44 protein-coding genes (2 of these 44 only partly in view) are annotated in these 57,671 nt (G+C 50.2%); 18 read left to right on the top strand and 26 right to left on the bottom strand.

The window, feature by feature from the left end; all coding sequences use genetic code 11:
* Both rsmG and IAD09_09970 read right to left on the bottom strand, forming a co-directional pair.
* Positions 1-488, bottom strand: partial view of a 16S rRNA (guanine(527)-N(7))-methyltransferase RsmG gene (gene rsmG / locus IAD09_09975; GenBank protein HIT82549.1) — the 5' portion only. It extends 133 nt beyond the left edge of the window; the window shows 488 of its 621 coding nt (coding positions 1-488); the start codon lies at positions 486-488; its stop codon lies off the left edge, out of view.
* 15 nt (positions 489-503) lie between these two features.
* Positions 504-1,409: a DUF3298 domain-containing protein gene (locus IAD09_09970; GenBank protein ID HIT82548.1), complete on the bottom strand. Its 906-nt coding sequence runs from the start codon at positions 1,407-1,409 to the stop codon at positions 504-506.
* 104 nt (positions 1,410-1,513) lie between these two features.
* Here IAD09_09970 and IAD09_09965 point away from each other — a divergent pair, with 104 nt between their 5' ends.
* A complete protein-coding gene (locus IAD09_09965) occupies positions 1,514-2,350 on the top strand; it encodes a GntR family transcriptional regulator (GenBank protein HIT82547.1) in 837 nt (278 codons plus the stop codon).
* 78 nt (positions 2,351-2,428) lie between these two features.
* On the opposite strand, the gene IAD09_09960 is transcribed toward IAD09_09965, so the two are convergent.
* Positions 2,429-4,354 (bottom strand): NAD(+) synthase, encoded by a 1,926-nt coding sequence (locus IAD09_09960; GenBank protein ID HIT82546.1) that lies wholly within the window; start codon positions 4,352-4,354, stop codon positions 2,429-2,431.
* Positions 4,355-4,481: 127 nt separating this feature from the next.
* On the opposite strand from IAD09_09960, the gene IAD09_09955 reads away from it, so the two are divergent.
* From IAD09_09955 to IAD09_09940, 4 genes are read left to right on the top strand one after another with little or no spacing between them, the layout of a single operon-like run.
* The gene (locus IAD09_09955) at positions 4,482-6,665 is read left to right on the top strand and encodes a S9 family peptidase (protein ID HIT82545.1); all 2,184 of its coding nucleotides are present in this window, start codon (positions 4,482-4,484) and stop codon (positions 6,663-6,665) included.
* Positions 6,666-6,668: 3 nt separating this feature from the next.
* Positions 6,669-7,553, top strand: coding sequence for a Dam family site-specific DNA-(adenine-N6)-methyltransferase (locus tag IAD09_09950; GenBank protein HIT82544.1), 885 nt, complete (start codon positions 6,669-6,671; stop codon positions 7,551-7,553).
* Positions 7,550-8,611, top strand: coding sequence for a DNA adenine methylase (locus IAD09_09945; protein ID HIT82543.1), 1,062 nt, complete (start codon positions 7,550-7,552; stop codon positions 8,609-8,611). Before IAD09_09950 ends, IAD09_09945 begins: the two co-directional genes overlap by 4 nt.
* The gene (locus IAD09_09940) at positions 8,608-9,996 is read left to right on the top strand and encodes a hypothetical protein (GenBank protein ID HIT82542.1); all 1,389 of its coding nucleotides are present in this window, start codon (positions 8,608-8,610) and stop codon (positions 9,994-9,996) included. Before IAD09_09945 ends, IAD09_09940 begins: the two co-directional genes overlap by 4 nt.
* Before the next feature lie 51 nt (positions 9,997-10,047).
* On the opposite strand, the gene IAD09_09935 is transcribed toward IAD09_09940, so the two are convergent.
* From IAD09_09935 to IAD09_09915, 5 genes are all read right to left on the bottom strand, one after another.
* Positions 10,048-11,580, bottom strand: coding sequence for an acyl-CoA carboxylase subunit beta (locus IAD09_09935; GenBank protein ID HIT82541.1), 1,533 nt, complete (start codon positions 11,578-11,580; stop codon positions 10,048-10,050).
* A gap of 5 nt (positions 11,581-11,585) precedes the next feature.
* Positions 11,586-12,101 (bottom strand): acetyl-CoA carboxylase biotin carboxyl carrier protein subunit, encoded by a 516-nt coding sequence (locus IAD09_09930; protein ID HIT82540.1) that lies wholly within the window; start codon positions 12,099-12,101, stop codon positions 11,586-11,588.
* Positions 12,102-12,113: 12 nt separating this feature from the next.
* Entirely contained in the window at positions 12,114-13,625 is a 1,512-nt protein-coding gene (accC, locus tag IAD09_09925; GenBank protein HIT82539.1) for an acetyl-CoA carboxylase biotin carboxylase subunit, read from the bottom strand.
* A gap of 543 nt (positions 13,626-14,168) precedes the next feature.
* The gene (locus IAD09_09920; GenBank protein HIT82538.1) at positions 14,169-15,710 is read right to left on the bottom strand and encodes a glycoside hydrolase family 28 protein; all 1,542 of its coding nucleotides are present in this window, start codon (positions 15,708-15,710) and stop codon (positions 14,169-14,171) included.
* Between the two features lie 118 nt (positions 15,711-15,828).
* On the bottom strand, positions 15,829-16,494 hold the full coding sequence (locus IAD09_09915; protein ID HIT82537.1) for a DUF2461 domain-containing protein: 666 nt from the start codon (positions 16,492-16,494) through the stop codon (positions 15,829-15,831).
* Between the two features lie 134 nt (positions 16,495-16,628).
* On the opposite strand from IAD09_09915, the gene IAD09_09910 reads away from it, so the two are divergent.
* The 4 genes from IAD09_09910 (at position 16,629) to IAD09_09895 (ending at position 22,931) form a co-directional block, all read left to right on the top strand.
* Positions 16,629-18,608, top strand: coding sequence for an oligopeptide transporter, OPT family (locus tag IAD09_09910; GenBank protein ID HIT82536.1), 1,980 nt, complete (start codon positions 16,629-16,631; stop codon positions 18,606-18,608).
* Positions 18,609-18,765: 157 nt separating this feature from the next.
* Positions 18,766-21,156 carry a hypothetical protein gene (locus tag IAD09_09905; protein HIT82535.1) on the top strand — a complete coding sequence of 797 codons (2,391 nt, stop codon included), beginning with the start codon at positions 18,766-18,768 and terminating at the stop codon, positions 21,154-21,156.
* 25 nt (positions 21,157-21,181) lie between these two features.
* Positions 21,182-22,084 (top strand): hypothetical protein, encoded by a 903-nt coding sequence (locus IAD09_09900; GenBank protein HIT82534.1) that lies wholly within the window; start codon positions 21,182-21,184, stop codon positions 22,082-22,084.
* Positions 22,085-22,328: 244 nt separating this feature from the next.
* The gene (locus IAD09_09895) at positions 22,329-22,931 is read left to right on the top strand and encodes a nitroreductase family protein (GenBank protein HIT82533.1); all 603 of its coding nucleotides are present in this window, start codon (positions 22,329-22,331) and stop codon (positions 22,929-22,931) included.
* 107 nt (positions 22,932-23,038) lie between these two features.
* On the opposite strand, the gene tpx is transcribed toward IAD09_09895, so the two are convergent.
* Entirely contained in the window at positions 23,039-23,539 is a 501-nt protein-coding gene (tpx, locus tag IAD09_09890; GenBank protein ID HIT82532.1) for a thiol peroxidase, read from the bottom strand.
* A 57-nt stretch (positions 23,540-23,596) separates the two neighbouring features.
* The gene (metH, locus tag IAD09_09885; protein HIT82531.1) at positions 23,597-27,280 is read right to left on the bottom strand and encodes a methionine synthase; all 3,684 of its coding nucleotides are present in this window, start codon (positions 27,278-27,280) and stop codon (positions 23,597-23,599) included.
* A gap of 277 nt (positions 27,281-27,557) precedes the next feature.
* Here metH and IAD09_09880 point away from each other — a divergent pair, with 277 nt between their 5' ends.
* The 4 genes from IAD09_09880 to IAD09_09865 all read left to right on the top strand — a co-directional run bounded on the left by IAD09_09880 (position 27,558) and on the right by IAD09_09865 (position 30,694).
* Positions 27,558-28,166 (top strand): bifunctional nuclease family protein, encoded by a 609-nt coding sequence (locus IAD09_09880; GenBank protein HIT82530.1) that lies wholly within the window; start codon positions 27,558-27,560, stop codon positions 28,164-28,166.
* Positions 28,167-28,370: 204 nt separating this feature from the next.
* A complete protein-coding gene (locus IAD09_09875) occupies positions 28,371-29,090 on the top strand; it encodes a 16S rRNA (uracil(1498)-N(3))-methyltransferase (GenBank protein HIT82529.1) in 720 nt (239 codons plus the stop codon).
* Positions 29,091-29,097: 7 nt separating this feature from the next.
* Positions 29,098-29,925 (top strand): 3-deoxy-8-phosphooctulonate synthase, encoded by an 828-nt coding sequence (gene kdsA / locus IAD09_09870; GenBank protein HIT82528.1) that lies wholly within the window; start codon positions 29,098-29,100, stop codon positions 29,923-29,925.
* 7 nt (positions 29,926-29,932) lie between these two features.
* On the top strand, positions 29,933-30,694 hold the full coding sequence (locus tag IAD09_09865; protein ID HIT82527.1) for an EFR1 family ferrodoxin: 762 nt from the start codon (positions 29,933-29,935) through the stop codon (positions 30,692-30,694).
* 77 nt (positions 30,695-30,771) lie between these two features.
* On the opposite strand, the gene IAD09_09860 is transcribed toward IAD09_09865, so the two are convergent.
* Positions 30,772-31,410 (bottom strand): HAD family phosphatase, encoded by a 639-nt coding sequence (locus IAD09_09860; protein HIT82526.1) that lies wholly within the window; start codon positions 31,408-31,410, stop codon positions 30,772-30,774.
* Between the two features lie 101 nt (positions 31,411-31,511).
* On the opposite strand from IAD09_09860, the gene IAD09_09855 reads away from it, so the two are divergent.
* Positions 31,512-32,873, top strand: a complete 1,362-nt coding sequence (locus IAD09_09855) for an MATE family efflux transporter (GenBank protein ID HIT82525.1) — start codon at positions 31,512-31,514, stop codon at positions 32,871-32,873.
* An 82-nt stretch (positions 32,874-32,955) separates the two neighbouring features.
* Here the strand turns inward: IAD09_09855 and IAD09_09850 are convergent, their stop codons facing one another.
* Both IAD09_09850 and IAD09_09845 read right to left on the bottom strand, forming a co-directional pair.
* Positions 32,956-33,654: a PorT family protein gene (locus tag IAD09_09850; protein HIT82524.1), complete on the bottom strand. Its 699-nt coding sequence runs from the start codon at positions 33,652-33,654 to the stop codon at positions 32,956-32,958.
* A 7-nt stretch (positions 33,655-33,661) separates the two neighbouring features.
* A complete protein-coding gene (locus IAD09_09845; GenBank protein ID HIT82523.1) occupies positions 33,662-35,647 on the bottom strand; it encodes a LysM peptidoglycan-binding domain-containing protein in 1,986 nt (661 codons plus the stop codon).
* A gap of 195 nt (positions 35,648-35,842) precedes the next feature.
* Here IAD09_09845 and IAD09_09840 point away from each other — a divergent pair, with 195 nt between their 5' ends.
* Both IAD09_09840 and uvrA read left to right on the top strand, forming a co-directional pair.
* Complete coding sequence (locus IAD09_09840) at positions 35,843-37,108, top strand: gliding motility-associated C-terminal domain-containing protein (GenBank protein HIT82522.1); 1,266 nt, start codon at positions 35,843-35,845, stop codon at positions 37,106-37,108.
* An 18-nt stretch (positions 37,109-37,126) separates the two neighbouring features.
* Positions 37,127-39,955 carry an excinuclease ABC subunit UvrA gene (gene uvrA, locus IAD09_09835; protein ID HIT82521.1) on the top strand — a complete coding sequence of 943 codons (2,829 nt, stop codon included), beginning with the start codon at positions 37,127-37,129 and terminating at the stop codon, positions 39,953-39,955.
* Between the two features lie 86 nt (positions 39,956-40,041).
* On the opposite strand, the gene IAD09_09830 is transcribed toward uvrA, so the two are convergent.
* The 9 genes from IAD09_09830 to corA form a co-directional block, all read right to left on the bottom strand.
* Positions 40,042-40,743: a Crp/Fnr family transcriptional regulator gene (locus IAD09_09830; protein HIT82520.1), complete on the bottom strand. Its 702-nt coding sequence runs from the start codon at positions 40,741-40,743 to the stop codon at positions 40,042-40,044.
* A gap of 201 nt (positions 40,744-40,944) precedes the next feature.
* On the bottom strand, positions 40,945-41,889 hold the full coding sequence (trxB, locus tag IAD09_09825; protein ID HIT82519.1) for a thioredoxin-disulfide reductase: 945 nt from the start codon (positions 41,887-41,889) through the stop codon (positions 40,945-40,947).
* Positions 41,890-41,921: 32 nt separating this feature from the next.
* Positions 41,922-42,536 carry an outer-membrane lipoprotein carrier protein LolA gene (locus IAD09_09820; GenBank protein ID HIT82518.1) on the bottom strand — a complete coding sequence of 205 codons (615 nt, stop codon included), beginning with the start codon at positions 42,534-42,536 and terminating at the stop codon, positions 41,922-41,924.
* 10 nt (positions 42,537-42,546) lie between these two features.
* Positions 42,547-45,084, bottom strand: coding sequence for a DNA translocase FtsK (locus IAD09_09815; protein HIT82517.1), 2,538 nt, complete (start codon positions 45,082-45,084; stop codon positions 42,547-42,549).
* Positions 45,085-45,171: 87 nt separating this feature from the next.
* Positions 45,172-46,635: a TrkH family potassium uptake protein gene (locus IAD09_09810; GenBank protein HIT82516.1), complete on the bottom strand. Its 1,464-nt coding sequence runs from the start codon at positions 46,633-46,635 to the stop codon at positions 45,172-45,174.
* A 1-nt stretch (position 46,636) separates the two neighbouring features.
* The gene (gene trkA / locus IAD09_09805) at positions 46,637-47,971 is read right to left on the bottom strand and encodes a Trk system potassium transporter TrkA (protein HIT82515.1); all 1,335 of its coding nucleotides are present in this window, start codon (positions 47,969-47,971) and stop codon (positions 46,637-46,639) included.
* 49 nt (positions 47,972-48,020) lie between these two features.
* Positions 48,021-49,913 (bottom strand): 1-deoxy-D-xylulose-5-phosphate synthase, encoded by a 1,893-nt coding sequence (locus IAD09_09800; GenBank protein HIT82514.1) that lies wholly within the window; start codon positions 49,911-49,913, stop codon positions 48,021-48,023.
* A 135-nt stretch (positions 49,914-50,048) separates the two neighbouring features.
* Complete coding sequence (locus IAD09_09795) at positions 50,049-52,520, bottom strand: endonuclease MutS2 (protein ID HIT82513.1); 2,472 nt, start codon at positions 52,518-52,520, stop codon at positions 50,049-50,051.
* A gap of 65 nt (positions 52,521-52,585) precedes the next feature.
* Complete coding sequence (corA, locus tag IAD09_09790; GenBank protein HIT82512.1) at positions 52,586-53,611, bottom strand: magnesium/cobalt transporter CorA; 1,026 nt, start codon at positions 53,609-53,611, stop codon at positions 52,586-52,588.
* A 174-nt stretch (positions 53,612-53,785) separates the two neighbouring features.
* Here corA and IAD09_09785 point away from each other — a divergent pair, with 174 nt between their 5' ends.
* Complete coding sequence (locus IAD09_09785; protein HIT82511.1) at positions 53,786-54,244, top strand: tryptophan-rich sensory protein; 459 nt, start codon at positions 53,786-53,788, stop codon at positions 54,242-54,244.
* Positions 54,245-54,273: 29 nt separating this feature from the next.
* Positions 54,274-54,846, top strand: a complete 573-nt coding sequence (locus IAD09_09780; GenBank protein HIT82510.1) for a superoxide dismutase — start codon at positions 54,274-54,276, stop codon at positions 54,844-54,846.
* 97 nt (positions 54,847-54,943) lie between these two features.
* Here IAD09_09780 and phoU read toward each other — a convergent pair whose 3' ends face one another.
* The 4 genes in view from phoU to pstC are tightly spaced (at most 17 nt apart) and all read right to left on the bottom strand, a layout consistent with a single transcriptional unit that may run on beyond the window.
* Positions 54,944-55,633, bottom strand: coding sequence for a phosphate signaling complex protein PhoU (gene phoU / locus IAD09_09775; GenBank protein ID HIT82509.1), 690 nt, complete (start codon positions 55,631-55,633; stop codon positions 54,944-54,946).
* Between the two features lie 17 nt (positions 55,634-55,650).
* On the bottom strand, positions 55,651-56,403 hold the full coding sequence (locus IAD09_09770) for a phosphate ABC transporter ATP-binding protein (GenBank protein ID HIT82508.1): 753 nt from the start codon (positions 56,401-56,403) through the stop codon (positions 55,651-55,653).
* A gap of 15 nt (positions 56,404-56,418) precedes the next feature.
* A complete protein-coding gene (gene pstA / locus IAD09_09765) occupies positions 56,419-57,300 on the bottom strand; it encodes a phosphate ABC transporter permease PstA (protein HIT82507.1) in 882 nt (293 codons plus the stop codon).
* Positions 57,301-57,304: 4 nt separating this feature from the next.
* Positions 57,305-57,671, bottom strand: partial view of a phosphate ABC transporter permease subunit PstC gene (gene pstC / locus IAD09_09760; GenBank protein ID HIT82506.1) — the end only. The gene runs 827 nt beyond the window's last position; 367 of the gene's 1,194 nt are visible here — the last part of the coding sequence; the start codon falls outside the window, past its right edge — the gene reads right to left on this strand; the stop codon is at positions 57,305-57,307.

The raw sequence follows: 57,671 nt of genomic DNA, 5'->3' as shown, positions 1-57,671 counted from the left end.
AAGCCGTTGGGCATGGCGTTGTGTTGTTGTTTGCTCACATTTTTGCGGACCAATTTTAGGAGGTCTCCCAACGGCATGACGGCACGGCTCACGATAAAGTCGTATCTGTTTTTGTTTTCTTCCACGCTGCAATGGGCGAATGTCACGTTTTCCAATCCGATGCTTTGCGCCACTTCTTGGGCTACTTTTACCTTCTTGCCGATGCGGTCGATGAGGTGGAAGCGGCATTCGGGAAAGAGTATGGCCAAGGGTATGCCGGGAAATCCGCCGCCGGTTCCCACGTCGAGAACCGTTGTCGCGGGTGAGAACTGGATTACTTTGGCTATGCCGAGCGAGTGCAGCACATGGTGGGGATAGAGGTTGTCGATGTCCTTGCGCGAAATCACGTTGATTTTTGCGTTCCAGTCGTTATACAGCTCTTGCAAGGCGGCAAACTGGTCGTGTTGCCGAACGGTCATGTTGGGAAAATATTTCTCGATAATTTGCATGATGGCGATTGGGTGTTATTTCGAGGCGATGCGTTTCAGCGGAGAGTTGGCGACAAGGTATCCTACGATGGCCCGGTAGGGCAGTGTGATGCGGGTCGTACCGTTGGAGTAGGGAGCAATGTCATAGGGATTGAAGAGCCAGGTAATGCCGGTGTCGCTTATCATGAAGTTGTCGTCGACAACGATATTGTCGGGCTGGTAGAATTTCTCTTCGAGACGGTCGACGCTTGTACCGAGGTCATCGGCGAGTTGCTGGCACAACATGCGGTTTATCAGGTGATAGTCGCTCTCGGCAAACAGGTCGCTGAGCAACAGGGATTTCCCGCTATTGAGGTCGACAACCGTGTATGAAGTCGTGGTCATACCGTGTGCGCCGCCGGTATAAGTATAGATTTCGACGCTGAATCCCCAAAACGAGTGGGCGTTGTATAAGTTCTTGCTTTGTACCGACATTTCATAGTTCATCCATGCCTCTTCCCGATGTCGGCGTTTTTTGAGGTAAGGCTTTATGTCGGCCTGGTATTCGGCGATATAGTTTTTGACAAACCGTTCTGCGGCGGTGCGGGGAGAGTCGCTCTCCTGCATGCCTTCGGGCAGAGCGGCTACAAAGATGCGTTGCAGTTGGTTCAAAGAGGTTTTCACCGTGTTGCCGCCCGTGGGGTATGAGAGGTTGATGTCGATGGAGCAGCAGGGAAGTTCGGTATTGTTGTCGATGTGTTTTTTTTCGGAATAGGTATAGGTCGAAAATGTGAGACCTTCTTTCGCTTTTGCGGGTTGCGCTTTGACCGGTGCTGTTTTTGATACCGTCTCTTTGGGTGAGACAGAAGTTTCGGTATTCTCTTTGTTTTCAGAGTTCCATTGGCACGACGCCATCAGAAACAGGCAACTTGCCGTGGCAAGTGTTGTCTTGAAGCGGTTCATAGTGGTATCGGTTAAAGTGAAACATAGTATGGAAATACAAATATAGCGAAAAAAAACGGGAAACCGAATAGTTGTCGTATATTTGTATCGGTTAAGAAATTTTTATGACAGAAGTAGGAAAATACAACACATTGCCGATTTTGCGTTCGGTCGATTTCGGTGTCTATCTCGATGGCGGGGAACTGGGCGAAATATTGTTGCCGCAGCGTTATCTTCCCGAGGGAAGTCGGGTAGGCGATGCGGTAGAGGTGTTTGTCTATTACGATAGCGAAGACCGTGTCATTGCGACGACCGAGCGGCCTTATGCACAAGTCGGCGAGTTTGCCGTGCTCAAAGTCAACTCGGTCAATCCCGTCGGTGTTTTTCTCGACTGGGGATTGGCTTCGAAAGAGTTGCTTGTACCGTTCAGGGAACAACGGGCCGAGATGTTTCCCGGGAAATATTATGTCGTCTATCTCTATGTCGATGAGGTCTCGGGGCGCATCGTGGCTACGGCCAAGATAAACCGCTTTTTGCAGAAAACGCCCGTCGATTATACCCTCAATCAAGAGGTCTCTCTTTTGGTGACCCAGGAGACGGAATTGGGATTTAAAGTCATTGTCGACAACGCGCATTGGGGCATGATTTATCATAACGAGATTTTCAAACCGGTGCATCGGGGCGACCGTTTGACGGGATATGTTACCCACATTCGTGCCGATGAGAAGGTCGATGTCGCTTTGCAGCCGGTGGGTTACGGCGGCGTCGATTCGCTGGCACAAGGTATTCTCGATGCGATACGCAAGAACGATGGATTCCTTCGGTTCAACGACAAGTCCGATGCCGGAGAGATTGCCGCGGCGTTTGGTTGCAGCAAGAAAAATTTCAAGAAAGCCGTAGGGGCGTTGTACCGTCAGCGTCTGATAGAAATTCTCGACGACGGCATACGCCTTGTAAAATAATTGTTGGAGACTTTTCCCATGCAAGAGGGGCTACCACCGAATGTGGTAGCCCCTCTTGCATGTCGGTGATGCAGGTCATTAAATTTCCAGTTTCTCACAGGCTTCTATCCACAAGGTGCTGCATGCGTCGCTCGGCATGCGCCAGTCGCCTCTCGGAGAGAGGCTCACCGAACCGACTTTGGGCCCGTCGGGTAGACATGAGCGCTTGAATTGCTGCGAGAAGAAGCGGCGGAAAAAGGTGGTGAGCCATTTTTTCAGCGTGGCTCGGTCGTATGCCTCTCCGAAGGCTTCTTGTGCCAAGAAATAAATCTTTTCGGGACGGAAGCCGTACCGCAAGAAATAGTAGAGGAAGAAGTCGTGCAATTCATAGGGTCCCACGAGGTCTTCGGTCTTCTGCTTGATATTGCCTTGTTCGTCGGCCGGAATCAGTTCGGGACTGATGGGGGTGTTTACGATGTCGATGAGCGTGTCGCTCGTTTTTCGGTCCTTTTCCTGCGTGGCTACCCAAGTGACCAGGTGGCGCACCAAGGTCTTGGGGACTCCCGCGTTGACGCCATACATCGACATGTGGTCGCCGTTGTAGGTCGCCCAGCCCAATGCCAACTCCGAGAGGTCACCGGTGCCGATGACAAGTCCGTACACTTGGTTGGCAATGTCCATCAGGATTTGGGTGCGCTCGCGCGCCTGGCTGTTTTCATAGGTGACGTCGTGCACGTCGACGTCGTGACCGATGTCCTCGAAGTGTTGCAAACAGGCTTTCTTGATACTGATTTCGCGTATCGTTACCCCCAGCGAACACATGAGGTCGAGGGCATTGTTGTAGGTGCGGTCGGTGGTGCCGAATCCCGGCATGGTGATGCCCAAGATGTGCGAGCGGTCGATGTGCAGCCGGTCGAAGGCTCTGACCGTGACGAGTAGCGCCAGTGTCGAATCGAGACCTCCCGAGATGCCCACTACGACCTGTTTGGCGCCTGTGTGTTTCAGTCGTTTCACAAGTCCCGATACCTGTATATTGAAAATTTCTTCGCAACGTTCGCTGAGCAGCTGTTCGATGTGCGGGATAAAAGGGTGGGGGTCTATCGCACGCGAGAGCCCTTCGATGGTGTAGTGGGGCAATTCGACGGGAATGTTGCGGTAGGATTCCTGGTCGAGATTCCCGGCATACCCGGTATTTGTCCGTCGTTCGCACATCAACCGTTCGACGTCGATTTCGGTGACGATGAGTTGAGCCGTGTCGGAGAAACGCCGGCTTTCGGCCAGTATGGTTCCGTTCTCGGCAATGATGCCATTCCCTCCGAAAACGACATCGGTCGATGATTCGCCCAACCCGGCCGATGCGTAGAGATAGGCTGTCATGGTGCGTGCCGACTGTTGCGCGATGAGTTGCCGCAGGTAGTTGTGCTTTCCTGCCAGTTCGTCGCTGGCCGAGAGGTTGGCAATGATGTTGGCTCCGTGCAGGGCGTGACGCGACGAGGGTGGAATGGCAACCCACATATCTTCACACAACTCTACGGCCAGGGAGGCGTTGCCCGAGGTGAAGAGCATGCGCGTGCCGAACGGCACTTCCTGCCCGCAGCAAGAGAGCCACTCGCTTTCGGCCTCGTCGGCGGGGCAGAACCAGCGTTTTTCGTAAAATTCTTTGTAGTTGGGCAGGAAACTTTTGGGTACAACGCCGTAGATGGTTCCACGGCCGATGACGACAGCCGTGTTGAAAAGGCGGTTGCCTTGTGCGAGCGGACAACCGACGATTGCCAGCAATTGGGTTTCCCGTGTGGCATCGACGATGCGCCCCAACGCCTGCTCGGCTTCTTCCTGTAAGAGTTTTTGTCCGAAAAGGTCTCCGCAGGTATATCCCGTGATGCACAATTCGGGAAAAACAATCAATTCGATTTGTTGGCGGTCGGCATCGAGCAGCTGTTCGATGATGCGGTCGGCATTGTAGCGGCAATCCGCTACGCGGCAATCGGGTAGGGCCGTTGCCGTTTTTATAAATCCAAAGTTCATAGCATTCCTGTCAATGATCTGTGCAAAAGTAGAAAAATTCACCGCTCCATGCCAATTTGCACTCGAAATTTTTCTCTTTGCCGGCGATTCATTATTTTTGTCTGATGATACATAACCGGTAAAATATATGAAGTTGAATCTACCTAAATTTTTATGCCTTCTTGCCCTCTCGCTGAGTGTCGCACCGCTCTCGTCGATGGAAGTCGATGACCTTTTCTCGGGAAAATATAGCGCGAAGTCGGTGGCCGGGATACGTCCTTCGGCCGACGGGGTGCATTATACCTGTCTCTCTCCCGACCGCACTTGCATCGTGCGCTATGCCTATGCGACGGGCGAAGTTGTCGATACATTGCTCGACGTGAACCGTGTACCCGGGCAACCGGTGCGGAGCATCTCGGGATATTCCTTTGGAGAAGACGAAGACCGTATGCTCATATACACCGACGTGGAGATGATATATCGCCGGTCGTTCCGGGCCGCCTATTATTTCACCCGGGTGGGAAGCCATACGTTGCAACCGTTGTCGGCACAATTTCCCAAGCAACAGATTGCCACGTTGTCGCCCGACGGGACTCGGGTCGCCTTTGTGCACGCAAACAATATCTATGTAAAAAATCTTGCCGATGGCAGCGAGGTGCAAATAACCCGCGACGGCGAGAAAAACAAGATTCTCAACGGGGTTACCGACTGGGTATATGAAGAGGAGTTTGCCCAGACAAGGCTGATGGCCTGGTCGCCCGACAGTCGGGCTTTGGCATTTGTCCGCACCGACGAGAGCGATGTGCAGGAATATCCCATGCAACTTTTCTGCACCCCTTCGGGCCGTTATGACGACCCGCAAGAGGTCTATCCGCGCTATGCCGGGTTCAAATATCCCGTAGCCGGTGCCGACAACAGCCGCATCACGTTCAACGTGTGGAAGGAGGGCGACGCTGCGACACACCCGGTCGTCTTGCCCATTGACGGTGAGACCTATCTCCCGGCCATCAATGTGATTCCGCGCACCGGGGAGTGGGTCGTTACTGCCCTCAACCGCCTGCAAAACCATATTCGCTTGTTGGCCGTCGATATAGAGAAGGAGACCACCCGTCTCCTTTATGAAGATACGAGCGATACCTACATCAACGAAGAAGACATTACATCGGCCGTTTTCTATCCCGATTGCTTCCTGGCCTTCTCCGAGAAGACCGGATACCGCCACATCTACCAGTATGGCTACGACGGCAAACTGCAACGCACCGTTACCGCGGGAGAGTGGGAGGTTACCGATTATTACGGACGCGACGCCCGGGGCAACATCTATTACCAGTCGACCGAGGAAGGTCCCCTCTATCGCACGCTCTACTGTATCGACAAGAAGGGCCGGCGTCAGAAACTTTCTACCCAACGGGGGAACAATGCGGCGTGGTTCAATCCTTCGTGCACCTATTACATCAGTCAATACAGCAATGCGGCAACGCCCCCTGTCTATACCCTCAACGACACCCGCCGCAAACGGGTGGTGCGCACGCTCGAAGACAATGCCCGTTTCCCGATAAACGATTTTGTGAAAAAGGAGTTTTTCACGATGACGACTCCCGATGGCGTTGTGCTGAACGGCTTTATGATGAAGCCCTCCGACTTCGACAGCACCCGTCGTTACCCCGTGGTGATGATGCAGTATAGCGGTCCCGGCTCGCAACAGGTACTCGATGCGTGGAGCTCGGCCGACTGGCAGCAGGTGCTCGTGCCCCAAGGATTCATCGTGGCTTGTGTCGATGGCCGGGGAACCGGTGCCCGGGGTACCGAGTTCCGCTGCTGCACTTATGGCAAACTGGGTGTACTCGAAGCCCAGGACCAAATCTCCGCGGCCCGTTATATGGCATCGCTGCCCTATGTCGACGCCGCCCGCATAGCCATCTGGGGGTGGAGTTTCGGCGGATTTACCACCCTCATGTCGATGTCGATGAGCCAAGATGTATACAAGGCCGGCGTGGCCATTGCTCCGGTGACCGACTGGCGGTTCTATGACACGGTCTACACCGAGCGGTATATGTCGACCCCGCAGCAGAACCGTGCCGGCTATGATGCCGCATCGCCCCTGTGTCGCGCCGCTTCTCTCTCGGGCAACCTCTTGATTGTTGCCGGTACGGCCGATGACAATGTGCATTATACCAATACCTTGCGATATATCAATGCCCTGGTGGCGGCCGACAAGCAGTTTGAAATGCAGATGTATGCCGACCGCAACCACAGCATCTACGGCGGAAATGCCCGCCAGCACCTCTATAAGCGGTTTATCGCATTTTTCCGCCAACAACTCTTGCCGTAAACGATGAGTGAATATGTGCGTTCACCCTTGAACTATATTGGGGGAAAATATAGATTATTACCCCAAATATTGCCTTTATTCCCTCGCAAAACAAATACGTTTGTCGATTTGTTTTGCGGGGGCTGCAATGTCGGTATCAATGTCTCTGCCCATAGGGTGATTTTCAATGACATTCTTTCGCATTTGATAGATTTGTATGTAGCTCTTCAAGAAAATCATGTGCAGACCGTGTTGCAGTTTATCGAGCGTAGAATAGAAACATACGACCTCTCTTTGACGAACGAGGCTGGATATAAGGAACTGCGAGATACTTATAACCGGGATAGGAATCCGTTGGATTTGTTTGTTTTGGTAGCCTATTCGTTCAATCACCAGATTCGTTTCAATAATTCGCATGAGTTTAACAATCCATTTGGCAGGGAGCGAAGCCATTATAACGAGTCGATGAAAAGGAATTTGTTGCAGTTTATTGAGCGGATACAATCTGATAACATGTCGTTTACATGCAATGATTACAATAAGTTCGATTTTTCGATATTGGGAGAAGGAGATTTTGTCTATTGCGACCCACCCTATTTGATTACGACGGGCACATACAACGACGGAAAAAGAGGCTTTACGGGTTGGTCGGAACGGGAGGAAAAGAGGTTGTATGAAATATTAGATGACTTGACAAGGACGGGAATATCCTTTGCTTTATCGAATGTCTTGATTCATAAGGGAAAGGAGAATGGAATATTGAAAAGTTGGATAGCGAGGAATGGGTATGTCGTTCATTATATGAATAACAACTACGCCAACTCCAATTATCATACAAAGAACAGGCAGAAAACATCCACCATCGAGGTGGTAGTCACCAATTATACCTTAGGAAACGATGCAATATGAGATATATAGGTAACAAAGAAAATATAATACCTCATATCTATTCTGTTTTAGAGAGCAAAGGTGTGGTTGGCCGAAGTTTTTTCGATTTCTTTTCGGGAACGGCAAGCGTAGCAAAATTCTATAAGCGGAACGGGTATAAGATTTATGCGTCGGATATGATGTATTTTTCATACTGCTTGCAGAAAGCCTATATCGGGAACAATGAAATGCCAATGTTCAAGGGGCTTCGTTCCGTAATAGGAAATATTCCTTCCCGTCTTTTTGATTCTACGTTCAATGCCGTATTGGAATATTTGGACACGATACCCTTGCAGGAAGGCTTTATTTTTGAAAATTATACCCCCGGAGGAACATCGCATTTGGAAATTCCCCGTATGTATTTTATTGATGATAACGGAAAGAGGATTGATGCGATACGGCAACAGATAGAGCATTGGAACCAGGTTGGTTTGTTGACCGAAAATGAGTATTATATTCTTATATCCTGTCTTATCGAAACGGTTTCGTTTTACGCCAATGTTTCGGGGGTATATGCCGCATTTCAGAAAAAATGGGATCCCCGGGCGATTAAAGAAATGAGACTTCGTCCGGTTGAGATCATTATAAATGATTGTAAGAACGAAGTATATCAGGGCGATAGCTTATCATTATTAGATGATATAGACGCCGATATTCTTTATTTGGACCCTCCGTATAACGAGCGGCAGTATGCCCCAAACTATCATTTGCTGGAAACGATTGCCTGTTATGATGCTCCTGTCATTCGTGGCCTAACAGGCATGCGGGAATATTCTACGCAGAAATCCTCGTTTTGTAATGCCAAGACGGCATTGGCCGATTTGGACAGGATAGCTCGAACGGGTCATTATAAATATCTGGTATTGAGTTATAATTCTGAGGGCATCATGGATAGGGAAAGCATTATGGATACTTTGTCGCGGTATGGAAAGGTTGAACTGGAACAGTTTGAGTATTTGCGGTTTAAAAGTAATAATAACGGCACTTCCCGTACCAAAAGGCATGTTTATGAACAAGTGTATATATTGAAACGCTCGTGAAAAATCTTTGGATACTAACAGAAGAGCGGCCTAAAAAAGCCGTGTTGAAAACAATTTTTGAGTATTTCGCAAAAGATCAGAAATGTGGATTTTTCGGGTCGGAGTTAAGGATATTGCCTATTCTCGATGAGAACAGGTGCTTTTCGTTTGTATATGAGGTAATAGGTTTTAGATGCTCTAAAATAGATAAAGTATACATAAAGACTGTCTCTGGAAATTCCAGTTTTACCGATTTCCTGGTCTTTTACCAGGAAGCACAACCGCGAGTCGAAGACATACCCATCTATGCGATAGAAGAGACGAAGACCGATGACAAGGAAAGTCGGAACACAGGGGTTTACCAGCGTTGTTCGAAGTTTGTTTATATACACTATTATTATCCTCAGACCAAGAAGATAATGTTGTATAATTTGCAGGTTGCGCAGAAACAGACCCCCACCGAAACCTATATTTTCGGGACGAGGCTATTGATGACTTTGGGTGTTGAAATTTTAGGAAAAAAGCTTGATTATGATGTATTTAAGCCTTTTCAAAGTATAGATGAAGTTATCCGCTTTAAAAACAATATGAGACGCCCGTCCAAAGGAAACGTTCCGATTGAAATAAAAAAATCCCCCGATAAGATAGAAATATCGGGGCGGTTGTATAAATCGGGCGGTTTGGCACATGACCCCAACATAGGCGCGTTGAGCATCATATCGGCCGTTTTGAGACGTTTAGGGTGGATTGGTCGGATAGAGATTACTTGTCATGGTTTGGAGCAAGAGCATGTCGGTGTGGACAATAAGTTTGTCAGAATAGCACATGTTTTGGACGTTGAATTGCAGGGATTGCAAATTCCACCGTGTGAAATGTCCGACACATATTGGCATTATGAAACGCAGGGCGAGAAATTAGGTACGATATTTATGCACGTTGTTGTGGAAAATTTTACCGAAGGCTATTCTATCTTTGAGAATCATGCCGGTTGTGAAAAAGGATATTTCATTACCTCGGACGGGCAACATATTCCCTTGGCCAAATATGATGACAAAGAAGCGTATAAAGCCGGAGACAAGTCTTGTATTATCGCCATTCCCGATCTTGTTTTGGTTGACCCCGAGGAACATGAAATTATAACGATAGAGGGGAAGAAGTATAAAAATCGGGCTAAGGGAATTGAAGAGTTGGTGCTTTATAGAAGTTTTGAAGAAAAATATTTGGATAAATATTATGCGTCGTACCGTACCGACAAAACCGTAGTCTTGTATGGTGGAAAAAACGTGCGGATTATCGAACCGGAAGTCGGATTTTTGTTGAATGAAAACGGTCGGCTTGTGTTGGGGATAGGAGCCCCACGGTTGTTCTATCGGGCAATTAGGAATTTATTTGACTTTTGGGCATGAAAAAGGGTAGGCAAAGACGCCTACCCTTTTTCATGATAATGTCGTCCACCCTTACAGAGGCATGTTGCCGTGTTTCTTGGGCGGGTTGCTCTGGTTTTTGTTGGAGCACATGGCCAGGGCCTGAATCAGTTTCCAGCGGGTATCACGCGGCATGATGATTTCGTCGATGTATCCGCGCTCGGCAGCCCGGTAGGGATTTGAAAATTCCGATTCATACTCTTTGATTTTCTCGGCTTTTTCCTCGGGGGTCGCTTTGCGGTAAAGAATGTTTACGGCACCCTCGGCGCCCATGACGGCGATTTCGGATTGCGGGTAGGCCAAGTTCACATCGGCACCTGTCGGTTTGCTCGACATTACGATGTAGGCGCCTCCGTAGGCTTTGCGGGTGATGAGCGTTACCTTGGGCACGGTGGCTTCGGCGTAGGCATAGACGATTTTGGCACCGTGGCGTATGATGCCGTTGTGCTCTTGCAAGGTGCCGGGCAGGAAGCCGGGAACGTCTTCGAACGTGATGATGGGTATGTTGAAGCAGTCGCAGAAACGGATAAAACGGGCTGCTTTGTCGGAAGCATCGATGTCGAGTACTCCTGCCAAGTAGGCCGGTTGGTTGGCGACGATACCTACCGAGCGACCGCCGAGGCGGGCAAAGCCGATGACGATGTTTTTGGCAAAGTGCGGCATGACTTCGAAGAAGTATTGGTCGTCGACGACCGGCTCGATGATGTCTTTGATGTCATAGGGCATGTTCGAGTCTTCGGGAATGACGGTCTGCAAGGCTTCCACTTGGCGGTGTACGTCGTCGGTGCAGGCCGACAGGGGAGCATCTTCCATGTTGTTCGAGGGGAGGAAGCTGAGCAGCTCTTTGATTTGCATGAGCGTCTCTTCTTCGGTCTCGCACATGAAGTGGGTCACACCGCTCTTGCTGCTGTGGGTGTAGGCGCCGCCCAACTCTTCTTTCCCTACCTCTTCGTGCGTAACGGCTTTCACGACGTCGGGGCCGGTAATGAACATGTGGCTTTTCTCCTTCACCATGAAGATGAAGTCGGTGAGGGCGGGAGAGTAGCAGGCTCCGCCGGCACACGGGCCGAGTATGGCCGAGATTTGGGGTATGACACCCGAAGCGATGGTGTTTTGGTAGAATATCGAGGCATATCCCGAGAGGCTGTTCACGCCCTCTTGTATGCGGGCGCCTCCCGAGTCGTTGAGGGCAATGATGGGGGCTCCGTTTTTGAGCGCGAGCTGTTGCACTTTCACGATTTTGGCGGCGTTGCTTTCGCTCAGCGAACCGCCGTGTGCCGTGAAGTCATAGGCATAGACAAAGACCAGGCGCCCGTCGATTTTGCCGTAACCGGTAACCATGCCGTCGCCGGGAATCTGTTTCTTCTCCATGCCGAAGTGGTTGCAGCGGTGCGTGACAAACTTGTCGAGCTCGTTGAAGGTGCCCTTGTCGAGCAGCATGTCGATGCGTTCACGGGCGGTCATGCGTCCCGACTCATGTTGTTTTTCTATTTTTTCGATGCCTCCGCCTTGTGAGGCTTTTTTGTCGAGGGCTTCAAATGCCTCGTATATTTTTTCTCTTTCCATTGTGTTCAGTCGTTAGGTATAATATCCAGTAAAACCAATGTTTGATTTCCGTTTACAGAGTCGCCTTCGTTCACCAGAATGTCTTTGACGATGCACTCCGAATTGACCTTGTAGTTGCTTTGCATCTTCATGGCTTCGAGTACGATGACGATGTCGCCGGCTTGCAGGTGGTCACCTTTTTGTACGGGTATCTTTACCACCTTGCCGGGCATCGGGGCGATGATTTTATCGTCTTGGCGGGTATCGTCGCCTTTTTTCATGCGCAGGTATTTGGCTTGGCTGTCGACGATGTCGATGTGATATGACCGATAAAAGATGTTGACATCATAGCTCTTTTTGCCTTCGTGATGAATGAGCTCGGCGTTGTATGAATCGCCGTCGTGCAGAATCGAGCAACTGCCGTTTTCGGCCATGACGATGTCTACCTCATAAGGTTTCCCGTCGATGGTGATTTGCACTTTGTTGCCTTCTTTGTTGACCAATGATACATCGGCCACGCGGTCTCCTATATGTATTTCCATAATTTTTCTCCCTTAGATGCGTAAAACTCCTTTTTGTAATCCGAATTCGCGCCAGCGGCTGATGGGGCGTGCGTCGGTCAGTTGCACGGGCGTGTTCTCTTCGAGATTCATGAGATAGTCGATGTATGCGGCAATCATGGCCAGGTTTTCGATTTCTTCGTTGTGGCTGTTGGTGCGTTGCAGCATACGGGCGTTTTTTTCGATGAAGAGCGTGTTGTATTCCCCTTTTACGAAATCGGGCGTGTGCATGATGCGTTTCAAGTAACTGAGGTTGGTTTTCAGACCTGTAATCTTGTATTCATACAATACGCGGCGCATGCGTTCGATGGCATATTGGCGGGTGGTGGCCCACACGATGAGCTTGCCTATCATCGGGTCGTAATAGATGGGTATTTCATATCCCTCATATACATAGCTGTCGATGCGTACGCCGATGCCGTTGGGCTCGGTGAGTTGCCTGATGATGCCCGGCGAGGGAAGGAAGTTGTTTTCCGTGTCTTCGGCGCAAATGCGGCATTCGATGGCGTGGCCGCGTTGCATGAGGTCGCTCTGTTTGAGGTGGAGCACTTCGTCGTTGGCCACGCGTATTTGCTCCTTGACCAGGTCGACGCCGCACACCTCTTCGGTGATGGGATGCTCGACTTGCAGACGGGTGTTCATTTCGAGGAAATAGAAATGACGGTGCTTGTCTACCAGAAATTCGATGGTGCCGGCTCCTGAATAATTTACGGCTTTGGCTGCGGCCACCGCTTTTTCGCCCATCTCTTTTCTAAGCTCCGGGGTGAGGAACGGGGAGGGGCTTTCTTCGACGATTTTTTGGTGGCGGCGTTGTACCGAGCATTCACGGTCGAAAAGGTGTATGACGTTTCCATGGTTGTCGCCAAGAATCTGAAACTCGATGTGGTGCGGCTCTTCCACGAATTTTTCGAGGTAGACCGTGTCGTCGCCGAACGACGACATCGACTCTGAGCGGGCGGTATTGTAGGCTTCCAACACTTCATCTTCGTTGTGAATGAGGCGCATGCCCTTTCCACCACCGCCCATCGAGGCTTTCAGCATTACCGGGAAGCCTATCTCTTTGCAGATGCGCAGGGCTTCATCGGCGCTTTGCAGAGGCTGTTCGGTACCGGGAACGACCGGCACGCCGGCGGCAATCATGCGTTTGCGGGCCGAGATTTTATCGCCCATGGCTTCCATGGTTTCGGCCGACGGGCCGATGAATATGATGCCCTCATGTTTGCAGCGGCGGGCAAACTCCGCATTTTCTGATAAGAAGCCATAGCCCGGGTGAATGGCATCGGCATGGTGCAGCTTGGCGGCCTTGATGATATTGTCGATGTTCAGGTAACTTTCATGAGAAGCGGCGGGCCCTATCAGGCAGGCTTCGTCGGCGTACATGACGTGTTTCGATGTACGGTCGGCCTCCGAAAAGACAGCGACGGTGCGTATGCCCATCTCTTTGCAAGAACGCATGATGCGCACCGCAATTTCTCCTCGGTTGGCAATCAAAATTTTCTGAATCATAAAATTCTATTTAAGTTTGGTTTGATTATTCAATAGGGGTATCCGTGTCGGGGTTGTCGACGCGGTCGATGGATAAACCTCTTTCCCGCATCTTGTTGCAAATGGCAGGTGTGCAATGCGGTGTATAATTGATAATATTCTTGACAGCTTTCCTGATTCCACGAGTTAAAAGCAGCATTTTTTTGAATGGCCGGTCTTCTGACTGATGCCTTCCTGATGTGGTTATCTGTGGCACGGAGCTTTTTCCCGGAAAATTCCGACAGTGCTTCACCGCCGCGGGATAGTTCAGGGTTTGCTCCCGGTTTCCTTTTCATCTGATGACCCGGACCAATTCGGCCGCAAAGGTAAGTAAAAACTTCTGTCACTATCCCTTTTTAGGTGCAAAAAAATATGTTTTTAAACATCTTTCTATTTGTAAAATATTGATATATTGTTGTTTGTGTATTTTCGTAGGGCGAGCGAATATATACATAAAAATAATCGGTCGATTCAAGTTCAAGTATGGAATCGACCGATTATTATGCGGCAAAGAGAAACGTTGGGCTATTTCCCCGATATGAGATTGGTTCCGCCCTCTTTGATTTCGCTGTTGGTGGCTTTGAAGAAGGTGGTTACCGGCTCTATCTGCATGCAGTTGGAGATATATGCTTTTTTCACGTTGTCGAACGTGATGACCGGGGTTCCCTCGACGGGATATTTGGTGCGGACGTTGTTGAGAATGATTTTCTCGCTGTTGGAGAATTGCCAGGGGGAGCCTTTCTCGGACGAAAATTCAACATTGTCGAAATAGATGTCTTGGGCTGTGTCGACGATGAAGCCTGTTTGGGCTTCCATGTTGATGTTGTTGAACGAGAGATTCTGTACCGGCATTTCCTCGATGCCGCTGATATAACCGATTTGCTTGATTTCGCGACCGGTGATGTTGCTCAGGTGTATGTTGCGGAAGATGGGGGTGCGTTCGCTTACCGGCTCTACTTTCGAGGTCTTGTCGTAGAAGAGGTCGAAGATGAAGGCGTTGCGTTGAATGTTGCGCATGACAATGTTGTCGACACGAATCTGTTCCACCACGCCTCCGCGTCCGCGGGAGGCTTTCAGCCTGATGCCGGCATCGGTGCCGTCAAATACGCAGTTCGATATGGTTACACGTTTCACTCCGCCCGACATTTCGCTGCCGATGACCACACCGCCGTGACCCGACAGCATGACGCAGTTGGTGATGGTTATGTTTTCGCAGGCTTTGCCATATTTGCGGCCGTCGGCATCACGTCCCGATTTGATGGTGATGCAGTCGTCGCCCACACTGATAAAGCAGTCGGAGATACGCACGTTGCGGCAAGAGGTGGGATTGATGCCGTCGGTATTGGGCCCTTTCGGATTCTTGTCGGGATTCTTGATGGTCACGCCGTGTACCACGACATTGTCGCAGAAGGCCGGGTTGACGGTCCAAAACGGAGAATTGATGATTTTTACGTTCTCGATGAGAATGTTGGTACATTCAAAAAATTGTATGAAGGGCGGGCGGAACATGCGACGTTCGAGCGACCCTTTGTAATAATCCGAGACTTCCAAGTCTGCGTTGGCCTCTTCCCACATGCGTTGCAATTTGCTCTTTTGGCTATCGGGAAGTTTCCCGCCATTGTCCTTGATTATTTTCTTGACATCATTTTCCCATGCCCACCATTTAAATCCGTTGCCGTCGAGGGTGCCGCGTCCGGTGATGGTCAGGTTGTCGGCATCATGGGCGTAGATGAGCGGCGACAAGGTGTTCATGACGGTACCTTCCCAGCGGATTTTTACAAACGGGAGATAATCCTCGAAATTGTCGGAGAATCGTATGGTGGCACCCGACTCGATGTGCAGGGTGATGTTGCTTTTCATTTCGATGGTGGCCGTCAGATAGTTCCCGGCAGGGAAGTAGATGGTGCCGCCACCCTCTTGCGAGGCTTTGTCGATGGTTTTGTTTATCAGTTCGGTGCATGCTTTTTTCCCGGTAGCATCAGCCCCCAGTTTTTTTATGTCATAGGTTTTGGCCCAAGAGAGCGACGCAAGGGCGATGCAGAATGAAAACAGAAAAAGTTTTTTCATGAATTTGTCGGTTAATGGTTAGAAAAGTGTCCAAAGGTAGCTATAAAACCGGGAACGGAAGGGGGAAAATAATCCCGCTTGGGTGTAGAAATCGATATAAAGGGCGCGATTGTGCCTATTATCCGTTCATTTCATCGCAGGTGTAGTTTAAGAAGCGGTTGAAAGGATACAGTACCAACAATTCTTCGGCAGCCCGAAGCACCCAGTCTTCGGTTTCAAAAAATGTGTCGTCTTTCGATGTGCAGGCCAGATAGTCCCGTTGTTTCAGCAGGTCGGGAAAAGGAAAATCCTTGGGGAAGGGTTTGGGTATCACTTTCAGGGCGCGCTCGCTGTCAAGGCCGTGGTAAATCTGTTTGAAAGAAGGGTCATTGAGTATTTCAAGAAACTCGTCGCAGTTGTCATAAACCGATTGTCGCAGTGCTTTCAGTAATGGCGGTTGCGGGCACCAGATGCCTCCGCACAGGAGACAGTTTCCCGGTTCGATGTGCAGGTAATAGCCTGCTCGCGGACTGTTTTTTCCACCTTTGGCGATGTATGCGGCAAAGTGCCCCTTGTAGGGCGTCTTGTCGGGCGAAAAACGTATGTCCCTATATATGCGGAAAATGCACGATGAGGCTTCGAGCCCGTGTAATTCTTCATCTTTTTCACCCATCAGAGCAATGAGTTTCTCAACGGAGGTCTCGAAATGTTTGCGCAGGCGGGTATATTCTTCTTTATGGGCATTGAACCATTCCCGGTTGTTGTGGACCCGCAATTCTTTTAGAAAATGGAATGTTTCCTTCATGCTTTCGACGGTTTGTTTTTCTCTACGAATGTAAATATATTTTTTGATATTCCCCGATTCGTGCTGGAAATTTCTGCAAAAATAGCTATCTTGCGCCCTATTTGGGACTAAAAACAAAACATAAAGATAATACGATGAAAGAAAACGAGAAAGAGCCGGTCGATTTGCCGGAGAACGCGTTTCGCGAATTGGAGGAGGGAGAGACCTATCACCCCGTCATGTCTCCCGACAAGACCTATCGGGAGGTTACTCCCTGGTCGGTTTCCTGGGGTATCCTTATGGCCATACTGTTTTCGGCCGCAGCTGCCTACTTGGGGTTGAAGGTGGGACAGGTTTTTGAGGCTGCCATACCGATTGCCATCATAGCCGTGGGGCTTTCTACCGCTTTCAAGCGCAAAAACGGTTTGGGCGAGAATGTCATTATACAATCTATCGGAGCCTGTTCGGGAACGGTGGTGGCCGGTGTGATATTCACCTTGCCCGCCCTTTATATCATTCCGGGACTGTCGGCCAACTTCCTGCAAGTCTTTTTGAGCTCTTTGCTGGGTGGTGTCCTGGGGATACTTTTCTTGATACCTTTCCGCAAATATTTTGTTTCGGACATGCATGGCAAGTATCCTTTCCCCGAAGCCACCGCCACTACGCAGATTCTTGTTTCGGGGCAGAAGGGTGGCAATCAGGCTCGCCCGCTGATTTTTGCCGGTCTCGTGGGAGGTATCTATGATTTCCTTCTTTCGACCTTCGGCTGGTGGAGTGAGGTTCTGACAACCCGCATCTTGCCTTTTGGCGATGTCGTTGCCGAAAAAGCCAAACTGGTGTTCAAAGTCAATACCGGCGCCGCAGTTTTGGGCCTCGGTTACATTGTCGGGTTGAAATACAGCCTCATCATTTGTGCCGGTTCCATCTTTGTGTGGTTCCTCATTATTCCCGGTTTCGACTTGTTTTGGGGCGACACCGTGTTGCAGCTCAACACCGGAGCTACCAACCTGATGGTGTCCCAAATGACTCCCGAACAAATCTTTACGATGTATGCCCGGTACATCGGCATTGGAGGTATTGCCATGGCCGGTATCATCGGGATTGTCCGTTCGTGGGGCGTCATACGCAGTGCCGTCGGGCTGGCTTCGCGTGAACTGAAAGGTCAGGCGTCGGCCGTCGGAGCCGGTGTGAAACGTACCCAGCGCGACATCAGCATGAAGATTCTGCTTTTCTCGGTTGTGATAACTCTGATTGCCATTTTCCTCTTTTTCTATTTCGGTGTCATTCACAATTTCACGCAGGCACTCATTGCATTTGTCGTGGTGACGGTCATCGCTTTCCTGTTTACGACGGTGGCGGCCAACGCCATTGCCATTGTGGGTACCAATCCTGTTTCGGGCATGACCCTGATGACTCTTATTTTGGCATCGGTCATCTTGGTGGCATCGGGACTTTCGGGAAAAGAGGGTATGGTCGCCGCGTTGATTATCGGCGGTGTGGTGTGCACGGCGTTGTCGACGGCCGGTGCATTGGTTACCGACCTTAAAATCGGATATTGGTTGGGAACGACCCCTGCCAAACAAGAGACATGGAAATTTGTCGGGACCCTTGTCGCCGCGGCTACGGTGGGCGGTGTGATGATTATCCTGAACAAAACCTATGGCTTCACGGGCGATAATGCCTTGGCAGCACCCCAAGCCAACGCCATGGCCGCAGTCATACAACCGCTTATGTCGGGACAAGGGGCTCCTTGGGCTCTTTATGGAATAGGGGCCGTGATTGCTTTGATACTGACAGTTTTCAAAGTTCCGGCATTGGCGTTTGCCCTGGGCATGTTTATCCCCCTTGAATTGAATACCCCGTTGGTGGTCGGCGGGCTTATCAGTTGGTATGTTTCTACGCGTTCGACCGACAAGGCCCTCAACAAGGCTCGTCTCGAAAGAGGAACCCTTTTGGCTTCGGGATTCATCGCCGGCGGAGCATTGATGGGCGTGGTAAGTGCCGCCATACGTTTTGCCGGTTTTGAATATTCATGTACCATGAACGAGCTCCTTTTGGAATCTCTCGGTCTTGTTCTCTACTTGGCCCTTATTATCTATTTGATAAAAAGCAGCATGGCGGCCAAGAAAGAGTAGGCGCCCATTCCGGGCAAGAAAAATGACGGGACGGAATTTTTTCCGTCCCGTCATTTTTTGGTGGCGGCAATGAAAACCTGTATAAAAATTTGATTTTTATTTTATTCTGTTTATATTTGTATAAATGAAAAAAACTGTTGTAATTATATCTTAACCTATGAAACGCGATTATTTATTAAGTGCAATGATTGCCATGTCGAGTTGTATGGCATTCATCGGGTGTAATCCCGAGCAGTCGGAGTTGAGTTTGGATTCTATTACCGAAAAGGCCACTGTTTCGGGAACTTTTGTTTATGACGCTGGGGTAAACATGTCCGACACTGTCTACACGGTCAGTAATTATGCCCCCGCTGCGGGTCACACGGTTTATCTCGAAATTCCATATAGCGAATATTGGGATAATGACGGCAACTCGTCGTCATCATCGTCTTCGTCCGGTTCCGGGACTTCTACTTCCCAAGGGAACAAAGGCAATAAAATCTATGAGACCGTTACCAATGACGCCGGTGAGTGGTCATTTGAGGTTCCTACCGTGTCAGAAGGCATTCAGGCAACGGTGCGCATACAAGATTTCAGAAGTCTTCGTTCGGAGTATGTGAAGATGAACGGTACGACCCCGGAATTCAAAACCTCGCTCTATGAATATGCTTGCGACACAACGGTATCGTTGAGGCCGGGTTCGGTGAAAATATTGAATATCGACCTTAAAGGAACGGAAGTCTCCGATTTTGAAGGGTTCAACCAGCGCATCACTCTCAAAGGGACGTTGCTGCAAGCCTATGAGTCGGGTTATCGTCAAGGGGCATATAAGCCCGCGGCCGACATGGCTGTCAACTTTGAAGTCTCTTACAAAGACATGACGACTCCTGTGACATTCGGCGCAACGACCGATGAATTGGGACAATATACCTTGGTTTTGCCGTTACGCTCTTATGAAGAGGGCTTCCAAAGCTTGAAGATAACGCCCAAGGAAGCCATTCTGTCGTATGAACATTTTACCGCCCCGGGCGAATCGGTGCAATTGGTCGGTAAATATGAAGTCGAGGCCAATATATCGCGTGGGGCTCTGAAAGATTTTGCTGAGCAGGAATATACGATGGCCGACATGTATATGATGTTCAATCCCGAATACAATGACGGATTCAACACCACGACCAAACCTGCCACATGGCCTGAGACGGGAACAACGTTGGCTGGCTGGTTGCATACCGACTCAGACATGCCTCAGAAAGCAACCGTGACGGGTAAATACCTGTTGGGCATGGAAACGGCATTTTGCAAGGGTACCTATGCCAACCCCTATCAAGAAGCCTGTTTCAACATTCAATATTCTACGACGACTAAAAAAGTCTATGTAAATACCGATGAGGAAGGGAATTTCTCTTTTGAATTGCCTGTGAAGAGTGGCGAGACCCCGACCATCACTCCCGGGACGTTCAACAAGGAAATCACACACTATTTGGCCGGAGGTGAGACCGAGAAGATTTCGGGAAGTTTCGGCGAAAGAATCTCTGTCGATAAAGGCGAGTGGAATGAGTTGGGTACCATCTATAACAAGTTCACGCCTCAGAATGCGACAGGCTGGTATGACAATCTTTCGGGTTGGGTAATCGACGAAAGCCTCACCGGGAAGAATACAATCGTGGGTACCATATACAAAGCTGTCGAAGTCGGATTCCGCAACGGGTCGTATGCCGGGGTGGCGAATGAGCCGGTATCGATTACAATTACCGAAAGCGGGAAATCGACCACATTCGTGGGTGCCACGAATGCTGACGGGGAGTACAGCATCGAAGTCTCTATGCGTTATCCCGACGAGGAGCCGGCCGCTCTTGTCGTGACGCCACAGTTTGCGCAGTCGGGAACAAAGTCGTCCATGACACACTATCGCCGTGCCGGTAGTACATCGACCGAAGAGATTCTTGTGGATTATGGAACCCTTCCGGCATTCACCTCATACGTCGATGGTATCAGCCGCTGGACCAACCGGGGCATTGCCTATTATGACGTGCAGAGTGTGGAAAATGAATCCAGCGTATTGAATTGGTCCAAGAACTTGGCCGGTTGGATCAACCAACGTCTGATTGTGGAAAAGAATTATTCACAAACGCTTACCGTGCGAGGCACCGTGATGCGGGCCATAGAGAAAAAAGTCGGGTCGCAATGGTTGCCCAAGTGGGAGAATGACCCCAATCGCATGGTGAGCGTGCAGGTAAACGGTCAGACCTATGATGTCGCCACATCGAGCAACGGGCAATATGTCGTTCCGGTTCAGGTCTCGAAAATAGGGACTTCCTATCAAGTATCAGTGGCTCCTGCCCAAGATGAGAAAAATGTTTCGTTCCTGCATTATCCCGATCCGGCGGCCGATACGCAAACCATTATCACGGGAAGGTATGTGTCGGTAAATAACATTCTCGATAAGACGCTTTCTCCCGTAGAGTCAATCATTGAAATTACGGAACCTTCGGCCAAGATGCAATTTGAGCCTACCGTCATACCCGATGGGTGGTACGAGTACGGTTGGAATGCAGAGTTAGATAATTAATAAGTAATGCAATAATATAGCAATCATGAAACGGAAAGTAATTCTGTCGGTGCTGTTGATGGCCTTTATGGGTACCACTTTATTGGCACAGGAAGAGACAAAGAAGAAAAGAACGCTCGAATTGCCCAAAGCCGGAGACATAGCATTGGGTATCGATGTCGTGCCGATGTTCAAATATGTGGGAAATTTTTTCAATGGGACAACCGATAATGCCTACAATACCTTTGGGGGAGAGTCGGCCATAACATTCGATAATCCCATCAACAATCCGACGGTTTCGATTATGGGTAAATATATGATTACCGACACATGGGCTGCCCGTTTGAATGTGGGTATTCTTTATACCCATAAAAATACCCGCACCTATAAACAAAACGATGCGGCCCTTCTTGAAGATCCGCTTTCCTTGGCCAAGGTGGTCGATGAGAACATCGTGAATAATACCGGTGCATCGTTTGCTTTGGGGGCGGAGTATCGCCGTGGTTATCGCCGCATTCAAGGATTTGCCGGTGGAAACCTGATTTATGCTTTCGGTGAATACAATCGCCATTATAACTATGGCAATGCCATCACCGAAATCAATCAGACCCCTTCGCGTATTGATGCGGGAAATGTGCAATATGTCCCTGACGGTTGGACAAGGGCCTACTTGCTCGACTCTTATAATGGAGGTTCTGTGCAATACTTTGGTCTTGGAGCCCATGTGGGTGTGGAGATATTCCTGGCATCGCATTTCTCGCTGGGTGGTGAGGTGAGCATCAATGCCATCTGGAAGTGGAGTCCCGAAACCTATGAGGAAATTGAAGGCTTCAATACGATGAACAATCAAGTGGAAAAGTTTACCAACCTCATCTCTCCCGGGAACAAAGAGTTTTCTTTCGGTACGGAGAATCTGGGCGGGAAACTCTATTTGCTGTTCTATTTTTGATACCTCTTTTATGTCGTGAGAATTGATACTTCACGACGAAACCCTTTGGCAGGGCGGGCATTATGGGAATGTCCGCCCTGCCAGTTATTCTGCTCGTGGCGAAATGACATGGTGTGGCGGGAAAATCTTCCTGTCGGGTGCTTGGTGCCTTTTTCGCACCCTGTCGATGGCAGGAAATAGAAGGCCGTGAACATTGGAGGGGGCGTGTTTGTTATGTCATAACCATACTTTTATGACAATGATTATGAAACGTTCTATCGAAGAAGCCCTGCGCAATCGCCGCAGTTATTATGCCATTGGCGATGAATCGCCGGTGTCGTATGAGGTTATCGAAAAAATTCTCGATGATGCACTCACATACACCCCTTCGGCGTTCAATTCCCAGTCGACACGCCTGGTACTTCTCCTGGGTGATGCCCATCGACGTTTTTGGAACATAACGCAGGAAACATTGAGAGCTCTTGTCGCCCCCGAAACCTATAATAAAAGCCGGGAAAAAATCGAGACCTCTTTTGCTGCGGGACACGGAACGGTGTTGTTTTATGAAGACTCCGCTGTCGTGGAGTCGATGCAGAGTCGTTTTCCCCTCTATGCCGACCGCTTTCCCGTGTGGTCGCAGCAGACGTCGGCCATGCACCAGTTGGTGGTGTGGACGATGCTCGAAGATGTCGGCTTCGGAGCTTCCCTGCAACACTATAACCCCTTGGTCGACGACGCTGTCCGGCGCGAGTGGAAATTACCGGTTACTTGGCAGTTAAATGCGCAGATGCCTTTTGGGAAACCCTTGCTGGAACCCGGTGATAAAGAGATTGCGCCCTTGGAATATCGGTTGAAGGTTTTCCGTTGAGCTTGTATCGCTTCCTTACCGATGTATGCGGGGATTTCTCGTCAAATAAACCCGAAGGGCCCAATAGATTTTTCTATTGGGCCCTTCGTCGTGACTCATCTGGCTGTTTATTTCAAGGCTTCGATGGCTGCTTCGTAGTCGGGTTCGTGTGTGATTTCGGGGACTAATTGTTCATACAGGATTTTTCCCGATTCGTCGATGATGATGACCGCGCGGCACAACAGTCCGGCCAATGGCCCGTCGATGAGTTCGACACCGTATTCTTTTCCGAACTTCGTCGAACGGAAAGCCGATACGGCGACAACATTGTCGATACCTTCGGTCGCACAGAAACGCGACTGGGCAAACGGCAGGTCTTTTGAGACCGCCAGCACCAGGGTATTTTTCATTTGTGCGGCTTTTTGATTGAATTTGCGGACCGATGTGGCGCATACGTTGGTGTCGAGACTCGGGAAGATGTTGAGCAGGACACGTTTGCCTCTCAACTCCTCGTCGGTGAGTGTCGAGAGGTCTCCTTTGACCAACTCGAATTTGGGTGCGGTTGTCCCTTTTTGGGGCAATTCTCCGGCGGTGTGCACCGGATTGTTGAGGAATGTTACAGTAGCCATAATGAAAATTTTATTGGGTATGTCAAAATAGGATAACAATGCGGCCCGGCATTTGGTTCAAGAGAGCGAAAGCCATTTGTACGACTCTTCGAGGCTATATCCCCGTTCCCGACAGTATATTTTTCGCTGTTCGTTATCGATGACGCCGATGTGGAAGTAGCTTGCTTGCGGGTGGGCAATGAGGAGCCCCGTAACGGTCGATGATGGGTAGAGGGCTCCATTCTCGGTCACGGTGACCCCGGCTTTTGCAAAATCGAGCAGGGTATCGAGCGTGAAACCGAGCGACTGGTCAGGCAGTGAAGGATAGCCGACGGCCGGGCGTATGCCTTGGTAGTGTTGGGAGAGGAGCGACGGCACATGCGGCTTTTCCATGGGCATATAGCCCCAATAGCGGGTACGAATGCGGTAATGCAGCCATTCGGTGGCGGCTTCGGCCAGTCGGTCGCAGAGCGATTGCAACAGCAGGGCTGCGTAGTGGTCGTCTCCTTGTTTGAGTTGTTCGATTTTGGCCGCGAGACCTTGGCTGATGGTTACGACAAACGCTCCTACATAGTCGGTGCGATTCTCTTGGTTTTGAGGCATGACAAAGTCCGGCAACGCAAGGTATGCCCCTTCGGGCTTTGTTTTTTGTTGACGCAGACAAGGTATCACGACATCGCCTTCGGCCGTGTGCAAGACGATGCGGTTGCCGTTGCTGTGTGCGGCGAAGATGCCGAAGCGTGCTTGCAGGAACATCGTGTCGTCCTCTTTTTCGAGTTGGTCAAGCCAACTTGCGGCATCGTCAAGGAGCCTTTCGGTTTCTTGGGCTTTGTCCGGTTCTTCGGGTGTAATATGGGGAAGTTGCGTCATGCAGTGCTGGCAGCAGCCGTCGAGGGGAGAGGCGTTCCCGGTCAGCCGCCATGTGTGGAGGAAGTATTTCCAATTGATACACGGCCTGACTTCTTGTATGGAGAGTTTGAGTTCCCTCCGTTCGCCCGGCATTTGAGGGACGGTCGGCGTGTAATGTGTCCAGTCGGCTGTGAAAGCCTGTGCGTTGGCTTCGGCATAGGAGAGGAGGGGTTCTTGTCGGGTTTCGACCGAACGGCGCAACTCTTCTTGTTCCCGGTGCAGTTCCCTCAGAAACGATTCCCGGGTTTGCTCGTTGAGCCATTGTGCGGCCACGACGGGAATTTGTGCGGCGTCGCGTGTGTGAATCACGGGGCCGCTGTATCGGGGTGCGATTTTCACCGCCGTATGCAGTTTCGAGGTGGTGGCACCACCTACCATGAGGGGGATTTTCAACCCGGCTTTTTCCATCGCTTCGGCAATGTGGCACATCTCTTCGAGCGACGGGGTGATGAGTCCGCTCACGCCGATGATGTCGACCTTCTCGCGGAGGGCTGTTTCGATGATGATTTCGGTCGGCACCATTACTCCGAGGTCGATGATGTCGTAATTGTTGCAGCCGAGGACGACGGCAACGATGTTTTTCCCGATGTCATGCACATCGCCTTTGACCGTGGCCAGGAGGAATTTTCCGTTTTTCCGACCGCTCTCTTTCTGCACGGGAATATAAGGCTGCAAGATAGCGACCGCCTGTTTCATGGTGCGGGCGGTTTTCACGACCTGGGGCAGGAACATTTTTCCTTCACCGAAGAGTTGTCCTACGCGGTTCATTCCGTTCATGAGGGGGCCTTCGATGATTTTCACGGCACTGCCGTAGACGGCCAGAGCCTCGTGCAGGTCGGCATCAAGACGGTCGCTGACACCTTTGACAAGGGCGTATTCGAGCCGTTCATCGAGCGACATCAGGTCGCGTGGGTCACCTTGCCCGGTTTGTGGCTGTTGTTGGGTGGTTTGACCTTTATGTGACTCGGCGGCCTCAATCAGTCGTTCGGTGGCATCGGGGCGGCGGTTGAAGATGACATCTTCGATGCGGCACAACAATTCTTCGGGAATATCGGTGTAGGTGACACTCGTTGCCGGATTGACGATAGCCATGTCCATACCCGCCTGTATGGCGTGAAACAAGAACACGGCGTGCATGGCTTCGCGTATGTAGTTGTTTCCGCGGAACGAAAAAGAGAGGTTGCTGATGCCTCCGCTCACTTTGGCTCCGGGAAGATTCTCTTTGATCCATTTGACGGCGGCGATGAAGTCGGCTCCATAATTGAGATGTTCGTCGATGCCGGTGGCAAGAGCCAGGACATTGGGGTCGAAAATGATGTCGTTGGGGTCTATCCCTTCCCGGGTGAGCAGGGTATAGGCTCTCTGGCACACGGCAATCTTGCGGGCATAGCTGTCGGCTTGGCCTGTTTCGTCAAATGCCATGACCACCATGGCGGCTCCGAGGCGGTGTATCTCCCGAGCATGGGCAAGAAAGGTCGCTTCTCCCTCTTTCAGGCTGATGGAGTTGACGATACACTTTCCCTGCACGCATTTGAGCCCGGCCAGGATTACCGGCCACTTCGAGGAGTCTATCATGACCGGTACGCGACAGATGTCGGGCTCTGAGGCTATGCGGTTGAGAAACGTGACCATTTCGTCGTGGGCATCGAGCATGGCGTCGTCCATGTTGATGTCGATGATTTGAGCACCGTCGGCGACCTGCTTGCGGGCGATTTCGAGGGCCTCGTCATAATTCTTCTCCGAGATGAGTCGCAAGAATTTCCGTGAACCGGCCACATTGCACCGTTCGCCGACATGAATGAAGTTGTTTTCGGGAACGACATTTAAGACTTCAAGACCCGACAGGCTGAGCATCGGTCTTTGGACGTGGGGGCGGCGGGGTTGTTTCCCGGCGGCCAGCCGGGCGATGGCGGCAATGTGTTCTGGTGTGGTGCCGCAGCAGCCGCCTACGATATTGACGAGTTGTTCGTCGATAAATTCTTTGATTTGCAACGCCATCGTTTCGGGGGTCTCGTCATATTGCCCGAATCGGTTGGGCAAGCCGGCGTTGGGGTAGGCCGATATGTAGTAGGGTGCCGTCTCGGAGAGTTGTTTCAAGAACGGCTTCATGTCGCGGGCCCCGAAGGAGCAGTTCAGTCCCACCGACAGCAGTCGGGCATGCCGCACGGAGGACAGGAAGGCATCGAGAGTTTGTCCCGAGAGAGTGCGCCCCCCTTTGTCGGAGAGGGTGACCGAGAGCATGATGGGGAGGTGCTTCCCTTTCTCCTGCATGACCTCTTCGGCGGCATAGAGTGCCGCTTTGGCATTGAGGGTATCGAAAATCGTTTCGAAGAGGAGCAGGTCGACCCCGCCGTCGATGAGTGCGGCGATTTGTTCCCGGTAGGCGTCGGTGAGGTCGTCAAATGTGAGGGTGCGCAGGGCGGGGTCGTTCACGTCGGGCGACATCGAACAGGTCTTGTTGGTAGGCCCTACCGAGCCGGCCACAAAACGAGGCTTGTCGGGCGTTTTCGCCGAGTAGTTGTCGGCAACGTTCCGGGCGAGGCGAGCCGCCTCGAAATTGATTTCAGCCACGACCGACTGCATGTCGTAGTCGCTCATCGATATGCGATTGGCGTTGAATGTGTTGGTCTCGATAATATCGGCTCCGGCATCGAAATAGGCTTCGTGTATGGCCGAAATGATTTGCGGGCGGGTGAGGCACAGCAGGTCGTTGTTCCCTTTCTGCAATGCGGTAACGTCGGCAAACCGTTCGCCTCTGAAATCGCTTTCGGAGAGTCCGTATTGTTGTATCATCGTGCCCATGGCACCATCGAGTACCATGATTCTATGATCGAGTATTTCTTGGATTTGCATGATTTCGAACAAAAAGAATGATAGACAAAGGTAATAAAAAAGAAAAATCTGAGGTGAATTATCTTGAAATATTGAACAAAATGGAATTATTCTTACTACATTTACACACAAATCACATGATGCTGTTTTTTGAGAACGATTGGGTCTCTCAGCAAAGGTGACGATGGAATTGGAGAGAAAGTAAAGACCCGAAGATTTCGCTTTGTGTCGGAATGTCTCCATCTGTCGACAACCGATTATAAATCTCAATCGTTATTAAAGGAAAACCGGAATTGATATGAATGAGAAAGTGCCGTTGAATGTCTTGGGCATAACTTACAACCGTGCGCAACCCGAAACGTATATATTGATTATGATCGAGGAGGGTGGGGTGCGCCAGATGCCGATTGCCATCAGACTGGCCGAGGCTCAGTCTATCATGGCATTCATACAGCGGGTTGTTCCCCGGCGACCGCTGACGCACGATTTGTTCTCTTCTTTGACCAAGGCGTTTGGGATAGAATTGCAAGAAGTATTTATATACCACTACGAAGAGGGTATCTTCTCGACCGAGATGATATTCAACGATGGAGAGCGCGAGGTGCATATCGACGCACGCGCTTCCGATGCTGTTGCGCTTGCCATGCGCATGCATGCTCCCATCTTCACCACCCGTTCGGTTCTCGACGTTGCCGGCATCACCCCCGACCCCATAGAAATATCGAAAGACGAGAGTGCGGACGATTCTCCCGCAATCCCGCTAAAACATTTTACCATAGAATCGTATGGTACGGCAGAGTTGAAGCAACGTTTGCAGCAGGCTATCGATAAGGAAGAGTATGAAATGGCTTCACGCATACAACAGGAGTTGAAAAGGCGTGAGGCGAATGACTCTCCTTTGGCTTAAAGCGGTCTGCATCGAGTGAAACCGAAGAATGATAAAAACCGCTTTGTCCTACTGTAATCATTTTATTCCCTTGTCCCCTAAAAAGGCCGCCTTTTATGTCGATGAATCGGCCGTAATTGTTACCTTTGTGCATTATCGTTTCCCGACGTCTGCCGAAGGTCATGGGCAAGGGGGACGATATGTCTTATTCCAAAAATAGAAAGCATGCACATCTTTTACACGCCCGATATTGCTGCCGTCAGTGAATTGCCCGAGGAAGAATCGCATCACTGTGTGAAGGTGTTGCGGTTGCCCGAAGGCGAAGAGATTTTGCTCGCCGATGGCAAGGGCACTTTTTATCGGGCCCGAATCACATGGGCGCACCCCAAACACTGTGCCGTAGAAATTCTCGAAACCCGACAGGCACCTCCGGCATGGGGCTTCAACGTGCATATAGCCATAGCTCCCACCAAAAATCTCGACCGCATGGAGTGGTTTGCCGAGAAGTGCACCGAAATAGGGGTCGATGCGATAACCCCGCTGCTGTGCCGTTTTTCGGAGAGAAAAGAGTTGAAGATCGACCGCCTGCGCAAAATATTGATTTCGGCGATGAAACAATCGCTCAAAGCCGTTTGCCCGAAACTCGACGAGATGACCGATTTCAAGAGTTTTGTCACCCGACCTTTTGACGGGGAGAAATATATCGCCCATTGCCACGATGGAGAGCGACATTTGTTGACCGACAGCTATTCACCCGGGCATGATGCCTTGGTGCTGATAGGGCCCGAGGGCGATTTCAGTCCCGAGGAGGTGGAATTGGCCCTGTCAAATGGTTTTCGGCCCATTTCGTTGGGCGATAGCCGGTTGCGTACCGAAACGGCCGGCGTGGTGGCCTGTCACACCTTGCATGTAATGAACCTGTTGAAAAATAACGCTGATAAATAATCCTATGATGTACCCTCAAATCGAAAATCTGAAACATACCGATTCCAACACTTTTTTCCTGATGGCCGGGCCTTGTGTCATTGAAGGCGAGGCTATGGCCATGCACATTGCCGAAACCATCGTGAAGATTACCGACAAGTGGAAAATCCCTTATATCTTCAAGGGCTCTTACCGTAAAGCCAACCGCTCCCGCTTCGATTCCTTTACGGGAATCGGCGACGAGAAGGCTTTGCTCATCTTGCGTAAGGTGCGGGAGTCGTTTGATATTCCTGTTGTTACCGACATTCACTCTGCCGAGGAGGCTGTTATGGCCGCCGAGTATGTCGACATTTTGCAGATACCGGCCTTCCTTTGTCGACAGACCGATTTGCTTATCGCCGCTGCTCGAACCGGTAAGATTGTGAACATCAAGAAGGGCCAATTCCTTTCGCCCGAGGCCATGCAATTTGCCGCCGGAAAAGTCGTCGAGTCAGGCAATCACCAGGTTATGCTCACCGAGCGGGGTACGACATTCGGTTATCAGGATTTGATTGTCGATTATCGAGGAATCCCTCAGATGCAAAGTTTTGGTTTCCCGGTGGTGCTCGATGTCACCCATTCGTTGCAGCAACCCAATCAGACTTCGGGCGTTACCGGTGGGGTGCCCCGTCTTATCGAGACGATGGCCCGTGCCGGAATCGCGGTCGGGGTCGACGGCCTTTTCATGGAGACACACCCCGAACCCTCCAAGGCAAAATCCGATGGCGCCAACATGCTTCCCCTGCATCGGCTCGATGCTTTGTTGGGCCGTTTAGTGGCTTTGCGCCAAGTCGTCAATACATTCCACGGGATATAATTCGCCAATGGTTCTCTATTTCTCTGCAACCGGCAATTCCATGTGGGTGGCTCGGCAACTGGCCGAGGCTCTTGCCATGCCTGTAAGAGCCATAACAGAACAGGAACCGACATTTGCGTTTTTCCCCGACGAACGTCCGCTCATACTGGTTTTCCCCGTGCATTCATGGGGGCCGGCGGCTTCGATGTATGAGTATGTCGCACAGATGTCGTTTGAAGGATATGTCCGGCAGCCTGTATATGTGGTGTGCGTCTGTGGCGATGATTGTGGGCGGACCGATAAAATCATGGCTCGGTTATTGCATAGGAGAGGAGTCGATTTGACGTCGGCTTTCTCGGTGCAGATGCCCAACAACTATATCCTTTTACCGGGTTTCGATGTGGATAAGCAGGCTGTCGCCAAACAAAAATTGTCATCGGCCTCGGCGCGTGTGCGGGAAATTGTCGCGGCGATAAAAAATGGAGAAGGGCACTCGCTTTATTTCTCGGGCAGATTGCCGCGATTGAAAAGTTGGATATATCCGTTATTTGTAAAATATGCCCGTTCACAAAATCGTTTTTACGCGACAGAAGATTGTATCAAGTGCGGCAAATGCATTCGCTTGTGTCCCGCCGGAGTGATAAGCGCCGACGCGACCGGTCGCCCGCAGTGGCAGCGAAAAGGGTGTGTGCAATGCCTTGCTTGTATCCATCGTTGCCCGCAACGGGCTATTGAGTACGGACATATATCGGAGAAAAAAGGGCGCTACCACCACCCCGATTGTCCTTGACAAAGAGGGGCGATGACCTATTTATTGGCCGTAAGTGTAGACTGTGGACGGGTGTCGAAGACGGGTACCCGTGGCAATCAATGAGCTATGATGTTTTCGGGCGTAATTCCCACGAAGTGGTCGATGACACGGTCGGCAAGTGGAGCGATTTTTTCAGCGGGAAGAGTCGTCGCCAATCCAATGACGGTCATGCCGCCCGCACGACCGGCTTGCAGACCGGCCAGGGAATCTTCAAACACGAATGCCTGTTGGGGGGCCACACCCAATCGATGAGCCGCCAGGAGGTATCCTTCGGGGTCGGGTTTCGAACGGGTGATGTCGTCGGCCGAAATGACGGTGTTGAAGTAGGATTTGAGATGGGGGTGTGCTCGCCATAAACTGTCCAGCTTTTCATTGTCCGAACTGGTCACAATGGCCGTGCTGATGCCGGCTTCCCGCACTTTATTCAAGAACTCCTCTATCCCGGGAATCAAATCAAATCGCATGGCTCTTTCCCAAGCCAGCAAATCCGAGGCAATCTGTTTTTGCCAATCGTCATGGCCGGCAAAATGACGTTCAAAAATTTGCCGCAACGTGTTCCCTTTGATTTTCATGCCGAAATGGTCGGAATCGTGAAGGTAGTCATTACCCACTTTGTCCCAAAAGATGCTGTATTGGGGTTCGGTGTCGACGATGACCCCGTCTAAATCAAAAAGGAAAGCCATATTTTTGTCCATCAATTATTGTATTTGTTTAACGCTGCAAAGGAAATAAAAATCGACCGACTACACAAATATTTGCTACCTTTGCGGTCGATATTGTAAAGGAAAAGTGCATTATGCCAAATGATCAATCTCCTCAAATTTTGGGCACAGCGCCCATCGGGAAGTTGCTTGTAGAGTATTCTCTGCCGGCTATTATTGCCATGACCGTTGTGTCGTTGTATAATGTCATCGACAGTATTTTCATCGGTCATGGAGTAGGTGCCATGGCCATTGCCGGCTTGGCCATAACGTTCCCGTTGATGAATTTGATAATAGCTTTTTGTACCCTTGTCGGAGTGGGTAGCGCGACGATAAGTTCGATTTATATGGGACAAAAAGATACCCAACGGGCCACCTGCGTGTTGCACAACGCCACGATTTTGTTGCTTATCAATGGCGTGTTGGTGACGATTGTGACGCTTATATTTCTCGACCCCATCTTGCTCTTTTTCGGAGCCAGTCAAGAGACCTTGCCCTATGCACGGGATTTTATGCAGGTTATCCTGTTGGCCAATCCCATAGCCTATTTGTTTGTAGGATTGAATAACTTGATGCGGGCAACGGGCTATCCACGCAAAGCCATGCTCTCATCGTTTCTCACGGTAGCGGTGAATGTCGTAGCAGCCCCTATATTTATTTTCCTGCTCGGTTGGGGCATACGGGGGGCGGCTTTGGCCACGGCGATAGCGCAACTCACGGGGTTGATATGGGTCTTGTCTCATTTCTTGGGAAAAAACAGTTTCATCTCGTTCAAGAAAGGATATTTCAAGCTCCATCGTCGCATTGTGTCGGCCATTTTGGGCATCGGCATGTCTCCATTCCTGATGAACTCATGCTCGTGCATCGTGGTCATTATCATCAATACCTCTCTGCAAAGTTATGGCGGAGACATGGCCATCGGAGCTTATGGTATCGTCAACCGCATGCTTACGCTGTTTGTAATGGTAGTGTTGGGGCTGACGCAAGGTATGCAACCCATTATCGGATACAATTACGGAGCCAACCGTTTCGACCGGGTGAAACAGACGTTGCACTATGGCTTGATTTTCGGCGGTTGCATTACGACACTCGGATTCCTGGCCAATGAATTGATTCCCGGCGTGATAGTCAGTTTCTTTACCGACAGTCCCGAACTGCTGGCCGTCTCGCGTAACGGCCTGCGCATCATGAGTGCGGCCTTTGCCATTGTCGGGTTGCAGATTGTCATTACCCAGTTCTTCCAGTCGATTGGCAAATCGCAGATTTCGATTTTCCTTTCTCTCTCTCGGCAATTACTCTTCCTGATACCTTGTCTCTTGGTGCTTCCCCGTCATTATGGTACCGACGGTGTGTGGTGGAGCATTCCGATTGCCGACATGGTGGCTTTTGTCGTTGCGGTCATAGCGCTCTTGTATCACATACGCAAGATGTCGCGACGGAATTTGCAGGTGCAGTAGGAAAGATTTGATTATAAAATCCACAAGGAAGGGGCGCTGTCGCGACAGCGCCCCTTCCTTGTCACTTATGGAGGATTGAGGATTATTTGAGATGGAACATGTAGGCGATGCCTGCCGTTATTTGTTGGTGCGCCGATGCCGAGAAATAGGCATCTTTACCCTTGCTGTTTTCGAAGAAATCATTCAGCCCGTAATAATAACGACCTTCGAGGATAATGCTGTGTTTTTTCAGTTTCAGTTCGATGCCGAGACCGGCAGTAATACCGTAATCGAGTTTCGTCTTGATAGGCTCATAGTATTGCTGGGTCTCCCAACTGGCTGAAAAATTGGGCAAGTCATTGATGTCGAAGTTCGAGGTGTAACTGTCTGACAGATAGAATCCGATTTGAGGACCCATGTTGATGAATACCCGTATCGGTTCATTGCCGAAAAAGATGTGGGAGAGCATCGCCGCCGTGAGGTAATTCATCGTGTGGCTGAATTGGTAGGTATCGGGCGTTTGGCGCGAAAAGTCTTCTTTCCAGCCGAATTGGCAGAAATTGACCTCACCGATAATTCCGAAATATTTCTCTTCGATATAGCGCACCGAGGCACCTGCCGTCATGCCGGGAAGGAATCCTTCTCGCACCGATGGCCTGAAATTGACTTTCGAAAGCGTGGCTCCGCCTTTGACGCCGAATGAGACAGCTCGGTAATCGTTGTAGCGGCGTTGGGCCGGGGTCTGGGTGGCAAACGTGAAGAACAGCGCGAATAAGAGTCCGATGCAGGATATGCGTTTCATGGGCGGGTTATTCGGTAATGGTTTCTCTTACGATTTCGAGTGTCGGCTTGAAACGCAAGAAGTAGATGGTGTTGTTGAAAAATCCACTCCAATTGTTGATGCGTTGGAAATGGTATCCGGTCTGTATTCCCGGGTAGGCCAATGTCGATATTTCCCGGTCGAAGCAACGTCCGAACTGTTGCAGGGCTGTCAGGAAGAAAAGCCCCGTGTCGTATCCCAGCAAGACGTGTTGGGGATTGGCCGGCAACATATCGCGATGGAACCAATACAAGAATTTGTCTTGTATCTCCATGGCCGCCGAGTCGGTGGGCAACATGTAGAAACGGGAGAAGAAGGTGGTGTTGAGTTGGTGGAACTGGTTGATATACTCTTTGGTGTAGAGTTGCCATTCGGGGTAGCCATAGAGCGAGATATTGAGTTGGGGCTTTTCCTCTTTCAGCTTGCTCAGAGGTGCCAGCACTTTCCCCACCGAACTGCGGCTCGATGCGTTGGTAAGGAACATGATGTCGGTGGCGTTCGGAACCATTTCGCTGAACGTTTCCATGTAGGGGTCTTGTCCCAAGGAGATTTCGACAAAATCGCGTTCCTGTTGCAAGAGTGTTTTCTTGATGAGGTCGAGGTAACTGTTTTTGCTGTTTTCTTTGCCACTGTCGTCGATGACGAAGACGACATAACGGTCGTTTATCTCCTCAATGATTTTTTCGCGGCTTTGTGTGTAGAGGTTATCGTGCGGTATGTTGCATTGGAACACTTTCTCATTGCGTTCGGCCTCATTGTTCTTTACGGCGAACGGGTTCACCATGTTGATGTCGTGTTTCTTGGCAAATTGAGCGACCGAGGTCATATCGTCGTCTTCGACCGGGCCGATAATCAGGTCGAGTTTCTTGTCGGCCAGGGTTTTGAGTTGCGACTCAACATATTCATGGTTTCCCCGGGTGTCGATGGCATAGATGTTGAGCGACATGCCGGCCTGTTTCATGCTGTCGGCAGCCAAGAGAAATCCTTGATAAAATTCGGTGTAGAGTGTTGAACGCGTGTCGAGTGGCCGGTCGGTCATGAATGGTAAGATGATGGCAATATTATAGGGCTCGCCGGCCTGTTTCTCTATTCGGTTGAGTTGCGGAACCGAGGACTTTGTCGTGTTTTCTTTTGATACCTTCTTGGGAATGGCGACGGTATTTCCCCGTTGCACCTTGTCTTTTCCGTCATTCACGGCAAGAATATCTTCGACCGTTACGCCGAACGCCTCAGCTACACTTTCGATGGTCTCTTTGCGGCTTTTTACCTTGTAATAGAAAATTTCGGGTTTGGGCTGCGGTTGCGACAACTCTTTGTTGTCCGATGCGATGCGTATGACTTCTCCCACACTTAACGTCTCGGGCGTGATGCCGGGGTTCTCTTTCAGAATGTGGTTGACCGTTGTGCGATACCGTTTTGAGAGGGAGTAGAGGGTTTCTCCCTTGGCCACGGTGTGGTAGACATAGGCGTCTTGTGACTGTATGGGATTGCCCACGATGGCGTTTTGCGGAATCTTTAAGGTGTCACCCACCTTTATGACCTCTTCGGAGCCCGGGTTGAGGGCTGTTATCCGATTGATGGAGATGCCGTACATGCGAGAGAGCGAGTAGAGTGTTTCTCCGCTTGCGACGATGTGGTCAAACGTCTTTTGGGCATTGGCTATCTGTGCCGTGTTGTATCGCACCGGTATGATGAGCAGGTGCCCTTCGGTGAGGGGCGATTGTTTTATCTCGGGGTTGTACTGTATGATGATGTCGGGTGTGACGTCGAATTTGAGCCCGATGCTGTCGAGCACGTCATTTTCTTCGATGCGGTAGAAGTAATATTCTTTCCCTTCGATGGTCTTGCGGGAGAAAGTGGTTTGCGGCGACCGGTTTTTGTTTTTGTTGGTAGTTGTCTGCCCGACTGCCGGGGCAATTAAAATAAGCGAAACGACCAGAGAAAGTATCGTTTTGTGGCAAAGGTGTCTCATCATTTTATTCCAAAGTGATAACGTGAGGAGACAAAGGTAGTAAAATTTCGTTTTTTGCCCTATTCTTTCCCGTAATTTTAAGACAGTTTGCAATTTGGGGTATTCGCTTTAAGAGCCATGAAGAGAAATGCCTCTTTTTGCTTTTTTTATTTCTTCCTTAAAGCGAAATGAGTTACCTTTGACCGAAAGTTACGAACGATGAAAAACCTCCTTTTCTACATAGTTTGCCTCTTTCCTCTTTCGGTGTTCGCGCAGGTGAGTGTCGATGAGAGCCGCTGTTACCCCGTCGAGGCGTCGACAGGGTTGTCGGCCCTTTATGTCGTCGATGCTTCGAGTGCGGTGACGATGCGTTATTCTTCATCGTCGACCGAACCCATTTATTGGTATCGATTCGATGCAGATGGGCTTTCCTCGCGAACGGAGGTGTTGGGCACACAGAGTGGAAATCTTTCGGTGCTGGTTGCGTCTCACAAGGATTGTGGTTATATGGTGAAACAGAATGGCGACTCGCTTTGTTTCTGGGTCGCCTCGCACCGTTCGGTGCAATCGTGTGCCGTAGCCGAGGACCAAAGTAATATTTGTGAAACGGTGCAACTTGTGGGTTCGGGATTCTTGATACCTTACTACACGACTCTGGGCCGGTTGCAGAATCTGCCCCGGAGGGTCTCTTATGAGACTTGCCGATGGGACGAGACGGCGTCAGCTCTCATCGACCACCAGCCGGTTTCGGTCGAGGCCGAAGTGCGTTCCGACACCGAGATGGAGGTGCCTGTTCCCTATGGGACAACCTGTTTTACCGTTGTCGATTCGATTCCTTTGTCCTGGGGCGCAGCGGTGGAGCGTGTTGTCACGGACGAATTCTCGTCTCCGGCCATTCTCTTCCATGCCGATGCGCAACAGACCTTGCGAGGTGCCACCAACGAAGCAGCCGAGCAGCCATCGGGAGCCTTCGGCGGTTCGGCTCCGGTCGAAATGACTTTTACCGCCTATGTATATGGCGACCATTATTATGCGTGGGAGCTTTCTTCCGACCCCTCTTTTTCGGTTGTCGACGCCATTTATGCCGAGCGGAAATTGGAATATAGTTTCAAAACCGAAGGGACGACCTATGTGCGCCTGTATGCTTACAATGACTATTGCGAGCGCGACACGGTTTTTGAGATTTCGGTCGGAGAGTCGAAACTCGAAGCCCCAAACGTCTTTTCGCCTTATGGGAGCCCCGGGGTGAACGACGAGTGGAAGGTCGCCTACAAATCGATTGTCGAGTTTAAATGTTGGATATTCAACCGGTGGGGCGAACAACTTTACCATTATCAAGACCCGGCTGGCGGGTGGGACGGCCGTTATCACGGCAAGATTGTTCCTCCCGGCGTCTACTATTATGTCATCGAGGCCCGGGGCGCCGATGGCCAAAAATACAAGCTCAAAGGCCACATCAATATCCTTCGCTCTAAAAATCAATAGCTTCTCTACCCTGTAAATATGTCAGATAACGAAGAAAAAATAGAGATATGGGGTGCCCGTGTGCATAACCTCAAAAACATCGATGTGGAGATACCCCGCAACGCTTTCACCGTGATTACCGGTTTGAGCGGAAGCGGTAAGTCGTCATTGGCGTTCGATACGATATATGCCGAGGCACAACGCCGCTACATCGAGACGTTCTCGTCTTATGCCCGGAATTTCTTGGGAAACATGGAGCGTCCCGATGTCGATAAGATAACGGGACTGAGTCCGGTCATCTCCATCGAACAGAAGACGGTCAATAAGAATCCCCGTTCGACAGTGGGGACAACGACAGAAATTTATGATTTCCTCCGTCTGCTCTTTGCCCGTGCCGGTGATGCCTATTCCTATTTATCGGGCGAGAAGATGGTCAAATATACCGAAGAGCAGATTTTACAACTTATCAGCGAGCGATATTTGGGGCGCAAGACCTATATTCTTGCTCCGTTGGTACGCAACCGCAAAGGCCATTACAAGGAACTTTTCGAACAGTTGCGTCGCAAAGGTTACCTTTCGGTGCGGGTCGATGGAGAAATTCGGGAAATTCTCCCCGGCATGAAACTCGACCGCTACAAAAACCACAGTGTCGAGTTGCTGGTCGATAAACTGGTCGTTACGCAGAAAGACGACCGGCGTCTCAAAGACAGCGTGCGTGTTGCCATGAAGCAGGGCGACGGCCTGCTCATGGTGCTCGATGTCGATAAAAACGAGTTGCGCCATTTCAGCCGCACGTTGATGGACCCCGCAACGGGTCTCTCTTACAGTGAACCGGCACCGCATAATTTCTCGTTCAATTCTCCCCAAGGTGCATGCCCCTGTTGCAAGGGCTTGGGGTATTTCAATATCATCGACAAGGAAAAAATCATACCCGATGCTTCACTTTCGATTTACCAGGGAGGAATATTGCCTCTCGGGAAATATCGCAATGTCTTGTTGTTTTGGCAAATCGAGGCCATTTGCGAGAAATACGGGGCATCATTGAAGACCCCCATAAAAGAGTTGCCCGAGGAGGCGCTCAACGATATTCTCAACGGAACCGATGAGCGGCTCAACGTGAAAAATCTCTCGTTGGGAAATTCCAATTATTTCTTGACGTTCGATGGATTGGTCAAGTACATCGAGATGCAACAGCAGTCCGATGCCACGGCCAAGGCACAGAAATGGGCGGGACAATTTGTGACGACCGTTACCTGTCCCGAGTGCGGGGGAGCACGTCTCAACAAGGAGGCATTGCATTACCGCATCGACGGGAAAAATATCGCAGAGCTGTCGGCCATGGACATAGCCGAGCTTTACCGTTGGCTCGAAAATATCGAAGACCGCCTCTCCGAGAAACAGGCTGCCATAGCCCGGGAGATTCTCAAAGAGATACGTTCCCGGTTGCAGTTCCTGATAGATGTGGGGCTCGAATATTTGAGCCTGTCGCGTGCGTCGGGGACCTTGTCGGGCGGGGAAAGTCAGCGCATACGTCTTGCCACCCAAATAGGCTCCCAACTGGTAAATGTCTTGTATATCCTCGATGAGCCGAGTATCGGTCTGCATCAACGCGACAATATACGGCTCATACATTCACTCAAACGGTTGCGCGACATGGGCAATTCGGTCGTTGTTGTGGAGCATGACAAGGACATGATGCTCGAAGCCGATTACATCGTCGACCTCGGCCCACGGGCCGGACGGCTCGGCGGTCAAGTCGTCTTCGCGGGAACACCTCGCGAGATGTTGTCGCGCGACACCCTCACGGCCGCCTATCTCAACGGGAAAATGTCGATACCGGTACCCCCTGTGCGGCGAGCCGGCAATGGGAAGGTCATCACTTTATGCGGAGCCCGCGGTAACAATCTCAAAAATCTCACCGTGGAATTTCCGTTGGGTAAATTTATTTGCGTGACCGGCGTTTCGGGAAGTGGCAAGTCGTCGTTGATAAACGGCACACTGCAACCCATTATCAGCCAAAAATTTTATCGCTCCATGGCCGAACCGTTGCCCTATGACGAGATTCTCGGCCTCGAAAATATCGATAAAATCGTCAATGTGGACCAGTCTCCTTTGGGAAGGACTCCGCGTTCCAATCCGGCGACCTATTCAGGTCTCTTTGCCGATATTCGCAATCTGTTCGTGGAGTTGCCCGAGGCCAAGATACGCGGTTATAAAGCCGGGAGGTTCTCGTTCAACGTGGCCGGCGGCCGTTGCGAAGTGTGCGGCGGAAACGGATATAAAACCATCGAAATGAATTTCCTTCCCGATGTGCTGGTGCCTTGTGAAGCCTGCCAGGGGAAACGTTACAATCGCGAGACACTCGATGTACGCTACAAGGGGAAATCGATAGCCGATGTGCTCGATATGACCATCAATCAGGCTGTCGAGTTTTTTGCCGGAATCCCCGCCATACTGTCCAAGGTAAAAACCTTGCAAGATGTCGGTCTCGGATATGTAAAGCTGGGTCAACCCTCGACAACCCTCTCGGGAGGAGAGAGCCAGCGGGTGAAACTGGCCACCGAGTTATCGAAAAAAGATACCGGCAAGACGTTGTATATTCTCGATGAACCCACGACGGGATTGCATTTTGAGGATATTCGGGTACTGCTGGGCGTGTTGAACCGCTTGGTCGACAAAGGAAATACCGTTCTGGTCATCGAGCATAATCTCGATGTCATCAAATCGGCCGACTATCTCATCGACATGGGCCCCGAAGGCGGCCGCAACGGCGGTACGGTTTTGATAACCGGTACGCCCGAAGAGGTGGCTTCTCACCCCGAAGTGGGATATACGGCCCGTTATTTGCGGTCGGAACTGGGCTTGTAATGCACCCCGATACAAGAAAATGCCCCTTGCAAAATCATTTGCAAGGGGCATTTTTCTGTGAGATATCTATCGAGATGGATTACATACTATCCGAAACGGCTGATTTTCCGCAAGCGGTTCTCGTCGATGATTTGGATTTTTCGACCGTCGACCACGATGATTTTTTCATCGGCAAAACACGACAGGGTGCGTATGGCGTTCGAGGTAGTCATGTTCGACAGGTTGGCCAAGTCTTCCCGTCCCATGTATATGCCTATGGTGATGCCGTCTTCTTCCATGCCGTAATTGTCTTTGAGCATGAGAAGCGACTCGGCCAGCCGGCCACGAATGTGTTTCTGGGTGAGGTTGACGGTGCGGGTATCGGACATGCCCAAGTCCATGGCGAGTTCCTTGATAAAAAAGTAGGCGAGGCGATTGTTCTGTTTGACGAGACTCTCGATAAGCGGCATGGGAAGGAATCCGATGGTGGCGTTCTCAAAGGCCGAGGCTGCCGTTATGTAATCTTCTCCTGCAAAGTAGGCCCGGTATCCGAAGTATTGTATGGGGCGAATCAATCGCATGATTTGGCATCGTCCGCCTATTCCCGCTTTGAAGATTTTCACTTTTCCCTTGATGAGACACATCAGCAATTCGGCTTTTTCGCCTTCGTTATAGATCATCTCATTTTTTTTGAACGTCTGAATATGAAAATTTTCCGTAATAAGGCGTTTCTCGTCGTCGTTGAGTATCGATAGCATTCCGGCGAGAGCTTCGTTTATAAGGGCCTCTATTGAGTTCTTTTTTACCATGGCTGTTATATAACAGTGTTATACAATTACAAATATACGAAAAAAGCGTCGCGAAGCAAAAGATTTGTTCCGAAAATAGCATTTCGGGGAAGAGAATGTTTATTCGCAAAGAGGCCGCGCCGTTTTTGGGGGATTTGTAAAGCAAAAGGGACGACACGAATAGGTCGTCCCTTTTGTCGGTATCGCGGGTGAGAAGGGTGGTTACAACCCTTTCTCCAATAGGTATTTTTCGGTATCGATGGCTGCCCGGCAACCGGCTGCCGCGGCGGTGACGGCTTGGCGGTAAAGCGGGTCGGCAACGTCTCCGGCTGCAAATACGCCGGGAATGTTTGTCGCCGTTGTGCGGCCGTTGGTAACGATGTAGCCGGCTTCGTCGGTTGTTATGGCCGGGAATGCCTTGGTGTTGGGGGTGTGTCCGATGGCCAGGAAGAACCCGTCAATGGCAATGTCGACATACTCTTCACGGTCGGTTCCCTTGTATTTTACCAAATGTGCGCCTTCGACGCCGTTTTCACCGAAGAGACCCACGGTTTGTGTCTCGAAGAGGACTTCGATGTTTTCACTACCCATGACACGTTCTTGCATGATTTTCGAAGCCCGCAGGTAGTTTTTACGCACAATCATATACACCTTGCTGGCCAAGTGCGACAGGTACACGGCTTCTTCACAGGCCGTGTCGCCACCGCCCACCACGGCAACGACTTTCTTGCGATAAAAGAAACCGTCGCAGGTGGCGCAAGCCGAAACACCTTGTCCCGCGTATTTGATTTCATCGGGGAGACCCAGGTATTTGGCCGAAGCACCGGTGGCAATGATGATGGCGTGGGCTTCAACAATTTTCTCCCCGTCGATCGTGAGACGATAGGGCGTGGTGGAAAAATCGCTGGCCGTGACGATGCCGGTGCGTATGTCGGTGCCGAAACGCAGAGCCTGTTGGCGGAGTTGTTCCATCATTTCACTGCCCGATATGCCTTCGGGGTAACCGGGGAAGTTCTCGATTTCGGTGGTGGTGGTCAACTGTCCGCCGGGTTGTATGCCCTCATATAAGACTGGAGAGAGGTTGGCGCGGGCGGCATAGATGGCTGCGGTATATCCTGCCGGTCCCGAACCTACGATAAGGCAACGTATTCTTTCGATGGTTTCCATATAGCTGTTCGTTTTATGATGAATAATTTGTTTTAACGCAAATCGATGATGATGGCTTGGGGGTAATGTTCTTTTTCGAAAACGAAATGTTTTTCGGAAAAGTTCGGGTCGGTTTCATACCGAGTGATTGTTATTTCGGAATTTTGACTTCCGCGTTGGGTTACCACAAGGCGGGAGAGCACCGACTGCTTTTCTTCGATAAAGACATGTATTTCGGTGATTTCCGACTCTTCCCGGGGAAGGAGGGCGAGTTCGCACACATTGCCCTTTTTCCCGATGAATCGGCAGTCGAATGTCGTTTTATAGTTTTGCAGGAGGAGATAAGGATTGGTCTGTGTGAGCTCTTCTTCCCCCGGAAGGGAGATGTTTACCTCTCCCGCTGGTTTCAAGTAGGTCCATTGAGTGGTACCGTCGAACCATGTCGTCATCTCATCGACATCAATCTTGAACCGGTTCTCTTGCATGTCGATTGTCCCTGTGGCGTCGGGCATGTCGCCTTGTCGCAGGATAAAACTCAGCGAGATGCCTTTGGGGGAATTGATTTGCTCCACGACCCTGTCGAGCAGTCGTGTCGCTTTGGTCTCGGCCCCGGCTGTCAGCGGGAGGGTCAATGTGAGGAATAGCCACAAGATATGCGAAAGTTTCATGGTGGTCGAATTATCGGAGGGTGTTCAAAATCTGGGAAAGTTGGATTTCATCGGCGACAAGCACTTGACGAGCTTTGCTGCCTTCGAAGGGGCCTACGATTCCGGCGGCTTCGAGTTGGTCCATCAGACGACCAGCGCGGTTGTACCCGATAGAGAATTTCCGTTGAATTAATGAGGTTGAACCCTGTTGGTTGGCAACGATGAGCCGGGCTGCCTCTTCGAAGAATGGATCCCGGTCTTTCAGGTCGACGGCATTGCTATTTGCCCCGTTGTTGTCGGAGACGTATTCGGGCAACAGATAGGCGGTCGGGTAGGCTTGTTGGGAACCGATATATTGGCAGATGTTCTCCACTTCGGGCGTATCGACGAAGGCACATTGCACGCGGGTGAGGCCGCCATTGCACGATACGAGCATATCTCCCTTGCCTATCAACTGGTTGGCACCCGGGGTGTCGAGAATGGTGCGGGAGTCGATCATGGAGGCTACTTTGAAGGCTATACGGGCCGGGAAGTTGGCTTTGATACTGCCGGTGATGATGTTGGTTGATGGACGTTGCGTGGCGATAATCATGTGGATACCCACGGCGCGGGCCAGTTGGGCGATGCGGGCAATAGGCAGTTCCACCTCTTTGCCCGCTGTCATAATCAGGTCGCCAAACTCGTCGATGATAACGACGATATAGGGCATATAGCGATGCCCGTTTTCGGGATTGAGTTGGCGCGAGATGAATTTGGCGTTATACTCTTTGATGTTACGCATTCGGGCCATTTGCAGCAATTTATAGCGGTTGTCCATTTCGACGCATACCGAGCTGAGGGTCTGCACCACTTTGTCGGTATCGGTAATGATGGCCTCTTCGCTGTCGGGCAACTTGGCCAGGAAATGCCGCTCGATGACGCTGTAAATACTGAACTCAACCTTTTTGGGGTCGACCATCACAAATTTCAGTTGCGAGGGGTGCTTCTTGTAGAGGAGCGAGGTGATGATGGCATTTAAGCCGACCGATTTACCTTGTCCTGTGGCTCCGGCCACCAGTATGTGCGGCATTTTGCAGAGGTCGACCATGAATATCTCGTTGGTGATGGTTTTTCCCAAGGCCAACGGCAGTTCGTAGTCACATTCCTGGAATTTGCGCGAAGCGATGATGGGGCGCATCGGTACCATCTGCGGGTTGCGGTTCGGGACTTCGATACCTACGGTCCCTTTGCCGGGAATAGGCGCGATGATGCGTATGCCGAGGGCGGCCAGACTGAGGGCTATATCGTCTTCGAGGTTTTTTATTTTCGAAATCTTGATACCGGCTTCGGGTACGATTTCATATAGGGTGACGGTGGGGCCGACAGTGGCTTTTATCGAACTGATGCGTATGCCGTAATTTTCAAGCGTATTGATGATGCGTTGTTTGTTGGCCTCTTGTTCGTTGATGTCGATGGTATTTGTGCTCGACTTGTCTTCGCGAAGCAGGTCAAATGTAGGCGCTTTGTAATACGATAAATCGAGTGTCGGGTCATATTCATCGAGTTCCGTCTGTTCTTTGGCCTCGTCTTCCACAACCCCTTGATCGATGGTGAATGTCGGTTCGGTTACGACGGGTGATGTTTCGTCGGTGGACATCACTTTGTAGACTTCATCCTCCACGCGCATTTCCTGCTCGGGCATGAAATCATCGGTGCTTTCTGCATGGACGTCGTATGAAGGCTCGTTTTCGTCATGAGGTTCATCGACCGGCATTTCATCGAGGTTTCCGGGTTCTGCTGTCGGGTTGTCGTTGATGGCGGGAATTTCCGTATCCGTGGCCGTTGAAGTTTCATCATTGGGAATCTCCACATTGCTGCCGGTTGCTCCCGCAGGTTCAGAAGCCGGCATGGTTGTGTCGGCGGGTTTCTTTTTCGGAAGGAAATCCATGCGGAAGAGATGTCTCAAAATCACGATTGTGCGGCGGCTGACGGCTATCAACAGAAGCAATATGCCCGAGAGGATTACCAACAATGTGCCCGGCCAGCCGATTTGGGCTTCGAGCCATTCGGTGGCGTAATACCCGTGGTAACCGCCCAGGAAAAGATAAGAATCTTCGTAAAAATGTTTGAAAAAGAATCCGAACGTGAGCGAGCAAATGATGATGAGTGCGCATGTATAGGCCAAAGAACGCACTATCGACATGGAGAAGACATTCATGAGCTTCAACCCAAGCCGTGCCAGGAAGATGGGTATGAAAAAGGCCGAGACACCGATCCAGCGGTTGATAAAGAAGTCGGCAAAGGCTGCGCCATGTGAACCGCCCCAATTTTGTATGCCATTGCCTATGCTGTTCATCTCTTTTGACGATTGGTAATCGATAATGCTTTGGTCGGCAGCTCCGTCGAAAAAGAAGGAGATGAACGAGATGGCCATGAATATCGAGAAGAAAAGCACGATGAGACCTATGACAAACCGCGTGCGCTCGTCACGCAATATGCGCATGGATTTGCGGCGGAACGGTTCTTTGATTTCCCGTGCAGATGCATTTTCTTTTTTCGAAGTTGTTTTTTCGGTCTTTTTGGTAGCCATGTTTCAGCAAGTTAAATCTTCTCACAAAAATAATCGTTTTAAAAAGAAGAAGTGCGGTTTTATCGAAGAATATAGCTCTTTTTATGATTATTTTTTCCAGAAATATGGGGTGAAAAGAATCAGTACGGTGAAAATTTCGAGTCGTCCCACCAGCATGATGAATGATAGTATCCATTTCCCGGCATCGGGTATGATGGCAAATGAATATAATGTCCGTCCCAATCCGGTACCTATGTTCCCGATACAGGAAAGTGAACAGCCAAATGCTTCGTCGATAGTGAGACCCATCGTTGCCAAAGCTAATGCGCCAATGATGACGATGAATACGTAGGTAAAAAGAAATGCCAGTATTTTGGATACGATCTCGTGCGATATGGCCTGTTGGTTTATGCGCACCGGGACGATGGCATTGGGGTGTACCTGCCGGTAAAATTCGTATATGGTGTTTTTGAGTAGCACAACAATGCGTATGACTTTTGCCCCACCACTGGTCGAACCGGCGCAGCCTCCGCTAAACATCAGCAGACAGATGAGTATGCAGAAGAATGGCCCCCATGCGACGAAATCGGCCGTTATGTAGCCGGTAGAGGTGATGGTTGAGGCTACTTGGAACAATGCCGCCCGTATGGTGGCTTCGATACCTAATTTGTCGGCAACCCCGTTGAAAAACAAACCGATTGTGATGAGGATTGTAAATACGGCCACTATAATCAGATACCATTTCACTTCTTCGTTTCCGAATGTTTTTTTTACTTCGCCGCGTATCGCACGGTACACAAGTGCGTAATTGATACCCGAAATGAGCATGAACGCTGTGATGACATATTCGATGTATGCTGAGTTCCAATATGCAACGCTGGCATTTTTAGTGGAAAATCCCCCCGTTGCACAAGTCGTAAAAGCATGGCATAACGCATCGAAAAGGTTCATGGGGCCCATGTAGAGAAGTGCCGTAAGCACGAGTGTAACTCCCAAATAAGTCGTCCATAGGAGCTTGGCGGTTTGGCCTATGCGGGGGCCGAGTTTGTCGTTCATGATACCTGTTGTCTCGGCATTGAATAACTGCATACTGCCTCCACTGTTCAGCAAAGGCAGGAGGGCGAGGGTGAAAAGAATGATTCCCAATCCGCCCAACCATTGTATGAGGCTGCGCCACATGAGAATGCCGTGTGGAAGTTTTTCCACATCGGGTATTATGCTTGCTCCGGTTCCTGTAACTCCCGAAACAGTTTCAAAGAAAGCTCCGGCCAAATTTTCGACGGAACCGGAGAAGATAAATGGCAGGGAACCTACCAATGAGAAAAATATCCAACATAGGGTTACGACCATGATTCCATCGCGTTTCCCCAGTGTTTTCCGTTCTTTGTTGGAATATTGGAAAAAGAGTATGCTTCCGCTTGCGACAGCTATACCTATCGTCAGTAAAAAGGCATTGATGTCGTGCTCGCCGTAGTATAATGCGACGGCCAACGGCAGAAGCATCGACAAGGCTTCTAACCATAACAGTACGCCTATGATTCTCAGTATGATGCGGTAATTGATATCAGCCATTTTATCCAAATAATTTGCCTAATTTGTGAATGACGGTATCAAGGCAGAAAACCATTACATGGTCATTGACTTGTATCTGCGTGTTACCGTTTACGATCATTGCTTTGCCGTCGCGGATAAGACCGCCCAGCGTGATGTCACGGGGTAGATTGAGGTCTTTGATGGGTTTTTGTGTTATGGGGGCGTTTTCCTTGACGATGAGTTCGGCTACTTCTGCATCGGACATGGCAAGGCACTTGACGTTGGAAGAGTCTTCGTCGAGCAATATTTGGAAAATGCGGCTTGCCGTGAGCAGCTTTTTGTTAATTACCGACCCGATGTCGAGACTTTCTGCCGTAGGTATGAATGACAGGTTCTCTACCTCGGCGACAGTCTTTACGGCACCGAAACGCTTGGCCGACAGGCAGGCTAGGATATTGGTCTCGGCACTGTCGGTCAGTGCGACGAATGCATCGGTGTCTTTGATGCCTTCTTCTTTGAGAAATTCGGTATCGCGGCCGTCTCCATTGACAATCATGACTTCGGGTATGGAGTTGGCCAGTTTGTAGCAACGGTCTTTGTCGATTTCGATAATTTTCATGCGCATGGAGTCGGGCAAGATGCGTGCGAGCCTTATCGCTATGCGGCTGCCTCCCATGATGACGACTTTGTGCACGTCGATTTCTTTTTTGCCGGTGAGTTGTTGAATGTCGTGTATGTGTCCCGGTGTTGTGGTAAAATATACGATATCACCTACCAGTATTTCATCAGAACCTCTCGGAATGATGGTCCGATCTTTACGTTTGATGGCGGCTATGTGGTATAGTAAGTGGGCTTTGTTCAATTCCGACAGTTTCTGATTTAGGATTCGGGCGTTTTCACGAATTTTCGCACCGATGAGAATAAGTTCTCCATTACATAATTCGAACCAGTTGCGTGCCCAGTTATGACTCAATGCCGTTACGATTTCTTCTGCGGCGAGCATTTCGGGATAAATCAGTTCGTCGACACCCGTTTCTTTGAAATATGCCTTGTTTTCGGGTAACATATATTCATAGTTATCGATGCGGGCGACGGTTTTGCGTGTGCCGAATTTTTTTGCAAATTGGCACGCCACGATGTTGCGTGTTTCATAAGGCATGACGGCAATAAACAAGTCTGCCTCTTCGATGCCGGCTTGTTTCAGGATTTTCAGAGAAGTGGGCGACCCTGCGATGGTCATCAGATTGTAGTTGGCATCAAGCCAATTCAACTTTTCCACATCGGTGTCGATGAGAACGATGTCCAAATTCTCATTCGATAATAATTTGGCCAGGTGTGTTCCGACTTCGCCTGCTCCTGCGATAATGATTTTCATAATTTGGGGTATGTCGATGCTATAAATTTTTCTTGGTGTCTGTCGTTTGTTACCACGTTTCGAGAATGCGTTTTTCGATACTGGCTTCGTCCATGCCGCACAAGGCATAAAGTTCGGGAATGCTTCCCTGTTCGATAAACCGGTCGGGTATACCTATCCGTCTGATGTGGGGCGTGTAGTTGTTTTCGGCCATAAATTCCATGACGGCACTTCCCAAGCCTCCTTCGATGGTACCGTCTTCGACGGTTATGATGCGTTTGAAATGCTTCCCTACATGATGGAGTATTTCGGTATCTATGGGTTTGAGGAATATCATGTCGTAGTGGGCGGCCGACACCCCTTGTTCCCGTGCCGAGGCGACGGCTTTTTGCACCGATTTCCCGATGGGCCCTATCGACAGGACTGCCATGTCGTTGCCATCGGACAACAAGCGGCCTTTGCCGATTTCGAGGCGTTGCATGGGGCATTGCCATTCGATGAGTGAGCCGTGTCCGCGGGGATAGCGTATGGTGAAGCAATGTCCCGTCGATTGTGCCGTGAACATGAGATGGCGCAGATAATGTTCGTCGATGGGTGAGGCAATGGTCATGTTGGGTATGCAACGCATATAGGCGAGGTCGAATGCTCCATGATGGGTCATGCCGTCTTCACCGACGAGACCTGCGCGGTCGAGACAGAACACGACGGGGAGGTTTTGTATGGCCACATCGTGTATCACTTCATCGAAGGCCCGTTGCATAAATGAGGAGTAGATGTTGCAGAAAGGTATGAGCCCTTCTTTGGCCAGTCCGCCCGAGAACGTGACGGCATGTTCCTCGGCGATGCCCACGTCGAAAGCGCGGTTGGGAAACTTCTCGATCATGTAGGTCATGGAACAGCCGGTGGGCATGGCGGGCGTGATGCCCACTATTTTTTCGTTTTGCTCGGCCAGTTCCACCAAAGTATGTCCGAATACATCTTGGAAGAGCGGTGGTTGGTTTTGGCTGTGGTTTGTGATGCGTTCGCCCGTCTCCTTGTTGAAACGACCCGGTGCATGCCACGCGACAGCGTCTTTCTCGGCCGGGGCAAAACCTTTTCCTTTGACGGTTTTGATGTGCAGTATTTTGGGTCCCGACATATCTTTGATATTGTTCAGTACCCGCACCAATTGTGTCACATCATGCCCGTCTATGGGTCCGAAGTATCTGATGTTCAGCCCTTCGAATATGTTCTGATGCCTTGCGATGAGAGCTTTCAAACTGTTGTTGAATCGGAGAATGGCTCCTTTTTGCTGTTCCGAGACAAGGCGCATCTTCACCAATGTCCGGTAGAGCAGATAGCGTATGTTGTTGTAGAATGGCAACGTGTTGATATGAGACAGGTAATGGTGGAATGCACCGACGTTGTTGTCGATGGCCATGTTGTTGTCGTTGAGAATTATCAACAGGTTGTTGGGGTTGGTCGATGCGTTGTTGAGCCCTTCAAACGCCAAGCCGCCGGCTATGGCGGCATCGCCGATGACGGCAACGACTTTGCGGCCTTTTTCTCCTTTCAGGTTGGAGGCTACCGACATGCCGAGTGCGGCCGAAATGGAGTTGGAGGCATGCCCGGCCACGAATGTGTCGTAGGGGCTTTCCATGGGTGACGGGAACCCGCTGAGCCCGCCGAGTTTGCGGTTGGTAGAGAATCGTTCTCGTCTCTCGGTCAGGATTTTATGGGCATAGGCTTGGTGCCCGACGTCCCACACGATGCGGTCGTAGGGGGTGTTGAGCGTATAATGCAGGGCTACGGTCAATTCGATTGTTCCCAAGCTTGATGCGAAATGCCCGGGATTTTGTGAAAGGGCATTGATGATGAATTGTCGCAGTTCGTCGCACACTTGCGGAAGTTGGTCGAGAGACAATTTCCGTAGGTCGTCGGGATTATATAGGTCGGGAAGTATAGGTCTTTTTTCGGTAATCATTTCGGTGTGATTAACACGCAAAGATACATTTTTTCTTTGCAATATCGTCAATCTATGGCATAATTATCGATGTGACTCCGATTCCTTCGTGCCGCACCAATGACTTGCAGCGTGTGTGGGTGTGACAAATTTGTTTCAATCGAGTTCCACGACGGTGATGCCGGCGCCTCCGAATTGCACATGTTCATCGTGAAAAGTGCGTACTCCCGACACCCCTTTGAGGTAGTCTCTTACCAGTTGCCTCAGGGCGCCTGTCCCGGTACCGTGCAAGATGCGTACCTGTTGGGCTCCTACCTGAATGGCGTCGTCGATGAAGTAGATAATTGCTTGGAGGGCTTCGTCGGCTCTGAATCCGCGAATGTCGATTTCTCGGTGGAAGTTGAGACTTTTCTCCCGCATGCTGTTGGTTGTTTCTTCACTTACGAACGTCGCTTTCACGGCCTGTTCCCGTTTCAGCCGGTTGCGGTTGACTTTTTCGAGTTGTTCGAGTTTGACCGATGATTTGATTTGGCCGAAAATGACGACGGCCTTGTTGCCTTGGACCGACTCGACTTCTCCTACCATGGTTTGCCCTTTGATGCATACGGCATCGCCAGCGGTGATGGGAGTGAGGTTGGTCGGTTCGTTTCGGTTTTCACTTTTCCGCCGGTTCTTTTTCTCTTCCCGATTTTTGATTTTGGCTATTTCCCTCGATATGGCATCGTTGTTTTCTTCGTCGTTCGACAGCTCGTCTTTGAACGAATGGAGGGCTTGACGGGCGGCCTTGGTCCTTTCTTTTTCGGCTTCGGCCTCCTTAATGGTGCGAATGGTGTTTTCGATGCGGGCGTTCGACTCGGCAATCAGTTGTTCGGCTTTCTGTTTGGCCTCTTTCAAGATGCGTTTCCGTTCCTTCTCGATTTCTTGCAAGTCGTCGCTGTATTTCCGGGTGAGCTCTTCTAACTGCTTTTCGCGTTGCCGTATGTTTTGCCGTTTGTTTTCCCAGTAGCGTTTATCGCGGACGATGTCTTGCAGGTACTTGTCCATGTCGATATAGTCCGAACCCACTTTCTCCGAAGCGTCGGCAATGACATCTTCGGGCAGACCGATTTTACGGGCTATTTCTATGGCGAAGGAGCTACCCGGGTTACCGATGGAGAGTTTGAAGAGCGGTTGCATCATGTGGCGGTCATAGAGCATGGCCCCGTTTATGATGCCCGGGGTATCTTTGGCAAACTGTTTCAGGTTTTGGTAGTGGGTGGTGATTACTCCGTAAGCTCCTTTGCGATTGAAACGGTCGAGGAGCACTTCGGCGATGGCTCCGCCGATTTGGGGCTCGGTGCCGCCGCCAAATTCATCGATGAGCAATAAGGTCCCTTCGTTGCAGTTCTTGACAAAATATTTCATGTTTGTCAGGTGAGAACTGTATGTGCTCAGGTCGTTCTCAATAGACTGTTCGTCGCCGATGTCGATGAAGATGTGGTCGAAGATGCCCGCGTGCGAATTTTCATACACGGGAATGAGCAGGCCGCATTGCAACATATATTGCAGTAGTCCGGTCGTTTTGAGGCATACCGATTTCCCACCCGCATTCGGCCCCGAGATGAGCAGTATGCGTTGTTCGGGGGTAAGTGTGATGTCGAGCGGCACGACACTTTTGTTTTGCTTTTTGAGCGCCAGGTAGAGCAGGGGGTGCACGGCATGGTACCACTCGATTTGCCGACACTTCTCAAAATGGGGAAGAAGTGCATTTGTTTCGAGCGAAAACAAGGCTTTGGCCCGTATGAAGTCGATGTCGGCGAGAAATTCATAAGAATAGGCGATGTCGGGCAGGTGCGGTCTCAATTCATCGGTAAAGAGCGTGAGAATGCGCATGATTTCGCGACGTTCCTCGCCTTCGAGTTCCCTGATGCGGTTGTTGGCCTCCACGACTTCGGCCGGCTCGATATACACGGTTTTCCCGCTGGCCGACTCGTCATGCACGATGCCTTTGATGCGCCGCTTGTGAGCCGGTATGACGGGTATGACCAGCCGCCCTTCGCGCAGGGTGGGAGCCACCTCCTTGTCGACGATGCCTTCGTTTTGGGCATTTCTGAGAATGATGTTCAGACTGCGGGAGATGCCCGAGAGGGTATGGTTGAGTTCCCGTCGTATCTGTGCCAGCTCGGGAGAGGCGTTGTCTTTGATGTGCCCGAATTTGTCGATTATTTGGTCGATGCGGGTGAGTAGTTGTGGAAAAACGACGACATCGGCGGCCAATGCCTGCAAATAAGGATAGAGGCACTCTTCGCCTTCTTCGGTTATGAAATAGCCTACGATGTTGCGAATCGTTTCGAGCGAACGCCGCAGGTTGAAAAGTTCGGTTTCATCGAGAAATGTGCCCTCGATGCGAACCCGTTGCAATGAGGGGCGTATGTCGAAAAAATAGTCGGCCGGGAAGTCGTCTTCGCTTTGCAGTATGCGGGTGAATTCTTCGGTCTCCCGCAGCAGCCGTTCGATTGTATCGCACGACGTGAGAAATTTCATTTCATTCACGCGTTCGCTGCCCAAAGTGCTCAGGCAACGTTCGCTGATGAGATAGCGTATTTTGTCGAATCCGATTTTCTCTTCAAAGTTTTGTGGGTAGGTCATTTCTCTGCATTATGATGAGCCGCAAAGGTACGAAATCTTATCGGGATTATGGGCTGTCGGACAGCTTACTTCCATTTTTTCGTTTTGAGAAATACATACACCCCCACGCCGATACCTATCATAAGCAGCCATGCGCCCAAGTAGCCGTATTCCCAACTGAGTTCGGGCATGTAGTCGAAGTTCATGCCCCATACCCCGGCAAGAAAGGTGAGCGGTATGAAGATGGTCGAGACGATGGTCAACCGTTTCATGATGGAGTTCATGCGCAAATCGTTGTTCGATATATACAGGTCGACCAGCGAAGAGAGGGTCTCGCGACAGATTTCGATGTTTTGGGCGACATAATTGATGTGGTCGTTGAGGTCATTGAAAAAGGCTCGGTTGGTCTTGTGTATCAGGGGCGAGTCGGAGCGTATCAGTCGCATATATTGCTCTTTGAGTGGCGTGACCGTGCGTTTGAGCAGGAGGTACCTCCTTCGCAAGGTCTGTATTTCGATGCCTATTTCGTATGCGCTTTTTTCGAGCAGAAGTTCCGACTCCAAATCTTCGAGCGCGTTGTCGATTTGGGCCGATACTGAAATGAAGTTCGAGACCAAATCATTGAGCAGGACTGTGAGCAGATAGTCTGAGGTGCGGGTGCGAATTTTCAGGATATTGTTGCGCAGGGCGTTCTCGATGCCATGAAATGACTCGGTTTCGTATTCCATGAACGTGAGTATGAAATTTTCGCCTTGCACGATGCTTACCTGCGACTCTTTGTCTTGGTCGAAATATTTGGCAATGACAATGTTGAATTTTTCATACTCCTCGATTTTACACGGGTGGTTGGGGTTGAGAATATCCTGCATGATGAGGAAATTGATGCCGAAGTGGGTGCAGATGCTTTGTATGTGAGCCGTGTTTTGCAATCCGCATATTTGCAGCCAGTGAATGTATCCGGGGCGCTCCATGAGGGGAATGAGGCTTTCGGGTTCTTTCTCGACGTGCTCGTCGATGTCGGTGGCATTGTAACTGAACAGGTGCAATTGCGTGGGTGCCATGTGCTCGCTGCGGTAGCTGAGGCGGTCGGTGAGGAGATTGTTGTTGTTCATTTGTCGGTCAGATATTGGTTCGGCTCTTTTCGCTTCGAAGATACAAGATATTCTCGTCGGATATGCCGAAATGCTGTAAAATATCCCTGTTTCGATGGGGAAATAGCATGACAATGAACAAAAAAACAGGGTAGATTGTTGTTTTTGAGTTAGAATTTGAATATCTTTATTGTGATGAAAACTTTGAATTACTTGTGGCCCATATTGCTCTGTTTGGGAGTCGGTGTGTCAGGAGCTTTTTTACAAGGAACGGCCATATTGGAGTGGTACCCCGGTTTGCAAAAGCCGGCCATAACGCCTCCGGCCATTGTCTTTCCGGTGGTATGGACGATTCTCTATGTCCTGATGGGGCTTTCTTTATCCCTGCTCATCGACCGGCAACCGGCTCGGTGGCTCGTTGTCGTGTGGGGGGGACAACTCTTTTGCAATTTTTTGTGGACGATATTGTTCTTCACTTGTCGCAGTCCGTTGGCGGGACTGGTCGATATTCTGCTGCTCGATGTCCTGGTATTTGTATATCTCTTTAAGAGCTATGTCGTGAGCCGTGCGGCTTCGTGGCTTTTTGTGCCCTATGCTTTGTGGTTGCTGCTGGCAACCTATCTGAATGCCTATATCTTCTTTTATAATTCTTGAAATCCGGTCTAACTTCAAATTATAAACCTATGAAACATTTGATGCCCAAACTTCCTTATGCGGTCGATGCCCTTGCTCCGGTCATGAGCAAAGAGACCATGGATTATCACTACGGAAAACATCTGCAAACCTATGTCGACAATCTCAATCGGCTTATCGAGAATACGCCTTATGACGGCATGTCGCTCGAAGAAATCGTGAAGAGTTCCGATGGGGCAATCTTCAACAATGCGGCACAAGCCTGGAACCATACCTTCTTTTTCGATATGCTCACACCCCGCAAAAAGGAGATTCCGGCGAATCTGTTCGACGTGTTGACACGCGATTTCGGTTCGGTCGAGACGTTTAAGGACCAGTTCTCCAAGGCGGCCATTTCCCTCTTCGGCTCAGGCTGGGTGTGGTTGGCTGCCGACAAGCACGGCCATCTCTCGATCGATGCCATGGGAAATGCGGGAAATCCGTTGATCAAGAATCTCAAACCCGTCATGACCATTGACGTGTGGGAGCATGCTTATTACATCGACTATCGCAACCGCCGAGCCGATTTTGTAAAAGCTTTTTGGGGGCTTGTCGATTGGGATAAGGTGGCAGGTCGTTTATGAGTCATTTTACAAATGAAATCGGGGAAAAAAGGTCCCGATATCACGTCGAGCCCCTTTTTCACGATTATTCATGTTCTGTTTATCGGTCGGGCCATAATCAATCTTCATGAATCGATGGCGCAGCCGAGTAGAGGTGTTTCAACACTTCGGCGTCGATATAAAACACGGTTTCTTCGGCCAAGTTGATGATGTGGTCGCCGGTACGTTCAAGTTTGCGTAAAATGGCGGCTATTTCCAGACAGAACCGAATGGCCGAGGGGTAATCTTTTGCATACTCGGCCAGCTTGTCGAGTGCTTTTTTGTTGAGAGAGTCCAAAAGATCGTCTTTCTCGATGACCGACTTGGCCAAAGATACATTGGACGTTTCTAATGCTTTGTATGTTGTCGTGAACATTTGCAGCACTTGTTCATACATGTCGGTCAATTCTTTGGCATTGAAAAGTTGCTTGTCTGCATCGGAAATGGCATTTCTTACCACAAACCTGGCTATGCTGTCGGCATAATCGCCGATGCGTTCGAGGTTGTTGTTGATTTTCAACATGGCCAACATAAAACGGAGGTCTACGGCCACCGGATTATACAATGCGATGAAGTCTTCAATGTCGCTATCGATTTTCAAATCGAATGCATTTACCCGTTTTTCTCTTGAGGCGACGCTGTTTGCCAACTCCTCGTCGTGGTTGCGCAAGGCTTCGAAAGCATTTTCGAGCTGTTGTTGCACCAGCAACCACATGTCACTCACTTCATTTTTTATCGCGATAAGTTCGTTTTCAACAAATTTTACCATAATAAATTGCTTTTATTTTATCCAAAACGTCCTGTAATGTAATTTTGTGTGGCTTCCTTGGAAGGATTTGTAAAGATTTTTTTCGTATCGTCATATTCTACCATTTCTCCTAAGTAGAAAAATGCTGTTTTGTGGCTGACGCGAGCGGCTTGTTGCATGCTGTGGGTAACGATGACAATCGTTGTTTGCTTGCATAATTCGCATATCAGTTCTTCGATTTTTGCCGTCGATATGGGGTCGAGGGCCGAGGCCGGTTCGTCCATCAGCAGAACCGATGGTGACACGGCCATGGCCCGGGCTATGCACAAACGTTGTTGTTGGCCCCCCGAGAGAGCATAAGCCGACTCTTTCAACTTGTCTTTCACCTCTTCCCATAAAGCGGCACCTTTCAAGGCTTCTTCCACTTTGTGTGAAATGTATTCTTTGTCTTTGACCCCGTTGACACGCAAACCATAGGCCACATTCTCGAAGATGCTTTTGGGAAAAGGATTGGGGCGTTGGAATACCATGCCTACGTTTCTCCGTAAAACATCTACTTCGACCGACTTGTCATAGATGTCTTGTCCGTCGATGGAGATATTGCCGGTCAGCCTTGTATTGGGAATCAGGTCGTTCATGCGGTTGAAGAGACGCAGAAAAGTCGATTTTCCGCAACCCGATGGGCCGATAAATGCCACGACTTGATTTTCGGGGATTGTTAAGGATATATTTTTCAAGGCATGGAAATTCCCATAATAAAAATCTACATTGGTTGCCTTTATTTTGTCCATGATGTTTCTTGTTTGTTATTTTAACTTTATTTTTTTGTCGAAGTGGTTGCGTATGCCGTTGGCGGCCAGATTCATGATGAGAACGATGACGATGAGGACAAAAGCCGTCCCGTAAGCAATGGGTTCTTGGGCTTCGATGTCGGTTCCACTGGTGGCTACGACGTAAAGGTGATAGGGCAGGGCCATGCATTGGTCAAAAATCCCCGTGGGTAATTTGGGTAAAAAATAGGCCGCGCAAGTGAATAGGATAGGAGCTGTTTCGCCCGAAACTCGTCCCAGAGACAAAATCAATCCTGTTATGACACGGGGAGTGGCCATCGGAAGCAGTACATTCCAGATGGTCTGGGCTTTTGTGGCACCCAAAGCAAGGCTTCCTTCTCTGAAGTGGTTCGGAATGTCTTTGAATGTTTCTTCGGTCGTGCGAATAATGATGGGAAGTGCCAACAGTCCCAATGTAAGGGAGCCGGCCAAAATGCTGTCGCCGAAATCTAACCGATTGACAAAAAATGCCATTCCGAAGAGGCCGAATACAATCGACGGTATGCCGGCCAAGTTGTTGGTCATGGTCCGTATGAAATTGACCAGTTTCCCCGAACGGGCATATTCACTCATGTATATGCCGCTCATGATTCCTATGGGAAACGCAAATATGGCGCTGCCAATCATCAAATAAAATGTCCCGACGATGGCCGGCCAGATTCCTCCCTTGGTCATGCCGTCGCTGGGAGCTTGGGTGATAAAGTCCCAGTTGATGACACCAAACCCTTTGATGAGGATAAATCCCAAGATAAAAAAGAGTATGACGACAATGCTGTAACTGAAAATCCGGAATAAAGCGAATGCCGAATTTTGAGCTAATTTCCTCCGTTTGATAAAAGAGGTGGTGTTGAAACTCATAATACTATTTTTTTATTTTGTTGCGTGCCGAAACGATTTCCACGCAGGAGTTGATGAACAATGTGATAAAGAATAGAATGACACCGAGCAAGAACAGGGATTGGTAATGGGCCCCTCCGGCCGGGGCTTCTCCCAATTCGGCTGCAATCGTAGCGGGGATAGTACGCAGCGGTTCCATGATCGATGTCGGTATGACCGCCGCATTGCCGGTCACCATAAGCACGGCCATTGTCTCGCCGATGGCGCGGCCTATGCCCAGAACGACACCTGAGGTGATACCCGATATCGAAAACGGTATGACGACCTTGTATATGGTTTGCCATTGTGAGGAACCGAGTGCCAAACTGGCTTCTCGCATGGATCTTGGGCAA

The organism is Candidatus Caccoplasma merdavium (genome assembly GCA_018715595.1).
Taxonomy (GTDB): Bacteria; Bacteroidota; Bacteroidia; order Bacteroidales; family UBA11471; genus Caccoplasma; species Caccoplasma merdavium.
Note: the sequence above shows the minus strand (reverse complement) of the source record. Positions and strands in the feature narration are given on the sequence as shown.

Bases quoted from the DNA above. Each gene is read 5' to 3' on its own strand.
- IAD09_09970 (HIT82548.1), bottom strand. From the start codon at position 1,409: ATGAACCGCTTCAAGACAACACTTGCCACGGCAAGTTGCCTGTTTCTG.
- IAD09_09965 (HIT82547.1), top strand. From the start codon at position 1,514: ATGACAGAAGTAGGAAAATACAACACATTGCCGATTTTGCGTTCGGTC.
- IAD09_09960 (HIT82546.1), bottom strand. From the start codon at position 4,354: ATGAACTTTGGATTTATAAAAACGGCAACGGCCCTACCCGATTGCCGC.
- IAD09_09955 (HIT82545.1), top strand. From the start codon at position 4,482: ATGAAGTTGAATCTACCTAAATTTTTATGCCTTCTTGCCCTCTCGCTG.
- IAD09_09950 (HIT82544.1), top strand. From the start codon at position 6,669: ATGAGTGAATATGTGCGTTCACCCTTGAACTATATTGGGGGAAAATAT.
- IAD09_09945 (HIT82543.1), top strand. From the start codon at position 7,550: ATGAGATATATAGGTAACAAAGAAAATATAATACCTCATATCTATTCT.
- IAD09_09935 (HIT82541.1), bottom strand. From the start codon at position 11,580: ATGGAAAGAGAAAAAATATACGAGGCATTTGAAGCCCTCGACAAAAAA.
- IAD09_09930 (HIT82540.1), bottom strand. From the start codon at position 12,101: ATGGAAATACATATAGGAGACCGCGTGGCCGATGTATCATTGGTCAAC.
- accC (HIT82539.1), bottom strand. From the start codon at position 13,625: ATGATTCAGAAAATTTTGATTGCCAACCGAGGAGAAATTGCGGTGCGC.
- IAD09_09920 (HIT82538.1), bottom strand. From the start codon at position 15,710: ATGAAAAAACTTTTTCTGTTTTCATTCTGCATCGCCCTTGCGTCGCTC.
- IAD09_09915 (HIT82537.1), bottom strand. From the start codon at position 16,494: ATGAAGGAAACATTCCATTTTCTAAAAGAATTGCGGGTCCACAACAAC.
- IAD09_09910 (HIT82536.1), top strand. From the start codon at position 16,629: ATGAAAGAAAACGAGAAAGAGCCGGTCGATTTGCCGGAGAACGCGTTT.
- IAD09_09905 (HIT82535.1), top strand. From the start codon at position 18,766: ATGAAACGCGATTATTTATTAAGTGCAATGATTGCCATGTCGAGTTGT.
- IAD09_09900 (HIT82534.1), top strand. From the start codon at position 21,182: ATGAAACGGAAAGTAATTCTGTCGGTGCTGTTGATGGCCTTTATGGGT.
- IAD09_09895 (HIT82533.1), top strand. From the start codon at position 22,329: ATGAAACGTTCTATCGAAGAAGCCCTGCGCAATCGCCGCAGTTATTAT.
- tpx (HIT82532.1), bottom strand. From the start codon at position 23,539: ATGGCTACTGTAACATTCCTCAACAATCCGGTGCACACCGCCGGAGAA.
- metH (HIT82531.1), bottom strand. From the start codon at position 27,280: ATGCAAATCCAAGAAATACTCGATCATAGAATCATGGTACTCGATGGT.
- IAD09_09880 (HIT82530.1), top strand. From the start codon at position 27,558: ATGAATGAGAAAGTGCCGTTGAATGTCTTGGGCATAACTTACAACCGT.
- IAD09_09875 (HIT82529.1), top strand. From the start codon at position 28,371: ATGCACATCTTTTACACGCCCGATATTGCTGCCGTCAGTGAATTGCCC.
- kdsA (HIT82528.1), top strand. From the start codon at position 29,098: ATGTACCCTCAAATCGAAAATCTGAAACATACCGATTCCAACACTTTT.
- IAD09_09865 (HIT82527.1), top strand. From the start codon at position 29,933: ATGGTTCTCTATTTCTCTGCAACCGGCAATTCCATGTGGGTGGCTCGG.
- IAD09_09860 (HIT82526.1), bottom strand. From the start codon at position 31,410: ATGGACAAAAATATGGCTTTCCTTTTTGATTTAGACGGGGTCATCGTC.
- IAD09_09855 (HIT82525.1), top strand. From the start codon at position 31,512: ATGCCAAATGATCAATCTCCTCAAATTTTGGGCACAGCGCCCATCGGG.
- IAD09_09850 (HIT82524.1), bottom strand. From the start codon at position 33,654: ATGAAACGCATATCCTGCATCGGACTCTTATTCGCGCTGTTCTTCACG.
- IAD09_09845 (HIT82523.1), bottom strand. From the start codon at position 35,647: ATGATGAGACACCTTTGCCACAAAACGATACTTTCTCTGGTCGTTTCG.
- IAD09_09840 (HIT82522.1), top strand. From the start codon at position 35,843: ATGAAAAACCTCCTTTTCTACATAGTTTGCCTCTTTCCTCTTTCGGTG.
- uvrA (HIT82521.1), top strand. From the start codon at position 37,127: ATGTCAGATAACGAAGAAAAAATAGAGATATGGGGTGCCCGTGTGCAT.
- IAD09_09830 (HIT82520.1), bottom strand. From the start codon at position 40,743: ATGGTAAAAAAGAACTCAATAGAGGCCCTTATAAACGAAGCTCTCGCC.
- trxB (HIT82519.1), bottom strand. From the start codon at position 41,889: ATGGAAACCATCGAAAGAATACGTTGCCTTATCGTAGGTTCGGGACCG.
- IAD09_09820 (HIT82518.1), bottom strand. From the start codon at position 42,536: ATGAAACTTTCGCATATCTTGTGGCTATTCCTCACATTGACCCTCCCG.
- IAD09_09815 (HIT82517.1), bottom strand. From the start codon at position 45,084: ATGGCTACCAAAAAGACCGAAAAAACAACTTCGAAAAAAGAAAATGCA.
- IAD09_09810 (HIT82516.1), bottom strand. From the start codon at position 46,635: ATGGCTGATATCAATTACCGCATCATACTGAGAATCATAGGCGTACTG.
- trkA (HIT82515.1), bottom strand. From the start codon at position 47,971: ATGAAAATCATTATCGCAGGAGCAGGCGAAGTCGGAACACACCTGGCC.
- IAD09_09800 (HIT82514.1), bottom strand. From the start codon at position 49,913: ATGATTACCGAAAAAAGACCTATACTTCCCGACCTATATAATCCCGAC.
- IAD09_09795 (HIT82513.1), bottom strand. From the start codon at position 52,520: ATGACCTACCCACAAAACTTTGAAGAGAAAATCGGATTCGACAAAATA.
- corA (HIT82512.1), bottom strand. From the start codon at position 53,611: ATGAACAACAACAATCTCCTCACCGACCGCCTCAGCTACCGCAGCGAG.
- IAD09_09785 (HIT82511.1), top strand. From the start codon at position 53,786: ATGAAAACTTTGAATTACTTGTGGCCCATATTGCTCTGTTTGGGAGTC.
- IAD09_09780 (HIT82510.1), top strand. From the start codon at position 54,274: ATGAAACATTTGATGCCCAAACTTCCTTATGCGGTCGATGCCCTTGCT.
- phoU (HIT82509.1), bottom strand. From the start codon at position 55,633: ATGGTAAAATTTGTTGAAAACGAACTTATCGCGATAAAAAATGAAGTG.
- IAD09_09770 (HIT82508.1), bottom strand. From the start codon at position 56,403: ATGGACAAAATAAAGGCAACCAATGTAGATTTTTATTATGGGAATTTC.
- pstA (HIT82507.1), bottom strand. From the start codon at position 57,300: ATGAGTTTCAACACCACCTCTTTTATCAAACGGAGGAAATTAGCTCAA.